The sequence below is a fragment of the Duganella sp. SG902 genome (assembly GCF_013376005.1).
Taxonomy (GTDB): domain Bacteria; phylum Pseudomonadota; class Gammaproteobacteria; order Burkholderiales; family Burkholderiaceae_D; genus Rugamonas.
In genome coordinates this window covers 1-57,671 of sequence record NZ_JABMJK010000015.1, presented here as the reverse complement: position 1 = coordinate 57,671, position 57,671 = coordinate 1, and the positions used below count along the sequence as shown (strand labels likewise).

Below are 57,671 nucleotides of genomic sequence, written 5' to 3'. Positions count from 1 at the left end.
TATTCAGCCTGATTACCTGTGACGTGGCGGCGCAGGCCGAGGCGGAACGCATCTGGGGCCAGATCAACCTGGTGGGCGGCGTTTGCATGGGCGGCTTGCTGTATGCCTTGTCGACGATGGCGCCGCAGGCCGGGCGCGGACCGATTTTCCTGTGGCTGGCGGCGTTCGGCGTGGCGCTCGCGCCGCTGATCCTGAGCATACGGCCACGCGTCGAAGCCACACCCGTGGCGCAAGTCTCTCCCAGCGCGCCGTTGGTGCGCCTGCCGCGCGCTCAACTCGCGCTGGTGCTGGTGGTGGTGCTGCTGGTGTACGGCGTGCAGGCCGGCCAGTGGGCGGTCAGCGGCTACGTGGGCGAGCGCGCCCACATGGCGGCGGAGACGGTGGGCCTGTTCCTGGCGCTGTCCTCGATTCTTGGCTTCGTCGGCGCCATCGTGCCTTCGCTGACGCGCAACCCGGCGCGCCGCGCGCCGCTGGTGGCGCTGGGCTTCGTCATCCTCGGCGCGGCGGTGTACGCCTTCTTCAATATCGCCGGCCAGTGGTCGTTCCTGCTGTCGCAAATCATGGTCAACGTCGGCTTTTACATGTTGACGCCATTCCTCACCGGCCTGCTGACCGAGAACGACCCGGATGGCGCGCTGGTGATGCGCACCTTGATTATCGCCATGCTGGGCGCGGGCATTGGCACCGCGCTGGCCGGCGAGCTTTTTGTCAGCGGTGGTCCGGGCATGTTCAGTTTGATTGCGGTGGGAGTCGTGGGCCTGGCATGGGGTGGCGCCATGGCCGTGTTTAATACAATAAAAAGGACGAAACATGAGCACGAAGAAGCACAAGTTGGCACTCGCCATATCGCAGGCGCTGATGGCCTTACCGGCCATGGCGGCGGATGAGGCGACGATCCCCAGCGTCATCGTCACGGCGCAAAGCCGGGCGCAATCACTGCGCGACGTGCCGATCTCGATGCAGGTGGTGAGCGCAAAAGACATCGCCGACCTGGGCGCGGTCAACCTGTCCGACATGAACGGCTATATTCCCGGCCTGTCGGTGGATGGCTCGCAGCCCACCCAGCCCAACTTCGCGCTGCGCGGCATCGGCACCGGCGACTTCGGCATCGCCACCGACGCGCCGGTCGGGGTGTATCTGGATGGCGTCTATCTCGGCAAGACCGGCGGCTCGCTGCTGGACTTTAATGACGTGCAGCGGGTGGAGGTGCTGAAAGGCCCGCAAGGCACGCTGTTCGGGCGTAACAGCGCCGCCGGGGCGATCGCCATCGTCGCCAATGAGCCGTCGTCGGAACGCGAAACCAGCGCCACGGTGCGCGTGGGCAGCCATCGCGCCGTGTACGGGGAGGGGGTGCTCAACCAGCCGTTATCGGACACCGTGGCTTTCCGCCTGTCGGCGGTGCGCAACCGCAGCGATGGCTGGGCCACCAACGCCTACAACGGCGAGAAAATGGGTGGCGAGAGTGCCTGGGGCACGCGCATGTCGCTCAAGTGGGCGCCATCCAGCCAGACCAAGGCTATCCTCAGCTGGGAGCACCAGGATATCGATCAGACCGCGCGGCCCGCGTTTGGCGTGTCGCCGCAAGTGGCTTCCGGCGAATTGCCGCCGTTCGATCCCGATCCGGCGGTGCTGGCGAAAACCTTCGTCAATCCGCTGCACAGCGGCTTGCGCAACGATGCGCCGGCGCGCGAAACCCTGTCGCTCAATGGCGTCACCCTGCGCTTCGAAACACCACTGGCCGGCGCCACGTTCGCCTCCACCACCTCATGGCGCAAATTCCGAAGCTATAATCGCCAGGATAACGACGGCACCGCCAACGTCGCCACCTATCTGGACACCGCCAACGCCGAACGCAATACCACCTGGCAGCAGGAGTTCAAGTTAAGCAGCAAGAACGAGCTGCTGGACTGGGTGGCCGGCGTGAGCCTGTTCCGCGCCAAGGTGACCCAGGTCTCCGACGTCAACACCACCACCGACACGCTGGACACCCTCAACTACAATACCGGCCCCTTCGCCGCCGGCGGCATCCCGGCCGGCGTGCCGCTGTTCCCGGTGCTGTATGGCCTGGCGCTGGGCGACGGCACGCCGTTCTCGGGCGGCGCGCCGGCTTCCGGCACGCAGTGGCACGAGCAGATGATCAATGGCCTGACCTCCAAATCCGCCTCGATCTACGGTGACGTGATCTGGCACGCCACGCCGTCGACCAACGTGACGCTGGGCGTGCGCTTCACACGCGACAGCAAGACCACCAGTTGGGACGTTCCGGCCGCCACCAGTTCCGATCCGACCGCCGCCATGGTCGCCAACGGCGTGCTGGGGCTCAATGCCATCGTGCTGGCCAACGCGTCCATGGTGGCGCCGTTGTTCCCTTCGGCCAGCAAGAGTTGGCGCGACACCAGCCCACGCCTCGTAATCGACCATAAGCTGGACGCCAGCACCATGCTGTTTGCCTCGCTGTCCAAAGGCTATCAGTCGGGAGGTTTCAACGTGTTCCAGCCGAGCGACGCGGGCGGCGCATTCGCTCCGGAGAAGATGACCAACTTCGAGGCCGGCTTCAAGACCTACCTGCCGGCGTTGCGGCTGTCGCTGAATGGATCCGTATTCTCGTACCGCTTCAAGAACCTGCAGGGCATCGAGCTGTTGTCGGTATCCGGCGGCGGGGTGCCGACTTATAACATCACCAGCTCCAACCAGCGCGGCAAGGGCGTTGATCTGGACGGCAGCATCAAGGTATCGCAGTCGGTGCGGTTCTTCGGCGCGCTGGAATATCTCGACCATACCTACGACCAGAAGCAGTTCACCGACTGGGCCGGCAACAGCGTCGATTTGTCGGGCCAGCCGGTTGGATCGCCCAAGCTGACCATGATGGCTGGCGTGAACGTGAACTGGCCGGCGTTCGGCGGCCATGCGGACCTTAGCCTGCAGGGCAACTACACCAGCAAGACGCGCTGCAACGCGCAGATCATCCAGCAGTGGGGCTGCCTGCGCGGCGGCGCCTTCGAGACCGGGGTGGCCACGCAGCGCGCCGATCTCAAACTGGGCTGGATGAACGCGGACCGCCGCTATGGCGTGGCGCTGCTGGTGAATAACCTGTTCAACAAACGCTACATCGGCACGCCGGGTGGGCAGACCTCCAGCATCCTTGGCACGCCGTACTCCAGCATCAGCGCGCCGCGCTATATCGGCCTTGCGCTCAGCGCCAATCTGTAAGCCATGAAAAAGCTGCTGTCGCGTGCGTGGAACTACGACTTTGCGCACAGCGAGGCGCATACCGTGGCGCGTCTCGCGGTGGTGATGGGCGTGCTGCTGGTGGCGTTCGGCGCGTTTGACATGCTGGCCGACACCGGCAGCGGGCTGTATCGCTTCCTCACCGGGCATATCGATGCGCGCACCAATCCGTTGGCGGGCATGCTGGATCAGGCGCAGTTCGAGCGCATGGCATGGCTGCTGATCGGCGGGTTGGGCGCCTACATCTCGCTGTTTGCGGTAGCCAGCTTCGTGCTGTCGCTGCGGCGCTATGGCCGGCATGCGTTCATCCCCATCTTCATGGCGCACTTCCTTTCCAACCTGGTGGCGATGGCGGTGGGGCTGCTGTTGTTTGCGTCGCTGGGCGCCGTCGCGTATGTGCTGGGCTTCCGCTACGAGGCCGGCGCCAACCTGCTCTCGGATGGCTACACGGCGGCGCTGGATCTGTTGAAGCACCATATTCCGACGCTGGTGACGTTGCCGTATCCGCTAGCGCTGGCGCTCGGCATCGTGTTCGGGTCATTACCGGGATATTTTTCGCACTGGCTGGCGCATCACTCGCGGCTGGTGTGGTACGGCGCGCACCGATGCCATCACTCGGCGGAGATCATGCATCCGGTGGGCGTGGGCCCGTTCATGTTCTTGCCGGGGGTATTTGGCAGCTTCCCATCCATCGTGTTCGCGGCCGTCAGCACCAAGCTGTTTTACTACGAGCCGCTGCTGGCCGAAACGCTGGTGCTGGGCAGCCTTGGCATCATGCTGGAGAAGTTCAATCACACCACGGTGTTCTATGATTTCGCCTACCGCAATCCGCTGGTGCGATGGACTTCCGCGTATTTCGGCAACGGCGTGTATCACTACATGCACCACACCTCGAAAGCGGGAGACGAGATTGTCAACATAGGCGGCAGTCCCTTCCTGTTCTGGGACCGTGTGTTTGGCACCTATCGTGCGCCAACCCCGGTCATGCCGCGCGTGGGCCTGACCAACAATCCTTACATACGCCTGAACCCTTTCGCCATCGTGCTGAGTGGCTGGCAGCAGATCGCCTATGAGCTGAAAATGAATAAATCGTGGTCCACGCGCTTCTGGATCGTGTTCGGCACCGTGTACTGGTCGCCGCCGATCAGCCGCGACTTCCTCATCCTTGGCTATCCGGAGCAGTGACATGCGCATCGTGAAAATAACCGTTGGCGGCTTGTTGGCGCTGGCCGTGCTGCTGCTTGGCTGCGTGTACCTGGCGCCCGGGCCGACCACGCGTTTCTTCATCAACGTCGAGCGCATGCGCTCGGGACTGGAGCGAAAAGAAGTCACGCTGGCCGATGGCGTACGTGTCGTCTATCTGGAAGGCGGGAAGGGGGAGCCGCTGATGCTGCTGCACGGCTTCAGTGACGACAAGGACAACTTCGTCTACGTGGCGCGTGAACTGGTGGGCAGCTATCGCGTCATCATCCCCGACATCAATGGCTTCGGCGAATCCTCGCGGCCGGAACGCGCCAACTACGGCGCCGAAGCGCAGGCGCAACGCATGCACATGTTCGCGGCGGCGCTGGGCTTGAAGCGTCTGCATCTGGGCGGCAGTTCGATGGGCGGACAGATATCGCTGCTGTACGCGGCCGACCATCCGGATGAAGTGCAAAGCCTGTGGTTGTTGGACGCCGGCGGCCTGCGCACCGCGCCGCCGAGCGAGATGGACAACATGAAGGCCAACCCTAAAAAGGACTTCGACGCCGAGGCCGACATGGCGATGAGCGATCCGCCCTTCATCCCCAAGCCGATGATGGACTACATCGGCCAGGAGCGCGCCAAGAACGAAGGCATGGAAAAAATCATCGGCCAGCACCTGAGCCACGAGCCGGGCGTGGAGGAACGCGTCAAAGGCCTCAGCACGCCATCGCTGATCGTCTGGGGCGCACAGGACCGCATACTGAACCCGGCCGGCGCCCAAATCCTGCACCGCCTGCTGCCACGCTCGCAAGTCATCATCATGCCCAACACAGGCCACCTGCCGATGTTGGAACAACCCGAAAAAAGCGCCGCCGATTACCTGAACTTCCGCGCCACGCTGTAATTTCCTTGACACCCCTCATAACCCCAACGCGCTCTTTGCGGGATGGTTGCCAGCTCATGCTTACATTGTTTTGATTTTATATCTGAACTGGTATAAGGTGGCGATATGACAGCGGGCGAGAAACCACTGATCTGGGTAGGACGAAGTAAGAAAGACCTGCTGGCGTTGCCACAGAATGTTAGGCGCTTCTTTGGCCACGCGCTAGACTTTGCCCAGCGCGGCGGCCAGCATGATGCTGTCAAGGCACTAAAAGGTTTCGGTGGCGCGGCAGTCCTTGAGATTATCGAAGACGACAGTGGCGGCACCTATCGCGCCATCTACACAGTCAGGTTTGAGGAAGCGATTTTTGTCTTGCATTGCTTCCAGAAAAAGAGCAAACACAGGGGCGAGGTTCCGAGGGAAGACATGGATCTCATTCGAGATCGTCTTAAGGCCGCCGAGATGCTGGCAAAGGAGCTACGACATGGTAAAGCGCAAGGCTAACGATACTGAGGTGGAAGTCAGCTCGGGGAACGTTTTTGCGGATTTGGGTTTACCCGATGCCAACAAGCTCAAGGTCAAATCAGGGCTGGTGGTAGAAATTACCAAGGCGCTCCGACGTCTTGAATTGACACAAGAAGAGGCGGGGCGGAGGATGGGAATTCCGCAATCGAAGGTCTCGGCAATGATGCGAGGTGATTTTGCCAATCTGTCCGAACGCAAGCTGATGGAGTGTCTCAACCGGCTTGGCTACGATATCGAAATCAAAGTGCGCCCAACAAGTGAGCCTGTTGGGCAGTTAAAGTTGTCGATAGCTTGACTCAGGCCCGCCGGGCCTGCGCCTGTGGTTCGGCGTAAGCGGTTCGCAGGCTGCGGGTTTTACCGGGGACCAGGCTGGCCGCTGGCTTGCCTTTGGCGCCGCCCTGGGCGGGCAGCTTGAACACTTCCAGCGCCTTGGCGACGGCCTGCGTCTGCACGTCCAGCACGCCGGTGGCGGCAGAGGCTTCCTCCACCATTTGGGCATTCTGGCGCGTGACTTCGTCCAGATGCATGATGGCGTCCTGCACCTGGTGCGCGCCGCTGCTTTGCTCGCGCGTCGAGCCGCTGATGTCACCCATGATGGCCGCCACGCGGCCGATCGCGGCGATCACCGCCTCCATATCCTGGCCGGCCGCGCTGGCCATGCCGGCGCCTATTTCGATCTTGTCGGTCGAGGTGTCGATCAGGGACTTGATTTCCTTGGCGGCAGCGGCGCTGCGTTGCGCCAGGCTGCGCACCTCGTTGGCCACCACGGCGAAGCCTCGTCCGCTTTCGCCGGCGCGCGCCGCTTCCACCGCCGCGTTCAGCGACAGGATGTTGGTCTGGAAGGCGATGCCGTCGATCAGGCCGATGATGTCCACAATCTTGCGCGACGAAGCGCTGATGTCGTTCATGGCCGACACCACCTGCGCCACGGCCACACCGGTCCGCTCGGCCAGCGCGGTCGCCTCGCTGGCGACGCCGCTGGCGGTGGTGACGTTGTCGGCGGTCTGGGTAACCATGCCGGCGATCTGGCCCATGTTGGCCGAGGTTTGTTCCAGGCTGGAGGCCTGCGCCTCGGTGCGTGCCGACAGGTCGCTGTTGGCCGCGCGGACCTGGGTGGTGGTGCTGCGGGTCAGGCTGAAGTTGCTGCGGATATCGACCAGGATCGAGGCCAGGTTGAGGTTCAGCTGGCGCACGAACGCCTGTAACTGGCCCAGTTCGTCGTGGCGGTCGACCGCCATGCGGGTGGTCAGGTCGCCGCCGGCCAGGATGCGCGTGGCCTTGATGCTGTCCTGGATCGGGCCGACGATGGCCACGTGCAGGTTGCGCCAGCAGTACAGGGCCAGCGCCACCATCAGCAGCGCCTGCGTGATCAGGGTGGCGTCGGAATAGTCGAGCAGGCCGTGGCATGCCATGGACAAGCCCAGCAGCGTGATGCTGCCGAAGCACAGGCCCATGCGTTGCGCCAGGGTGATGTCGCGCAGCGCATGGGCCAGCTTGCGCCAGCCGCGCGCGGCGGCCGCGCCGCGCACGATGCGGATGCTATCCGGATTGCCGCCCTTCAGTGCGCGGTAAAGCTGCTCGGCTTCGTCGATTTGCTGGGGCTTGGGCTTGGTGCAGACGGACATGAAGCCGGTGGTCTGGCTGCCTTCCATCACCGGCGTGACGTTGGCGATGCACCAGAAATAGCCGCCGTGCTTGCCCGCGTACTTGACCAGCCCGCGCCACGGCGCCCCCGACAGCACAGTGCGCCACATGTCGGCGTCCACTTCCTGCGGCATGTCGGGATGGTAGAGGGTGTTTTGCACGCGGCCGGCCAGTTCCTCGCCGGTATAGCCGCTGGCCTCGGTGAAGGTGGAGTTGACGTAGGTCAGGCGGCCCTTGAGGTCAGTGGTGGTGACGATGGGCTTGCCGTCTTCAAGAACGGTTTCGTGGCCGTGCATGGTTGTCCTGTGCAAAGTTGACAAATTGTGGTCTGCATCCTAACAGATTTAACTGTCAACTAATTCCACAAAGTATCATTTTTTGCACAAGAACAACAATTTGAGCTAATGATCGGTATGCAGATAGGACGGCGTCTTCGGCAGCCGCAGGCTGACCAGGAAGGCCAGCACCATCATGATGGTCACGTAGATGAAGAACCAGTTTTCGTGGCCAAGGTTCTTGAAGGTCAGTCCGACGAACTCCGCCGAGCCGCCAAAGATGGCGTTGGCGATCGCGTACGACAGCCCGACGCCCAGCGCACGCACCTCCGGCGGGAACATCTCGGCCTTCACCAGGCCACTGATCGAGGTGTACAGGCTGACGATGGCCAGCGCCACGGTGATCAGCGCGAACGCCACCACGCTGCTGGTGTTGCCGCGCAGGATGGCGAGGATGGGGTAGGTCGCCAACGCGCCGAGCGCGCCAAACGCCATCATCGAATGGCGGCGGCCGATGCGGTCGGCCAGCATGCCGAACAGCGGCTGCATGCACATATAGAGGAACAGCGCGCCGGTCATCACCACGCTGGCGGTCTTGGCCGGCATGCCTGCGGTGTTGACCAGGTACTTCTGCATGTAAGTGGTGAAGGTGTAGAAGATCAGCGAGCCGCCGGCGGTGTAGCCCAGCACGGTGAAGAAGGCGGCGCGGTGGTGCCTGAAGATGCCGGCCAGCGTGCCGGCCTCCTTGTTGTTCAAGTCCTCGGCCTTGCTGGTTTCATGCAGGGTACGGCGCAGCAGCAGCGACACCAGCGCGGCGATCGCGCCCACCACGAACGGCACCCGCCAGCCCCAGGCCTTGAGCTCGGCCTCGCTCAGGAATTGTTCAAGGATGACCACCGTCAGCACCGCCAGCAACTGGCCACCGATCAAGGTCACGTACTGGAAGGAGGAAAAGAAGCCGCGCTGGCCGCGCAGCGCCACTTCGCTCATGTAGGTGGCGGTGGTGCCGTACTCGCCGCCCACGGACAGGCCCTGGAACATGCGGATGACCAGCAGCAGCAACGGCGCGGCCACGCCGATGCTGGCGTAGGTGGGCAGCACGGCGATCGCCAGCGAGCCGCCGCACATCATCAGCACCGAAACCACCATCGATTTCTTGCGGCCGACACGGTCGGCGATGCGGCCGAACATCCAGCCGCCAATCGGGCGCATCAGGAAGCCCACGGCGAACACGGCGGCGGATTTCAGGAATTCAGCGGTGGCGTTCCCGCTGGGGAAGAACTGGCTGGCGAAGTAGATCGAGGCGAACGAGTAGACATAGAAGTCAAACCACTCCACCAGATTGCCGGAGGAGGCGCTGACGATGGCGAACACACGTTTGCGTTTTTCCTCAGCGGAATATTGCGGAGTTGCGATTGCGGTCATGCTGGTCTTTCACGGGATGCATTCGTTTCATTCTAAAGCATCACGGAAAAGGCCGATTCTCTCTTCGGGGCAGGGCGCGCTCTACCAGTCGCGGCGCAGGCGCAACATGGCGTAAGGCTGGGTGCGGGTGATATTGTGCTCGACGAAGTCCACATTGCTGGCGTAACGGTCGTTGCCGGCGTAGTGCAGGCGGTCATAGGTGACGGTGCGGCCGGCCAGGTTGTTGAGCTCCAGCGTCAGCATGGTGTTCGCGCTGGGACGGTAGTTGACGAAGGCGCGCGCCCAGCCGCTGCCGCTGCTGGTGTCGCGTTCGCCGACTTGCCAGCTGTCGTTGCTCCAGCCGTTATCGACCGAGAAGCCCCACGCCGTGCGCTGGGCCGGCAAATCCTGCGAGAACTCGACCCGCCACGCGACCGGCTGCTCGCCGGACAGGCGGCGCGCGGCCAGCGTGGTCGGATCGGTCACCGACGAGGAGCGCCAGGTGGTCGACAGCTTGAGCAGGCCCTGCGGCAGCGCCCAATTGTCGGTCGGCAGGTTGAGCATGCCGGTGACGCTGTCGGTGCTGGCATCGCCAATATTGCCGGCGGCGTCGACGGTGGTGGAGGCGGTGCGGATCGGCATGCGGTCGATCACGTCGCTGATGTGCGCCTGCGTGTAGCTGAGCACGGCGGCGCCGCGTTCCCAGAAGCGGTATTCCACCGCGCCCTCGCACAGCCAGGTCTTGGCCGGAACCAGATCGGGGTACTCGGCGCGCAGCGACTTGTCGGCCATGCCGAAATAGCCGGCGGCATCGTAGAAGTTGATCTGGCTGACCTCGCGTTCCATGCGCAGGCGCAATTGCAACGCCGGCGAGGGCGACAGCGACAGCCGCAGGCGCGGCTTGGGATAGACGTAGGACCTGCCTTCCTGCTGACTGGCGCTGGTGTTGAGGCTGGAATGTTCGATTTTCAGGCCGGCCTCGGCGCTGAGCGAGCTATCGACCTGCCAGGCGGAAGACAGCTGGCCCTCGACGCGCGATTCCTGCACCCATGCGCCGACGCCTGGCACGGCCGCGGCCTGGTCGCTGGACTGGTAGCTGTTGACATTGTCGTTGGTGTTGACCGCGCGCTCGATGCCGCCGCGTATCACCACGCCGTCCGACGCCGGCCAGGTCAGTTGTCCGGCGACGATTTGTTCGCTGGCGGTAGTGGTGGTCAGCGCGTGCGAGGTGCTGCCGCCCGACGTGTAGAGCGCGTTGGTGGTGACTTCCGCGCTGCGGTATTGCAGCTTGAGGTCCATGCTGGCGCCGTGCGGCAGGTCGCGCGTGTAGGCCAGGCCCTGTTCTCGCGTGCGGCCGGCATTGTCGTTGTTGGCTTGCGCGTAGCTGCCGCTATCGGTGTGGACCTGGGCCTGCTGCGACTGGTAGGTCCAGGGATTGTAGGCGCCGTTCCAGGTCAGCTGGCCGTCCAGCAGGTCCTGGCCGTAGTTGAGCTTGACCGCCTTGCTTTCATTGACGCCGGCGCCGTCCAGCGTCAACTCGGCATCGGGACCGCCGTCGGCATAGCTGGTGGTGCGGCTGCCGTGGCCCTGGCCGGTGTCGGGTGAACGGCGCCAGGCCAGCGACACGTTGATGCTCTTGTCGCCGCGCTTCAGGCTGTAATTGCCGTCGACCGAGGGTTCCAGACTGCCGTCCGGCATCACCGTGCTGGCGACGGTGGTGCTGGCGGACACCAGGTCCATCGGCTTGAGCAGGACATTGGCCACGGTGGCGTAACCCTGCATGTCGATGCCGCCGGCGCCGCCGCTGATCAACTCGATACGATCGACCGCCGCGTTGGGAATACGTCCGAGCACGTCGCTCATCGGATCGGTCTTGGCGGCGGGACGCTTGCCGTTGATCAATACGTTACCGCTGGCGAAGGTGAAGCCCGGCAGGCGGTTGACCATGTCCATGGCGCTGGTGGCCTGGAACTGGGCGAAGTAATCCGGCGCGAAGGACTGCGGCGCGGCGCCATCGGCCGCACCGGCGTGCCCTGCGGCAGCCAGCGTGCAGACGAAGACTGCGCGGCGGATGGGGTTGGTATGTCTCATGGCAATATTGTGCAATAGCCACTATGATAACCCGAAAATTGCTTAGTCGAGCTGAAGTGCCTTGGCGACGTCTTCCCAGGCCACGTATTTGAAGTTTTGCGGGCCGTCCGGCAGGCGCTTGTAGCCGTCCTGGATCACCAGCATGCCCTTGCCGTACGGGCCGCCGAAATTGGCCGAGCTGACCTCCAGGCCATCGGTCTCCGAGGTGCCGTCGATGCCGGCCTCGAGGTTGAATCCGACGCGGAAGCTGCCGCGCACCTTGTACGGGGCCTTGGCGTCCAGCACCAGGTAGCTGTTGTCGCCCTGGCTGGAGACGATCAGGTAGTCGCCCTTGTCGCCGTGGTAGAGGCCCATGCCTTCGACGTCCGCCACCAGACGCGGGCCGACCGAAATCACCATGCTGAGCTTGGCGGGAGCGTCGCCGCGCGCGGAAACGGTCCAGACGCCGCGTTTTTCCTCGCCCAGGAACAGGCGCTCGTTGCGGTCGTCCACCACGCAGCCTTCCGGTTGCGAGCCAACCTTGAAGCGGCGCAGCAGTTTGCCGGACATGGCGTTGCCGTCGGCCTCGATGCGGTAGTGCAGGAAGCTGCCGTCCTTGTCGTTGATGAAGGCTTCCAGGCCGCCATCTCGCGGGCGGTACAGGCACATGCCGTAGATATTGTCCAGACCTGTGGGGAAGGCGCCGGCCGGCGTCACCACGCCGTTGGCGGCGATGGTGAACAGCATGACGCTGTTGTCGTCGCGCTGGGTGGCCACGGCCAGGTCCAGCCTGCGGCCGCTGACGATGACGTCCTGCCGCACGTCGACGTTGTTGAGGCGGCCGACTTCCAGTAGTTGCAACTGCTTGCCCTGCAGGTCATAGACCAGCAGGCCTTGCTTTTTGTTGGTGCCAAGGATGCGTGCGCCCGCCGGATTGGCCGGATCGCGCCAGATGGCCGGGTCATCGGCCGCGTCGCCAGTGCGTGCCACCGGCTCGGTCTGGCCGCGCGGCATCACGATGGTTTTGGCGCCCGCTTCGCGCTTGCGCTCGCTCTCGGCGCCGCGCTTGAGCAGTTTGCGCCCCGGCACGCCCTCGGCCTCGGCGTTGTAGGCCCATAGACCGACTTTGCCCTCGTCGACCAGCAGTTGTTGGGCCGCATCGTCGGCGCGGCAGTGCTTGGTGTGCGGCGGCAGGGCCAGCTTGCGCACCAGCAGGCGCTGCTCGCCGTGCATCAGCCACTGCTCGGCCTGACCATCCTTGCCGACCACGAACAGGTGGTCGATCCGCTGCGCATCGCGGTACAAACACGCGGCCTCAATGCCGAAAGGCGGCGCCGGGAACGGTTTTTGCGCGGTCAGCGTTCCGCCCCGCAGGTCCACCAGCACCGGCACCACTTGCTCGGCATTGGCGTCCAGGACCACCGCCAGCGCGCCATCGCCTTGCGGACGCAGGTCCAGATGCTTGGCGCGTACCTTGAGCAGCGCGCGTTCCTTGCCGACCGCGTCCAGCAGATGCAAGCCTTGCTTGTCGATGCTGAGCCAGCCGCCATCGGGCAGCGCGGCCAGTTCGCTGGCCTTGGCCGCCAGGCCGGGCAGGGGGGCGGCCTGCGCCACCGCGCCGCCGGACAGCAGGGCTGCGCACAGCACGCGGTTGAGTATGCGATTAACTGAAGTCTTTTTCATCAGAACAGGCTTACTTTCAGGCTGAGTTTGTAGGTGCGGCCGTATTGCTCGTATTGCGCGTTATACGCCTTGCTGCCGAGGTAGACATAGTACTTCTCGTTGTTCAGATTGGCCGCCTCGAAGTTCAGCTGCACCTGCTTGCTCAACTGGTAAGAAGCCGAGAAGTCGACCTGTTTTTGCGCATCGACGATGCGGTCCTGTTTGGCATCGAGAATATCGTCGCCCAGCTCCAGCAGATAGTCCGATTTGTAGTTCACGGCCAGGCGCGCGCTCAGCGGTCCTTGCTCGTAGCCCAGCATCAGGTTCAACACGCGGTCCGACTGGCCCGGCAGGCTGATGCCGCGCGAACGCATGCGCCTGGCGCTGGTGTCGTAGCGGGCCACGTCGGCGTCCGAGCGCGTCAGGCTGCCGTTGGCGCCGATGATGAAGCGATTGAACGGCGGCGGCAGCATGCGCAACGGCTGGTTATAGGACAGCTCGATCCCTTTCACGCTGGCCTTGTCGCCATTGGCGTAGGTGATGGCCGAAGTGTAGCCGGCCCACTGGCCGCTGCCGGCCAGGTTGGTGGTGTAGGTGAAATTCTTGATGTCCTTGTGGAACACGTAGGCCGAGATCGCGCCGTCGTCGCCGAGGATGCGTTCGATGCCGAGGTCGAGGTTGGTCGACTTCAGCGGCGCCAGGTCCGGGTTGCCGATGGTGGCCTCGGTGTCGCTGGCCTGGCTGATGCCCGGCGCCAGCTGGTCGAAGTTGGCGCGCACCACCGAATGGGTCCAGGCCGCGCGCACGCTGGTCTTGGCGTCGACGTCGTAGCGGGTCTGCAGGGCCGGGAGCCAGTTGGTGTACGAACGGTCGCGGTGGACGGCACCGATGGTACCGGCTTCCTCGTCGACGCGCGCACCGGCGGCCTCGAAGCGGGTGCGTTCGGCGCGCACGCCGGCCAGCACGTGCCAGGTGTCGAGGTCGACGCTGTTTTGGAGATAGGCGGCGTCGATGTCTTCCTTCAGGCGGTAGTCGTCGATGGTGGAGTCGGCCAGCACGCGGGCCTTATCCCGGCTCAGACCGCCTACCAGCGCGCGGATCGCAGCCGGATTGATGGCGCTGCCGATGCGGCCCAGCTTGTAGTCCAGCTGATCGGTGGTGACGTAGTCGGCCATGGCGGTGCTGGCGCCGCCGATTTGCTTGCTGCTGTAGGACCAGGCTTCGGTGTCGTTGGTTTTTTCGCGGCGGCTGGTCTTGGCGCCGAATTTCAGCGTCGAGCTGCCCTCGCTCAGTTCAAACTTGCGCGCCAGATCGAACCGCAGGTGGTGTTCCTTGTCCTTGGCATAGCTTTGCTTGAGGGCGATCGAGTTGAGCTTGTAGTTGGCGGCGCTGTACAGGCTGTCCGGACCGGTCAGGTGCGGGATCTCGGTGCCGCTGTAGCCGACGCCGGCGAAGTCCTTGCCGCCGCGGAAACGCGCATCGTTGATCGATTCCGGCGCATCGTCGCTGGAGCGGCTTACGCCGCCGTTCAGGTCCAGTTTCCACTGGTTCCATTTCTGTTCCGTGCCCAGCACCACGGATTTGATGGTCTGGGTGTACTTGCGCTGGCGCAGGCGGCGCTCGCCGCGCGCGCTGGCGGTCTGGCCCTCGGCCAATGCGCCGCCGGTGATGTTGCTGATGGTCAGGCGGTCGCGCACCTCGTCATCGCTGAAATCGCTGATGAAACTGCGCAGGAAATATTTGCTGGCCTGGTCCGGGTGATAGTCGAGATTGAGCGCGGCGGCGCGGCGTTCGCGGGTGGGCAGGTAATCGCGGAATTCCACGCCGGCCAGCTTGCCGTCCGCCCAGGCGCCGCCGGTTTCCACGTTGTCCGAGCCGAATTCGCGTTTCTCGTAGCTGAGACCGCCGGCGACGCCGAGCGTGCCGTTCAGGAAGCGATCGGCGAACAGCGCGCTGGCGCTGGGGCTGGTCTTGCCGATGTTCTGGTCGCGGCTGGCGCCGACGGTGGCCGACAGCAGCTTGCCCGGCAGGTCGAAGCCGGTGAGGGTTTTCACTTCGACCGTGCCGCCCAGCGAGTTGGCGTCATGGTCGGGCGTGAGGGTCTTGCTGACCTCCAGCGAGCGGATCAGGCCGGCCGGCAGCACGTCCAGCGCCACGGCGCGGCGGCCCGATTCCGGCGACGGCACCAGCGCGCCGTTGATGGTGACCGCGTTCAGGTCCGGCCCGAGACCGCGCACGCTGACGTAGCGGCCTTCGCCCTGGTCGCGCTGCACGGCCACGCCCGGCAGGCGGGCCAGCGCCTCGGCCGCGTTCTTGTCGGGCAGGCCGCCGATATCGTCGCTGCTGATGACGCTGACGATATTGTCGGCCTTCTCCTGCGCGGCGATGGCGTTGCGCAGGCTGGCGCGTTGGCCGCTGACCACCACGCTGTTGGCGGTGGCGGCCAGGTCGGCGGTGTCGGCGGCTTGCGCGGAGGCGGCCAGCATGGCCAGCACGCCGACGGTCAGGGCCGACAGGCGCGGCGCGGTGTGTTTGTGTGTGGTTTTCATTGGTTACCGTCTGTGGATTAGAGAACGGGGCGGATGATAGGTAGCCAATATTTCAATTGCGTGACAGCGGATGGCGCGAGGGGCCGGCATAGGCCGCCGCCGAAGCGAAATGAGCTTGAATGACCCGCGGCCCCGCCACGTCATTCCAGCGAAAGCTGGAATCCATGGAACGCTTGCCTGCATGCTCGGTATGGATTCCAGCCTGCGCTGGAATGACGTCGGTGAGCTGATTTGACCTGTCGTGGTGGCGTTGTCACACATGCGTGAATCCGTCTCGCTGTCATACGCGCGTCACAAACCGCCGCTATGCTGCCGCTGCACACATCACGTCCATCATCATGCCCATGCTGCAACTACACCGCCTCACTCTGATCGTCTCCGGCCTCGCGCTGCTGGTCTGCGTCTTCCTGTATGCCACGCTCGGCCACGCCAAACCCATCACCATCTGGAAATGGACCGACATCATCAGCGAGGGCGGCACCGCCGTCATGGCTGGCATCTGGGTGCTGTTCACCCTGAGCAGCCGTCCCGGCGGACTGGTGACGCGCCTGCTGGCCGGCGGCCTGGCCATGATCATGATTGGCTCGTTTGCCGACTGCCTCGACGAGTTCTTCGCCATCAGCAAGAGCGCGCGTTGGGATCACTGGCTGGAGGCGCTGGTGCCGCTCGGCATGCTATGCGTCACCTGCGGCATGTACTACTGGCGCCACGAGCAATTTCGCCTCAACGAACACCTGCAAAAGCGCGAACGCCTGTTCCGCGAGCACCGCGCGTTTGACCGCATCACCCAGCTGGCCAACGCCGACTACCTGCGGCGTCAGATCCGCCACGAGCAAACGCACCGTCCCGGCCGGCCGTGCGCGCTGGTGCTGCTCGACATCGACGGCTTCCACCTGATCAACCGCGAATACGGCCAGCGCGAAGGCGACCGCGTATTGCAGGCGGTCGGCCACATGCTGCTGCTCAACCTGCGTAACGACGATCTGCTGTGCCGTTACGCCGGCGACCGCTTCGCCCTGCTGATGCCCGGCACCTCGGCCGCCCAGGCCGACGCCATGGCCTGGCATCTGGTGGCGATGGTGGGACAAATGCGTCACCACGCCAAGGACAGCCGGGTCCCTATCAGCCTGCGTCACGCCTGCGTCGCCGCCGACGCGCCGCCCGATGAATTGCTGGCGCGGCTAGGCCGTGACCTGGCGCTGCAAGCCGAAGGCAAGGCGAGCGGGGCGGCAGCGGCGTGATCGCCTATCGACAGAGTAGCGACCGCTACCTCCCGGCGCGGCACCAGCCAGCGCTGGTGCTGGACTACGCCTGTAGCCGCGAGCTTGACCGTGAAGGCACCCAGCCGCTGCGCGGCACCGGCCTGACGGGTTGGGACATGCCATCCGCCGACTGCATGCTGACGGCGGCCGAGTACCTGCAACTGCTGGCCAACGTCCTGCGCGCGCTCGACAGTCCCGACAGTAGTTTCATGCTGGGGCAGCAAATGCTGCCCGGCCACTACGGCGCCCTCAGCCACGCGCTGTTACAGGCGCAGAACCTGCGGCAGGCGCTGAGCATCCTGTGCGCCGGCCATGCGCGCCTGTGCCCCTTGCTGACGCCGCGCCTGATCGAAGAGGGCGGACTGGCCGTGCTCTACTGGACCGACAGCTTCGGCGCGCCAAGCCAACTGCCGGCGCTGGTGGAAATGCACATGACCGCGGTGACCGCCATGTGCCGCTGGCTCAGCGGCGAGCGTCTGCCGTGGCGCTATTGCCTCAACCGCAGCACGCCGGCGCACGTCGAGCAGCACGAAGTCCATCTCGGCAGCGAACTGCGCTTCCACTGCCATCTCGACGCGATGTTGATCGATCCTGCCTGGCTGGACCGGCCCTGGCCGCGTGGCAACGCCATGGCCGCCTCGGTGGCGCTGCAAGGCGTGGCGGCCGAGGCGGGCGACCAGGCGCTGACGCCGAGCCTGTTGACGGCGCTGTACGACCATCTGCTGGAAAACATCCGCCTGAGGCCGACGCTGGAAGGCAGCGCCGCCGCCTTCGGCGTCAGCCCGGCGACGCTGAAGCGCCACCTGGCGCGCCACGGCAGCCACTACCAGGCCGAGCTGGACCAGGTGCGCGCGCACGTAGCCATGCAGCTGTTCCAGATGCGCGGCTACGACAACGAAGCGGTGGCGCACTACCTCGGCTTCCACGACGCCGCCAACTTCCGCCGCTCCTTCAAGCGCTGGACCGGGCTGGTTCCGAGCTTGCTGCGCGCCGTCCCGCCGTAACTGAAATCCGGGGTCAGGTCCTCCATTTCTACACGGGCTCATGCTGAAATGGAGGACCTGACCCCGGATTTAGGAGCGGCGCCGGGGTATACTTCGGCTGAACGATGCGGTTTGCTTCCGCAATCAATGTCCGCTTGAGAGGAACTAATGGAACAACCTGGAATTTTCCCCGGCCGTATCCGGCTGGGCATGGTGGGTGGCGGCGAGGGCGCCTTTATCGGTGCCGTGCATCGCCACGCGGCGCGCTTCGACGACCGCTACGAGTTGCTGGCTGGCGCGCTGTCGTCCAGCCCAGAGGCGTCCCGGCGCTCAGGACGCGCGCTGGGTCTCGATCCCGAACGTGTCTATGACGATTATCGCCAAATGGCGCTGACGGAGGCCGCGCGCGCTGATGGCATCGAAGCGGTGGTCATCGTCACGCCGAACCACATGCACGCCCCCGTGGCGCGCGTCTTCCTCGAGGCGGGAATCCACGTCATCTGCGATAAGCCAGTAACCACCAATAGCGCCGATGCCCTCATGCTGCAGGCATTGGCGGAGGAGCGCGGACTGCTGTTCGCGGTCACGCACAACTACTCCGCTTATCCCATGGTGCGCCACGCGCAGCAGATGGTGCGCGAGGGGACGCTTGGCACGATCCGCGTGGTGCAGGTCGAATATGCGCAGGACTGGCTGGCCGCGCCGCTGGAGCAGGACGGCCACAAACAGGCTGCGTGGCGCACCGATCCCGCCAAGTCGGGCGGCGGCGCCATCGGAGACATCGGCTCGCACGCATGGCAACTGGCCGATACCATCGTCGGTCAGCCCTTGGAATCCGTGGCCGCGCAATTGAGCTCCTTCGTGCCTGGTCGCGCGATTGACGACGATGTGCAGGTGCTGCTGCGCTACGCCGGCGGTGCGCGCGGCATGCTGTGGGCTAGCCAGGTCGCGCCCGGCCATGAGAATCAGTTGCGCATCCGCGTCTTCGGCAGCGCGGGCGGCATCGAGTGGGAGCAGCAGCATCCGAACGAATTGCGCTGGACGCCGCTGGGTGAGCCGAGCCGCATCATCACGCGCGGCAGCACCTCGATGAACGCGGCCGGAGCACGCACCAGCCGTGTCCCGGCCGGCCATCCGGAAGGTTATATCGACGCGTTTGCCGGGTTGTACAGCGAAATCGCCTGCCACCTGTTGGCGCGGCGTGACGGCGGCGATCCCGGCCCGGCGCAGTTCCCCACTATTGCCGATGGCGTGCGCGGTGTGCAGTTCATCGAAACGGTGCAGGCTTCGTCCCGCTCCGGCGGTGTCTGGACAGCCGTGCCGCAAGGTTGATTCGCGCGCTATCGCCGGAACTCTTTCGGCGTCCTGCCCATTCGCTTCTTGAACAGGCGGCTGAAGTATGCCGGGTCCTGGAAGCCCAACTCATAGGCGATGCTCGCAATGCTGGCCGGTAGATAGGTCAGCTTGCGGCAGGCTTCCAGCATCAGCCGATCCTGTGTCAGGTCGAAGGCGGATTTGCCGGACAGCTTGAGGCACAGGCGGTTGAGCCGCGTCGGCGTTACGCGCAGCACTTCGGCGTACTGGCCGACCTGCCATTGCTCCTTGTAGTGCTGCTCGACTTCGGCGCGGAAGCGACTGAATAGTTCGAAGTCGCTGCGGCCGGACTGGTCGGCCAGCCTGGTCTCGGCCTGCGCGCGCACCAGCAGCAGGAGAGCGCTGCGCGCCAGCCATTCCAGCATCAGGGTGTGGCCGTACTCCGGCCACGCGGCTTCCATGCTCAGGTTCTCCAGCAAAGCCACCAACCGCTGGTGGATGCCGCTCAAGTCGATCGCCAGCGGTTGCACGAACAACGACGAATACAAATCCCCCTGGCCGTGTGCGGCCGAGAAGATCACGTTCTGGTCCACAGTCAGCACGTAGCCGTGCGCGCCGGGAGAAAAGTCGAAGCCGTGCACCACCGATGGGTGGATGGTGATGGCCACTGGGCCGCCGCACTGCCACACGGCATCCCCAATACTGGCGCGGACCTCGCCGCCAAGTAGAAAAAGTACCTGAAACAGCCCAGGGTGGGTGTGGCTGCCGATGTGCCAGTCGTACATCCGGCTGCGCGTTTCGATCAGCTCTATGTGCACGAACTCCGCGCTGGCATCGCGATTCTGCTCGCCGTATAGCGCGAATTGGGGGATTTCTTGGGTCGCCATTGCCGTCAACAGGAGTATAGTCTGTCAAAATAGTACAAGTTTTAGCGTTTTTCATCCATGTTTTTTGCGGCTCAGGGCCGCTACGATGACGTCATACCTAAACCACATCGGAGATAAAACATGCGTACCCAAGTCGCTATCATCGGCGCCGGCCCCGCCGGCCTTTTGCTGTCCCATTTGCTGCATTTGCAAGGGATTTCCTCCGTCGTCCTCGAAACCCGTTCGCGCGCCGATATCGAAGCCACCATCCGCGCTGGGGTGCTGGAACAGGGCACGATGGACGTGCTGACGGCCGCCGGCGTCGGTGAGCGTATGCGCAAGGAGGGGGCGCTGCACCACGGTTTTGAGCTGGCGTTCGGCGGCAAGCGTCATCGCATCGACCTGCATGGCTTGACCGGCAAGTCGATCACCGTCTATCCGCAGCACGAGGTGCTGAAAGACCTCGTCGCGGCGCGCCTGGCCGCGCAGGGCACCATCCTGTTTGAAGTCAGCGACGTGGCGCTGCACGATGTTTCCACCAACAAGTCGTTCGTCACCTTCCGCCATGCCGGCGAGGCGCAGCGCATCGATGCCGACTTTATCGCCGGCTGCGACGGCTACCACGGTGTCTCGCGTCCGGCGATGCCGGATCAGGCCACGCGCCAGGATTACCAGAAGATCTATCCATTCGGCTGGTTCGGCATTCTGGTGGAGTCCGCGCCGTCGTCGGAGGAATTGATCTACGCCCAGCACGAGCGCGGTTTCGCGCTGGTCAGCACCCGTTCGCCCACCGTGCAGCGCTTGTACTTCCAGTGCGACCCGGCCGACAAGGTCGATAACTGGTCGGACGATCGCATCTGGGCCGAGCTGCATGGACGCCTGGAGAATCACGATGGCTGGAAGCTCAAGGAGGGAAAGATCTTCCAGAAGGGGATCATTGGCATGCGCAGCTTTGTGTCGACGCCGATGCAGGCCGGGCGCCTGTTCCTGGCCGGCGACGCGGCGCACATCGTGCCGCCGACCGGCGCCAAGGGCCTGAATCTGGCGGTATCGGATGTTAAGGTGCTGACGGCCGGGCTGGTGGAGTTCTACCGCAACGGCGGTGAAGCGCTGCTGCAGACCTACAGCGAAACGGCGTTGAAGCGCATCTGGCGCGCGGAATGCTTCTCGTGGACCATGACGCGCCTGCTGCACACCTTTGCGGATGCTACGCCGTTCGAGCGCGAGATGCAGCGCGCGGAGCTGGAAAACATCGTCAGCTCGCCAGCGCTGGCGACAGCGCTGGCCGAGAATTACGTCGGCGCGTTTTAAACCGACGCCAGGAACTCCCGCACCAGTGCCGCGAACGCCGCCGGCTGTTCGATGGCACTGATGTGGGAGGCCTGAGGAATCACACGCAGTTCGGCGCGCGGCAGGTGCCGGGCCAGTTCCTCCGCCATGGCTGGCGGCGTGCCAGCATCCAGTTCACCGGCAATCACCAGCGCCGGAACATTGATCCCCGGCAGACGCGCAGTGGTATTGACGCCCGCAACCGCCGCGCAGCAGGCCACATAGCCTTCCGGCCCGGTGGTCAGCAGGCGGCGGCGGAAGCGCTCCACGGTCGCCACGCTCCCTGCGCGGAACCCATCATGGAAGTAGCGGCCCATGACGGCGTCCGCAATCGCGGCCAGCCCGCCTTCGCGCACCGTGGCGATTCGCTGCTCCCACATGGCCTGCGCAGCCGCTGGATACGACGACGTGGTATTCGCCAGCACCAGCGCGGCGACCAATGATGGGTGGCGCAGTGCCAATTCCTGGCCCACCATGCCGCCCATCGACAAACCGATCCAGGTTACCGGGCCGGTATCCAGTTCACGCAGCAGGCGCGCGGCGTCGTCGGCCAGGTCGGCCATGCTGTAAGGACCGGTTGGCGCATCCGAACCGCCATGGCCGCGATGGTCGTAGGCGATCACACGGCTGTCTTCAGACAGCAGGTTGGCCAGCTGGTCCCACATCGTCAGGTCGCAACCCAGCGCATGGCTCAGCACCACGGTGCGGCGCGGCGTTTTGCCGTTGCGCGGCTCGCGCACGCTGTAGTGCAAATAGGGCAGGCTGTTGGTGCGGCCTTCGCGGCCAATGCCGGAATGTGCGGTGGCCGCGGGCGCCAGCGGAGACAGTTCGTAGCCGATCTGCGGGCCGACTTCGCGCAGGATGGCCAGCGCGTGGGTGAAGGCGGTGTTCGCGGCCGGTACGCCCGCGTAGATGGCTGACTGGATCAGGACTTCTTTCAGTTCGTCTGGCGTCAGGCGGTTGCTATCCTCGCCCAGCAGCGCGGCGCGCACGTGCAGGTCGAACTCTTCCCAGCGGCCCAGCGCGATGGTGATGGAAAGGACGATGGCGCGGCGGGTTTTCTGCTCCAACCCCGGACGCCCCCAGATCTCATTCCATGCGAAGCGCGTGATCAGGTTCTGGAAATCGGCATTGAAGTTGTTGGCGTTGTTTAGCGAGCGTTCTACCCACGCGTCGCCAAGGATGGCGCGGCGGTTGTGCAGGCCGCGTTCGAAATCGTGGTCGATAGGATCGTAGCTCATGATGGTGTTGATAGTTTGGTGATTTCCGCGCGCAGTTGGCGCAGTTGTTGTTCGGCGAGGCGTTGTGCGGGGCGGGCGATCTCCGCCGCGTCCTTGGCGGAGCCGGGATACATCAGCTCCTTGAATTCGCCAATGTTGCGCAGCATGCGGTCGCTGTCGATTCGCAGGCCGGCGATGGCTTCGTTCAGCGCCTGCAACGCGCCATGGGCGCTCAGGAACAGCGACGGCCATTCGGCCAATTCCGCCTGCCAGTTGCCCAGGCCACGCTCGTGTTGCTGCCCCATGGCCGCCAGCAGCGCCGCGCCATGCTGCGGTGTGCGGGTGGCGGCGGCCAGCGCGATCATGGCCGATACCGGATTGCGCTTGTGCGCCATGGCGGAAGAACCGCCGCGGCCTTCGCCCGACGGTTCCGCCAGTTCCGCGATTTCGCCTTGCGCCATCAGGCTTAGATCGGTGGCGATCTTGCCAAGGCTGCCGCTTAACACGGCCACCTCGAGGCCCAGGCGCACCCACTCGTCGCGCTGCGTGTGCCACGCGGCGTCCGGCGCGCGCAAGCCGAGGATGGCGGCCATGCGCTCGGCCACGGCCGGGCCTTGTTCGCCCATCACCTCCAGCGTGCCGACTGCGCCGCCCAACTGCAGTTGCAGCGCGCGCGCGCCGGCTTCGCGCAGCCGTTGACGGGCGCGCACCAACGGCGCCAGCCAACCGGAAAACTTGAATCCCAGCGAGGTGATTTGCGCCGGCTGCATCAGGGTGCGCGCCAGCACCGGTGTGCCGGTATGCTGTTCCGCCAGTTGCAACAGGTGGCCGGTCAGGTCGTGCAGGCCGTCGTCCAGCAGCTGCAAGGCTTCACGCGTGGCCAGTACCATGGCGGTGTCGATCACGTCCTGGCTGGTTCCGCCAAAGTGCACTTTGCCGCCGGCTTGCGCATCGGCGGCGGTGACGGTTTTTTTCAGTTCCTTCACCAGCGGGATGGCCAGGCTGCCGGCGCGCCGGCTGGCGACGATCAGGGCCGGCACGTCATAGCGGTGCACGTCGCAGGCGCTGGCGATGGTTTGCGCCGTGGCTTGCGGCAGCAGGCCGACATCGGCCTGCGCCTGGGCCAGCGCCTGTTCGAAGCGGAGCATGGCCTGGACGATCGCGGCGTCGTCGAACACCGCGATCATGTCGCCGCTGGTGAGGAAGCTATCGAATATTGATACGCTCATGTTTACTCATAATCGAAGAACACGGTCTCGCGTTCGCCCTGCATGTGGATGTCCCAGCGGTAGCTGCCGTCGGCGTTGCGTTCGGCCAGCAGCGTGGCGCGGCGTGCCGACGGCACCTGGTCCAGTATAGCGGACTGCGACAGGCCCGGGTCGTCGGCCAGGAACACGGCGGTGAACTGGTGCTTCACCAGGCCGCGCGCGAACACGGTGATGTAAGCCACCGGCTCGCCCGGCGCCTGCTCTACCTTGGTCAGCTGGAAGCGGAAGCCGCCATCCTCGCCGCTCGGCACGCGGCGGAAGCCGGGGATCGCGGCCGCCGCTTCCGCTTCGGCGGCGGCCGGCTGCCACGATTCGATCTGCGCGTCGTTGATCGGCACCCCGGCGCCGTCGTAGATCGCGCCGCTGATGGTGATGGCGCCGGCGGCCGGCGTCAGTTCGGTCGCCCATTTCCACGCCTCGTGCGAGAACGGGCCGATGGTTTGCGAAGTGGTGATGTTGCTCATGGACTGTTCTCCTCAGATGCCGAATGGGGTGGCGTAGCGTCCGCGCAGGACGATGTCGAATTCATAGCCCAGCATCTGGTCGCTCACGGTTTCCTCGATGCTGAAGCGCGAGATCAGGCGCTGGCGCGCGGCTTCGTCCGGAATGCTCTGGAAGATCGGGTCGTAGGCGAACAGCGGGTCGCTGGGGAAGTACATCTGCGTCACCAGGCGCTGCGCGTAGACATTCCCAAACAACGAGAAGTGGATGTGCGCCGGGCGCCACGCCTTGTCGTGATTGCCCCATGGGTAGGGACCGGGTTTGATGGTGACGAGGCGATAACGGCCATCATCATCGGTCATCATCTTGCCCCAGCCATTGAAGTTCGGGTCGAGCGGGGCGTCATGCTGGTCCTTCTTGTGGCGATAGCGACCGGCGGCGTTGCACTGCCAGACTTCCAGCAGCGAGTTGCGCACCGGCTTGCCGTCCTCGTCGACGATGCGGCCGGTGACGACGATCTTCTCGCCCAGCGGCGCGGCTTCGCCATGCGCGGTCAGGTCGGCGTCGTGCGGCAGCAGGATGCGCGACTTCGGCGCGATGCTTTGCGAGACCGGCACCGGCGCGTCGAGGCGCAGCAGCGGTTGCGTCGGGCCGCGGTGGACGGTCGATTTGTAGGGCGGATAAACCAGTTCCGGATAAATGCCGGGGGCGATGGCGTCGAATTTCACAGCTAGTCTCCTCTAGTGAATGCTGTGATGATGGTACGAAGCAGGGCGGCGGCGGACAAGATGGCGGATGCGTGCTATATTCGCTATTCGCACAAAATGTGCGCATATCGCACAAATCGCCAATTATTTGCCTATGGACGCCGACGACAACATCACCCAGCCAGCGCAGCGCGATCTGGTGGCGGGGCTGGAAAAAGGCCTGCAAGTGATCGCCACCTTCGACCAGGAGCGCAGCCGCCTCAGCATCGCCGAGGTGGCCGAGCGCACCGGGCTGACGCGGGCGGCCGCGCGGCGCTATCTGATCACCTTAACCCACCTCGGGTACATGCGCCATGAAAACAAGCTGTTTTCGCTGACGCCGATGGTGCTGCGGCTGGGGCAGTCCTATCTGCACTCGGCGCGCCTGCCGCGTCTGGCGCAGCCGCTGCTGTACCGGCTGGCGTATGCGAACGGGGAGGCGGCCTCGGTCGGCGTGCTCGATCACGACCAGCTGGTTTGCGTGGCGGCGGTCAGCGCCGGGCAGCTGGTGTCGGTGACCTTGCAACCGGGCACGCGGGTGCCGGCATGGTGCACGGCCAACGGCCGCGTGCTGCTGGCCAGCCTGCCGCAGGCGCAGCTGGATGCGTATCTGGAGCGGGTGCAGCTGGAGCCGATCACCGAGCACAGCATCATCGACAAAAAGCGGCTGGGCGAGGCCATCGTGCGCGCGCGCAGCCAGGGCTACGCGCTGGTGGACCAGGAGCTGGAGCTGGGCCTGCGCACCATGGCCGTGCCATTGAGGAACTTCCGCGGCGAGGTGGTGGCGGCCATGAACATCAGCGTCCACGCCGCCCGCATGACACTGGAGCAGATGACCGAACGCTGCCTGCCGGCCTTGCTGAAGATACAAGTCGAGCTCAATGCGATGCTGTAAATATTGCAACTGCGTCAATGCGGATCGCGTCGTGCTCAACATCAGATTGGAGTTTTCCTGTAGGATACCGTCTTCCTCCGTTTGGAGGAGGTACGATTATTTCAGGGCAAGAGGATCACGGTGACGGCGTCCTTCAGTCCCTCTCTCTTGGAGACGGAATGGGAGTTTTACGCCCACCGACGCAGCGGCCAGGCAAGCTGGCCGTCGTAGTATGCATTTTGGCGGTTGCAACCGTGCTGGCCTCGGAAGGCTGGCGTTGGTCGCGCGCGCGTCAGCATCACGCCAAGCCGGCGACCGTCAGCACCGCCGCGCCATCGCCGGTCAGCCTGAGCGAGGTTTCCCGCACCATTATTCCGATGCCGAAAGGCGTGCCGTCGGCGCACGCCAGCGCGCTGGCGCAGCTGCCGCAGGGCGATTTGATCGCCTTCTGGTGGGCCGGCAGCCGCGAGAGCGGTCCGGACGTGCAGGTCTACGCCTCGCGCTGGTCCAACGGCAAATGGAGCGATAACTGGGTGGTGGCCAGTCGCGATTCGCTGGGCGAGGCGCTGGGCCACGGCGTGCGCCGCATCGGCAACCCGGTCGCCTGGACCGCCGCCGACGGCACGGTCCACCTGTATGTGGTGGCCACCGGGCTGGGTGGCTGGGCCGCCTCGCGCGTGGTGCAGCTGGAATCGCAGAACGAGGGCCACAGTTTCAAGGTGCGCCGCGTGCTGCCGATGTCACCCGTATTTAATACCAGCGTGCTGGTGCGCTCGACCCCTGTGGGCCTGGCCGATGGCGGCTGGTGGCTGCCGGTGTATTTCGAGATCGGCCACAAATATCCGATGCTGGTGTCCTTCGACGCCAACGGCGATCCGCAGCGCCTGACGCGCATCGGCGAGCGTACCCGCTCGCTGCAGCCGACGCTGGTGCCGGTGTCGCCGACCGAAATCCGCGCCTGGATGCGCGATGCGAACAAGGACCACTCCATGGTCCAGCAAGCGGTGAGCCACGACGGCGGCGCCAGCTGGGAAGACCTGGGGCCGACCTCGATCCGCAATCTCGGCACCTCGCTGGCGGTGCTGCGCCTGCACAGCGGCAGCCTGCTGATGCTGGCCAACCAGGGCACCAACCGCAAGACCGCGCGCAGCACGCTGTCGCTGTCGATATCGAACGATGGACAAACCTGGCAGCCGCTGACCGATATCGTCGCCGGCAATCCGGGCGACGAGTTCTCCTATCCGGCCATGTTCCAGGTTGGCGATGAACTGCACATCACCTACACCCACCAGCGCCGCGCGATCGCGCACCATCGCCTGAAAATCAACGACGGGAAGGACCTGTTATGAGCTTGCCCGATCTCGACCTGCAGATCATCTACGCGCGCATCGCGTGGGGGCTGATCGCCGCCTCGGTGCTTCTGTCGGTGCTGCCCACGCTGCTGCCGAAGATTTTTCCGCAACTGGCGCGCCGCTCCAAGGCGATCGTCATCGGCACCGTGGCGGTGGTGATGCTGCTGCCTGGCGCGGCGTCGCCGGCCTACTGGCTCACGCTGGTGTTCCAGTATCCGAGCGGGCTGCTGACCGGCTACAGCCTGGTGGCGCTGTTCGCGCGCTGGAACGAACGGCCGGTGGTCTTCCCGCTGAATCCAGTCTTTGCGCTGCTGCTTACGCTGGTCGGCGTGGTTCTCTATCTCGACGCGTTTGGCGTGCTGGCATTGGGGCTCTATTATCGCGGCTTCGATTCCGGCGCCGCCACGCTGCTGACGTGCGCCGCCGCGCTGGGCGGCGCCGCGGCTGTCTATTTCCGTTACGCCGGCACCGCCGGCGCGGCGCTGTTGACCAGCGTGTTGCTGTTTTCGCTGCTGCGTCTGCCGAGCGGCAACCTGTGGGATGCTTTGCTTGACCCGCTGCTGTGGGCATGGGCGCTGGGATCGGTGATCCTGGAAGGTATGCGCCGCCACGCCGCGCGCAAGGCGGCGCTGGAAGCGCAGCAAGCGCAGGACGCGATTGTCGCCGAGCCGGAACTGGTACAGGCGCACGCCGCCAGCATCGATCAAGTGCAGTATAAATAATACAAACAAGGGAGTTTTACATGGTATCGACGAAGTGGTACGTTCATCCGGTGATCGCCACCGGTGTTATCCTGAATGTCTTCATTCTCGGCCTGGCGATCGCTTGGTCGCACGACTCGGCGGCGCTGTGGCGGCTGCTGGTGGAAGACGGCATCGTCGAGTGGATGCAGTTCCTGTGCTTCTCGCTGCTGGCTGGTTTGCTGGGCTTTCTCACGGTGGAGCAGTGGCAGCGCGAGCCGAAAGTCAATCTGCAGTTGCTGGCCTTCGCCGGCCTGACCGCGCTGGTGGGCCTGGCCGCGCTGGAAGAAGTGAGCTGGTTCCAGCGCGTGCTGCACATCATTCCGCCGGAATTCTTCGCGCAGAATAACCGCCAGGGCGAGACCAACCTGCACAATCTGGCCATGGGCAAGAGCAGCCTGCACAAGGCGGTGCTGCTGAAGGTGATCGCGATTGTCGGCCTGACGCACAACATCATCCTGCCGCTGCTGGCGCGCAAGCGTCCCGCCGTGCGTGACTTCGTAGAGAAGTTTGGCCTGTACCTGCCGCCGCTGTCGGCATCGGTGATTTATATCGTGCTGGTGATCCTGTCGCACGTGCTGGTGGACCATCCACGCAAGGGCGAACTGGGTGAGCTGTTCGGCGCCATGCACTATCTGGTGACCACGGTGGCCGCTTACTTCTTCGGTGTGAACTACGGTAAGAAGCCGGTGTTCGGCGAATCGCGCGACAGCCGCAACATCGCCACCTTGTTCTGCATGATCCTGGTGTTCATCCTGCTGTGCGGCTGGATGCTGAGCGCCGGCGCGGGCGCCGGCGCATACATCGCCAGCCACCCTGGCTTTGGTGCTGAATGATGCTGCGGCGTTTCGCATCGCGGCTGGAAAAACTGACGCTGTGGGCCGGCCCCTTCGCGGGCTTGCTGCAATTGCTGCTGCTTGGGCTGATTATTTTCTCGCTGTCGCGCGCCGGCCTGGTGGCGTGGCAGTGGGAGCGCGTGTCCGCCACCGGCATCCTCGGGCAGATCATGGTGCAGGGCGCGCGAGCCGACTTGATCATGCTGGGCTACCTGATCGCCTTGCCGCTGGTGCTGTCGCCGCTGCTGGCGCATAAGAGGACGCTGGGGCTGTGGAAGAATTTCACGGTGGTGTGGGGGACGTTTGCGCTGATCTTCATCGTCTTCATGGAACTGTCCACGCCGCAGTTCGTGATGCAGTACGATGTGCGGCCGAACCGCCTGTTCGTCGAATACCTGTCTTATCCGGCCGAGGTGATGTCCACCCTGTGGCACGGCTTCCGCATCGCGCTCATCCTGGGTGTCGGCTTCACCATCCTGCTGGGCACCGCGATCTACAAGCTGTTGAAGGCGGCGTCGGCCAACATCACCGCATGGCGTCCGCTCAAGTTGCTGGCCCTGTGGCCGCTGCTGGTGCTGCTGGTGGTGTTCCAGATCCGTTCGACCACCGCGCACCGTCCGGCCAATCCGGCACTGTTCGCGCTGACCGGCGACGCCATGGTCAACTCCTTGATCATCAACTCCCCGTGGTCGGTGCTGGATGCGATCAACGCCATGGGTCACGAGGCCAATTCGTCCGAAATCTACGGAAAATACCCTCGTGAGAAGGTGTTCGAAGTGGTGAAGAGCGCGCCATGGCTGCGCGACCAGCAATTCACTTCCGCCGATCTGCCGACGCTGCACAAGCAGGTGGCGGTGGTGCAGCGCGAGCGCCCGCTGAATCTTGTGATCGTGCTGGAGGAAAGCCTGGGCGCGACCTTTGTCGAATCGCTGGGCGGCTTGCCCGTCACACCGGAACTGGAAAAGCTGAAGAAAGAGGGCTGGTGGTTCGAGCAGTTGTACGCCACCGGTACGCGCTCGGTGCGCGGCATCGAGGCGGTGGTGGCTGGCTATCCGCCGACCCCGGCGCGCAGCGTGGTCAAGCTGTCGCTGTCGCAGCAGAACTTCTATACGCTGGCGGCAGGCTTGGGCAAACATGGCTACCATACGGAATTCGTGTATGGCGGCGAGGCGCACTTCGACAACATGCGCAGCTTCTTTACCGGTAACGGCTTCCAGAAGGTGGTGGATCGGCGAGACATGAACCCGGTGTTCGAAGGCAGCTGGGGCGCGTCGGATGAGGACCTGTTCGACAAATCGCTGGAGCGTCTGAAAACCCTGCATGCCAGCGGCAAGCCGTTCTTCAGCCTGATCTTCTCGTCGTCCAACCACGAGCCGTTCCAGTTCCCGGATGGACGCATCAAGCTGCACGACGCGGAAAAACAGACCGTGAACAACGCCGTCAAGTACGCCGACTACGCGCTGGGCCGCTTCATCGTGGAGGCGAAGAAGCAGGACTACTGGAAGGACACCGTGTTCCTGATCGTGGCCGACCACGATAACCGCGTGTATGGCGACAGCCTGGTGCCGATCAAGAAGTTCCACATTCCGGGGCTGATCCTCGGCGCGGATGTGCAACCGAAGCGCATCACCACCATCGCCAGCCAGGTCGATCTCGGACCGACGCTGCTGTCGCTGATCGGTCTGTCGAGCGAGCACCCGATGATCGGCCGCGATCTGGCGCGCGACAGCGAAACGCCGGGCCGCGCGCTGATCCAGTTCGACAACTACTTCGCCTGGCTGGAAGGTTCGTCCGCCACCATCCTGCGTCCGGGCCAGTCGCCGCTGGCGGGCCAGTACGACGCCGCCACCGGCGTGCTGACCACCGGCGGCGTGCCGGAACCGCAGCTGGTAGACAAGGCCATGTCGCACGTGGTGCTGCCGTCCATTCTGTACCGCGAGCAGCGCTACAAGCTGCCGCCGGGCGGTAAATAATACGGAGGCCGGGGTGCGCCTGCTGCTGGTCGAAGACGATCCCATGATCGGCGAGAGCATCGAGGAAGGACTGCGCGGCGAGAGCTACGCGGTCGACTGGGTGCGCAACGGCCGTGAAGTGGAACTGGCCCTGGCCGGCGTCGCCTACGACCTGATGCTGCTGGACCTGGGCCTGCCGGGCAAGCAGGGCATGGAAGTGCTGCGCGCCACCCGCGCGCGCGGCGACGATTTGCCAGTGCTGATCATCACCGCGCGCGACGGCACGCCGGCGCGCGTGGAAGGCCTCGACGCGGGCGCCGACGACTACCTTGTCAAACCTTTCGACCTGGACGAGCTGCTGGCGCGTATCCGCGCGCTGCTGCGCCGCCGTGTCAGCCGCACCCGTTCCATCATCGAGCATGGCAGCCTGCGTTTGGACCTGGCCAGCCACGAAGCCACGCTGGCCGGACAGCCGGTCAAACTGTCGGCCCGGGAGTTTTCCGTGTTGCGCGCGCTGCTCGATAATCCAGGCAGCGTGGTGTCCAAGGCGCAGTTGGAGGAAAAGCTGTATGGCTGGAACGCCGAGGTCGAGAGCAACACCGTCGATGTCTATGTTCACCACCTGCGCAAGAAGTTCGGTTCGGACTTCATCAAGAACGTGCGCGGCGTCGGTTACAAGATCGCGGCGGCGCCGTGAAAACCATACGCCGCCAACTGCTGGTTGGCCTGCTCGGCGCCACGGTGGCGTGTGTGCTGGGCGCCGGCGCCTTGCTTTACCGTTCGCTGCGGATGGAAACCTATGAGCTGGCCGACCTGCAGTTGCGCCAACTGGCGGTAGCATTGCCCAACGAATTCGCGCCCGATACCGGTTTGCCGGCGGCGGAAGATCCCGAAGAGGAATTCGTCCTGCAGGCATGGGACGAGCAGGGCATGGAGGTGCATATCACCCACGGCCTGCCGGCGCTGCCGCGCTACGCGGTGAGCGGTTTCACGACGGTCAAGATTTATGGCCATCACTGGCGCGTGTACGGCGAACAGCGGCGCGGGCGCTATGTGCAGGTGGCGCAGCCGGTGGCGGTACGTAACAAGTTGGCGGCGGAAATGGCGTTGCGCTCCGGCGCGCCGTTGATCCTGTTCGCGCTGGTGCTTGGCCTGCTGGTGGTCGTGGTGGTGGGGCGCGCGTTACGCCCCCTGGACCGGATGGCGCAAGCGGTGCAGGGCCGCTCGCCATCGGCGCTGGAACCGCTACCCACCGATGATCTGTCGCCCGAGCTGAAGCCGGTGGCGCTGGCGCTCAACGCCCTGATGCAGCAATTCGAAGAAGCGCTGGCGGCGCAGCGCAGCTTTGTGGCAGACGCCGCGCACGAGCTGCGCTCGCCATTGACGGCGTTGAAGCTGCAGCTGCAACTGGTCGAGCGGGCGCCCAACGACGAGGCACGCGCACTGGCGCTGGCCAAGCTGGATGAGCGGCTGGACCGCGGCACCCATCTGGTGCGCCAGTTGCTCAGCCTTGCGCGCCACGAAACCGCGATGACGGCCGCGCAGCACAAGCCGGTCGACCTGGGACGGCTGCTGGCCGAGGCGGTGGCCGACCACTCCACGCTGGCGGAGAGCCGCGACATCGACCTGGGTATCGAGGCGCCGCGCGCGGTGGTGATCGACGGCGACGCCGATGGCTTGCGCGTGCTGTTGAATAACCTGGTCGACAATGCGCTGCGCTACACCCAGCGCGGCGGCCGGGTGGATCTGCAGGCCGATTACGACGGTGACCGCCCCATGCTGCGGGTGCGCGACAACGGTCCTGGCGTGCCGGCCGAGTATCGCGGCCGCCTGTTCGACCGTTTCTTCCGCCCGGATGGGCAGCAGGTTTGGGGCGCGGGGCTCGGGCTATCCATCGTGCGCAATATCGCCGACCATCATCATGCCGAAATTGCATTGTCCGAGGGCGACGCGGGGCGTGGATTGAGCGTGACGGTACTGTTTCCCGCTACCGCGAAGATTTAATGCTACGTTAATAGTTGGTCAGGCAAACTGCCGCTTCCTGAATTTTGAGCGGCAGTGTCAAATGAAAAAAGTTCTCATTCTCGGCGTGAACGGCTTTATCGGCCATCACCTGTCCAAGCGCATCCTCGAAACCACCGACTGGCATGTCTACGGCATGGACATGAACACCGACCGTATCAGCGATCTGTTGGCCCATCCGCGCATGCACTTCTTCGAGGGCGACATCACCATCAACAAGGAATGGGTGGAGTACCACATCAAGAAGTGCGACGTGATCCTGCCTCTGGTGGCGATCGCGACGCCGTCGACCTACGTGAAAGCCCCGCTGCGCGTGTTCGAGCTGGACTTCGAGGCCAACCTGCCGATCGTGCGTTCGGCCGCCAAGTACGGCAAGCACCTGGTGTTCCCGTCGACCTCGGAAGTGTACGGCATGTGTCACGACGAGGAATTCGATCCCGAGAACTCGGAACTGATCTGCGGCCCGATCAACAAGCCACGCTGGATCTACTCCAACGCCAAGCAGCTGATGGACCGCGTGATCTGGGGCTACGGCATGGAGGGCCTGAACTTCACGCTGTTCCGCCCATTCAACTGGATCGGCGCCGGCCTCGATTCCATCCACACGCCGAAGGAAGGCTCGTCGCGCGTGGTGACGCAGTTCTTCGGCCACATCGTGCGCGGCGAGAACATCTCGCTGGTGGACGGCGGCCACCAGAAGCGCGCCTTCACCGACATCGACGACGGCATCGACGCGCTGATGAAGATCATCGAGAACAAGAACGGCGCCGCCAGCGGCAAGATCTACAACATCGGCAACCCGGTCAACAACTACTCGATCCGCGAGCTGGCCAACATGATGCTGGCGCTCGCGCCGCAGTATCCCGAATACGCCGAAGGCGCGGCCAAGGTCAAGATCGTCGAGACCACCTCGGGCGCCTACTACGGCGCCGGCTACCAGGACGTCAAGAACCGCGTGCCGAAGATCACCAACACCTGCGAGGAGCTGGACTGGAAGCCGACCACCTCCATGGCCGACGCCCTGAAGAAAATCTTCGACGCCTACCGCGGCCAGGTGGCTGAGGCAAAAGCGCTGATGAACTAAGGCCGTGCGTACCCGTGCTCCATGGTGGCTGCTGACCGCCATCTTCATCGTGGCGTCATTGTTCGTGCTGAATCTGCGCACGCTGTTGCCGCCCGATGAGGGACGCTATGCCGAAATGGCGCGCGAGATGCTGCTCAGCGGCGACTGGGTCACCACGCGCCTGAACGGCATCAAATACTTTGAGAAGCCGCCGCTGCATGCGTGGATGAGCGCCTTGTCGTTCGCCGTGTTCGGGATTGGCGACTGGCAGGCGCGCTTGTGGAACGGCGTATGCGGCATCTTCGGCGTGCTGATGGTCGGCTACACCGGCGCCCGTGTGTTCGGCGGCCGGGCCGGCCTGTACGCCGCGATGGTGCTGGCTTCGATGGTGTTCTGGGCTGGCGCCTCGCAATTCAATTCGCTGGACCTCAGCGTGGCCGCCATCATGGGCGGCGCGCTATGCGCCATGCTGATCGCGCAGCAGGATACCGCCTCGGCCTCGCAGCGCCGCGATTGGATGCTCGCGTGCTGGGCCGGCATGGCCCTGTCGCTGCTGGCCAAGGGCCTGATCGGCATCGTGCTTCCCGGCGGCGTTCTGGTGCTGTACGCGCTGCTGAGTGGCGACCGCTCTATCTGGCGTCGGCTGCACCTTGGTCTGGGGTTGCCACTGTTCCTGCTGATTTCTTTGCCGTGGTTCCTGCTGGTCGCGGCACGCAATCCCGAGCAGCCGGCATTCTTCTTCATCCACGAACACTGGGACCGCTTCTTCCTGAAAGAGCATCACCGCGAAGGGCCGTGGTACTACTTCATCGTCCTGTTGCTGCCGGCCGCCATGCCCTGGATCGCCATGGCGCCTGCCGGCCTGGCCGCCGCGCGCCGCAAGGTGGCAGGCCGCTTCCAGCCGGCGATGCTGCTGGTGATCTGGATTCTCTTCATCCTCGCCTTCTTCAGCTATTCCAGTTCCAAGCTGCCGGGCTATATGCTGCCGGTGTTCCCCGCGTTGGCGCTGCTGATTGGCCGCCAATTGGGCTCCGTCTCGCGGGCCGCGGCGTTGGCGATGCCGGCGATACTTGCGGTTGTCGGTGTGGCGGTGGCCGTTGCGGCGTTGCAGGTGCCCGCGCTGGCTGCCGTGCGTCCTTTGGTGATAAGCGCAGGAGTAGGCGCGCTGCTTGGCGCGATTGCCGGATGTCTGCTGGAGTGGCGCGGCCATCGCACCGCCTCCATCGCAGTGCAGGCCTGCGCAGTTTGGGTCATGACACAGTTGGGCATGGCGGCGACTGAGCCATGGGGGCGCGAGCATGCTGGAAAAGCGATGGCCCTGCAGCTGCGCGCGGTACTGAAACCATCGACGCCGGTGTACGCGGTGGGCGACTATGAACAATCGATGACCTTTTACATGCGGCACACCGTGATCCCCGTCGCCTACACCGACGAGTTGGCGTTTGGGTTGCAACAAGAGCCGGAGCGTGGCATTGGATCGCTGGATGTATTCGCGGCCCGCTGGGGCGTGCGTGCGGCGCTAGGACAGCCGCAATATGCTATCGTGAAGCCATCGGTGTATCGGGAACTGCGGCAGCGCCAGTTGCCCATGACGCTGATTTCCGACGACGGCAGAAGGGTGTTGATCTCGTCGCCACCAGTTGCGCCCCCGGTTGTATCTGGCACACGGGCAGATTTCGTCATTCACTGAAAAACCTGCTCCAGCGATTCCGCCGTCACAAGCGCATCGCTCCAGGCTTCTATTTGCTTCATGCTGGCCTTGGCCAACTTCTTATGGGCAGCTTGCGGCAACGGGCCGAAACGCCGCTCGAGCTGCCGCTCCAGGATGGCTACCGCGCCTTTCTTGCGACCGAGTTCCTCACCTTCCTGCCTGCCTCTCGCCAAACCCTTTTCCAAACCTATCTTGATGCCGTCGTCGACGAACATTTGCCACAGCGGGCTGAGTAATGGTTTCATGTGAGGTTCCTTTCCCAATTGCAGGATGGCCTTCTGATAACGTCGTTGATACGGCGCAGGCAAAGTCATCATCCAGTCGACTACATTGAGTAGCACAATTATGCGCCTTTTGCTCCAGCCATGTCGGAACAATAAACCGGTCAAGTGCAGCTTTGCCGCGTAGCGTTTGCCAGCATCATGATGAGTCTGTAGCGAGCGCCAGTGCACCAACGTAACCCATGCAATCGGATTGCGGGAAGATTCCAGCGCCTCGATATCGGCGGCGTAATCGAGCAGCTTGGCGGTGCCGAAGGAGAACTCGATCATCGTGTGTGGGAGCTGCCGGCGAAAACAGCGTGGACGCCAATTTGGATGCTCGTCAGCCAGCAAAACCAAGCTTGCAACCGGCAAACCGTAGATCTCTGCAATTCGATAGTTGTAGTCGCGCATCCGCCGCGCCAGCGTGGCGTCACGCTGGGACTGAATCTCAACGTGAATGAGCAATGCTTGCCGGCTCCCGTCAAGCAGACGTACCTCTACAAGTTTATCGGCCACCATGATGTCGGGCGTCGCACCAAAACTCACCCTTGCCAGCTCTTTGTCCCGAAAGCGCGGCCGTTGCCGCCAATCGATGCGTGCGCTGAAGTCGCAAAAGTAAAAATCCATGAAGGAGCGGAAAGCATGTGTCAACACAACTTTCCACGGCAGATCGTAACGGGCAGGCGGAGCGGTAGGTGGCATCTGAACAGTTTGTTACCAGATCGCCTTTCGGGGTATGACAAAAGGCAAAGAACTTTTTCGCTTCTGAGAGTGCCTGCGCACAGAAGGCGTATGGCGCGGGACAGACACTTGGCCTTCACCATGAGGAGGACGCAATGACTATCCGTTTGAAGAAGCTCAGTTCACAAGTTGTTGTCATCACCGGTGCCACCAGCGGCATCGGCCTGACCACCGCGCGCATGGCGGCGGGCAAAGACGCCAAGCTGGTTCTGGCGGCGCGCGACAGCGACGCGCTCGACAAGCTGGCGGCCGAGCTGCGCGCCGGCGGCCGCGAGGCGCTGGCCGTGCCGACCGATGTCGGCTTGCAAGAGGAAGTCCAGGCGCTCGGCAGGGCCGCCATCAAGCGCTTTGGCCGTATCGACAGCTGGATCAACAACGCCGGCGTTTCCATCTTCGGCCGCTACCGCGATGTACCGCTGGAAGACCAGCACAAACTATTTCAGACCAATTTCTGGGGCGTGGTGCATGGCTCGCTGACGGCGATGGAGCTGATGGGGGAAAACGGCGGCGCCATCATCAATCTGGGCAGCGAGTTGTCGGAGCGCGCGGTGCCGCTGCAGGGCATGTACTCGGCGTCCAAGCACGCGGTCAAGGGTTTCACCGATTCGCTGCGCATGGAGGTGGAGAAGGATGGCTTGCCGATCTCGGTCACGCTGATCAAGCCGGCCGCCATCGATACCATGTTCGTGCCGCACGCGCGTAACTACATGAAGAACGAGCCGGAGCTGCCGGCGCCGCTGTACGCGCCGGAAGTGGTGGCGGAGGCCATTCTATACGCCGCCGAGCACCAGCAGCGCGACATCTTTGTCGGCGGCGCCGCCAAGATGGTGTCGATGGAAGGCCATGGCGTGCCGCGCGTACTCGACAAGGTCATGAACCTGATGATGTTCCGCCAGCAGCGGAAAGACCAGCCGTCGGCGCCGGACCGCAGCGACGCGCTATACCAGCCGAATGGACTGGAACTGCGGCAGCGCCAGGGCGGCCATGAGAATCCGGTGCTCGAACGCTCGGCCTACACCTACCTGACCACGCGCGGCAAGCCGCTGGCGTTATCGCTGCTGGTGGGCGGCGCGCTGCTGGCGGCCTGGAAGATGAGCGCACCGCAGGCCGCGCCTGCAACGCACGACGCCTAGAGCGCCTTGCTGCACAGCTGGAATTCCGGATCGTCCTCGTAGGGACGCATCTGGAATCCCAGGCTGGTCATCAGCTTGAGCATCGGCCGGTTCTTGCGCAGCACCAGACCGACGATTTCGGTCAGGCCGCGATCGCGCGCCACGTCCATAATTTCCAGCATCAGGCGCGTGCCGAGGCCCTGGCCGCTGAATTTGTCGTCCACCAGCAGCGAGAACTCGCAGCTGCTGCGGTCCGGATTGGCGATGTAGCGCGACACGCCGATGATGCTTTCGGTCTCGTGGAAACTGCCGTCGTCCTCCACGGTGCGGGTGGTCAGCACGGCCACCAGCGCCATTTCGCGGTCGTAGTCGATCAAGGTGTAGCGCGCCAGCATTTGCGCCGACAGTTCGCGCAGCGACGAGGCGAAGCGGTTGTAGCGCGACTGCTCGGACAGGCCGCGCACCAGCGCCTGCAGCATGTCCGCGTCGGTCGGCTGCACCGGGCGCAGGGCGTACTCGCCGCCGCCGCGCATCGGCCACTGACTGGTGTAATTGGACGGATACGGCATGATGGCCAACTGGTCGAAACGCTGCGCCGATGGCGGCGCCGCGCCCACCACCACCCGCGCGTCGACCGCCAGCACGCCGTTCTGGTCGACGATCACCGGATTGATGTCCAGCTCACGCAACTGCGGCAGTTCGCACACCATTTCCGATACCCGCAGCAGAATATGTTCGATCGACTGCAGGTCGGCCGCCGGCGCGCCGCGCCATTCGCCCAGCGTGCTGGCCACGCGGGCGCGCGCCACCAGGCGCTCGGCCAGGAAGGGATTCAGCGGCGGCAGTTCGACCGCGCGGTCGTTGAGCAGGTCGATCATGGTGCCGCCCGCGCCAAAGCCGATTATGGGGCCGAACAGCGGATCGCTGGCGACACCGATATACAGTTCGCGTCCATCGCGCTTGCCCGCCATGCGCTGCACCGTCACGCCGTTGATGCGCGCGCCCGGCTGCAGGCGCTGGACGTTGGCCAGCATGTCGCTGTAGGCGGCCGACAGCGCGGCGGCGTCGGCCAGGTTGAGCACCACCCCTTGCACCGCCGATTTGTGGCTGATGTCGGGCGAGTCGATTTTCAGCGCCACCGGGTAGCCCAGCTGCGCGGCGATCAGTTGCGCCTCGGCCGCGCTGCGGGCCGGCATGGTGGGCGTGATCGGGATGTGGAAGGCCGCCAGCAGCGCCTTCGATTCCATTTCGGTCAGCACGCTGCGCCGTTCGGCCAGCACGCTTTCCACCAGCCGGCGCGCGCCGTCCAGGTCGGGCTTGCCCAACTGCGACAGCGGCGGCGGGGTTTGCTGCAGCAACTGCTGGTTCTGATAGAACATGGCGATGCTGCTGAAGCCATCGACCGCCGCTTCCGGCGTGCGGAAGCTGGCCAGGCCCGATTGGGCGATCAGGTGGCGCGCCGGCGTCACGCGCTCGTCGCCCATCCAGCAGGTCAGCAGCGGCTTGCTCAGGCCACGGCCGGCTTCCGCCACGCCGCGCGCGACGGCCACCGGGTCGCCATCGAGCTTGGGCGAGTAGATCACCAGCAGGCCGTCGATGTTGGGATTCTGGGCGCAGGAGCGGATCGCGGCGGCGTAATGCTGTGGGCCGGCTTCCTCGGACAGGTCGAGCAGGTCGGTCAGGGTGGCGTGCGGCGGCAGTTCCGGCGCCAGCGCCTGCGCGGCCTCGGGGCCGGCCTGGCCCAGCTGCAGTCCGAGCTTGGCCAGCCAGTCGGCCGCCAGCACGCCGGGGCCGCCGCCGTTGCTGATCACGGCCAGGCGCGGGCCGACCGGACGATAGCGCGAAGCCAGGCACTTGGCGGCCGCGAACAACTGAACGAAGGTGGTCACGCGCACCGCGCCGGTGCGGCGCAGGGCGGCGTCGAACACCTCGTCGCTGCCGATCAGGGTGCCCGAGTGGGTGGCCGCCGCGCGCGAGGCCGCCGCGCCGTTGCCGGCCTTGATGATGACCACCGGCTTGGTGTTGGCCGTCCCGCGCAGCGCCGACAGGAAGCGGCGCGCGTCGGTAATGCCTTCCATGTAGATCACGATGCTTTCGGTGGCCGGATCGGTGGCGAGGAAATCCAGCGCCTGCGCCAGGTCCACCGAGGTGTTCGGCCCCAGCGAGATCACCGCCGACAGGCCGACCGCGTTGGTGCCGGCCCAGTCGAGGATGGCCGAGGTCAGGGCGCCGGATTGCGAGATCAGGGCCAGGCCGCCGGCTTGCGCCAGCTTGCCGGCCACGCCGGCGTTGAGACGCAGGCGCGGGCGCTGGAAACCCAGGCTGTTCGGACCAAGCAAATACATATCATGCTTGCGGGCGATGGCGTGCAGTTCGGCCGCCTGCGCCGGCGGCACGCCGGACGAGACGATCAACGCCGACTTGCACTGGATGCGGCCGGCCACCTCCAGCGCGAACGCCAGTTCATCGTTGGGCAGGGCGATCAGCGCCAGGTCGGCGCGCGATTGCACCAGGTCGGCCAGGGTGCCCGTCATGCTGACATCCAGGAAGGTCAGGCTGCCTTCGTAGCCGCCGTCGCGCAGTTGCGCGCAGATCGAACGCCCGTAGACGTTTTGCCGCTCCGCTTGATCCGGCGGGCCGGCGAAAACGACGATCGACTTGGGCGCGAACAGCGGGCTAAGGTAATGCAGGTCCATGACTTCCTTTTTTTGACAACAACTGGCAGGCCATACTATACGCCAAGCGCGGCGCCGGTGTATTGTCAAGCGGCGCGGTCCCGGCGGCGCAGCAGCACGGCCGCGATACCCAACAGTATAGCGATCCAAGGCAGCAGCGGAGCAAGCTGCATGCGCCACGGCGACGCCACCGCCAGACTGGCCGATGGGGCGAACGCCGGCACTTGCGCAAAGTCGCGGAATCCGTAGCCGCCCAGGCATGTCCGCGGGCACGCGGTGCGCTCGTCGCCCAGCGCGGATAGCTGGATCACGCGCTGGAAATAGTCGCGCAGGGTTTGCTGGTGGGCCTGCACCTCGGCCAGGAAGCGCTGGTGGCGCGCGCTGTCGTTGCCGGACAGCGCGGACAGCGACTGATACACCAGCGTGACCGGACTGGCCGCCTGCAGGCGTTCGAACAGGTGCTGGCGGCGTTCGGCGGCCAGCGCGAACTGGCGGTCGGTATCGGCCATGACCCGTTCCAGTTCCTGCGCGCGCTGAAGCCGCGAGACGCTGGACGATATCTTGTCCAGCGAAGCCGCCGGTTTCCAGTCCGGATGGCTGTCGTAGAAACGCGCGAGGCTGGCCAGCTTGTTGGCCGCGACGATGTCGCCGGCGTCGCGCATGGCTTGCACGTAGCGCTCGCGATGAGGCAGCGGAGCGCCAGCCTGTACGCCTGCGCTCAAGGCGCCGGGCAGCACGATGGCCAGCACCAGCCACGCGCCGAAACCCGCGAATGCCGCGGTCATGCGGTTGCCGCAAACGGCGCACACGGCGATCGCCACCGCCGACCAGAAAGCGCCATACAGCAGCGCCACGCCGCTCCATTGCGCCAAGGCCGACATGCCGGCGCCATTTGCCGGAACGGCGCCCATGGCCAGCGCCGCCGCGCAGCAGACCAGCGACAGCAGGCAGGTTGCGGCGAGGCTGCGCGCCGCAACCTGCGCCACCAGCATGCGTCCCGGTCGCACGCCTTGCAGTTGCAGCGCGCGCAGCCGCAGGCTTTCGCGGTCCTGCGTCAGCACCGAGGTGGTGAGGGCCAGCAGTATCAGCGGCCAAAGATAGACCACGAAAAATTGCAGGTCGAAGCGGCCCACCGCCAGCAGCGCCGGGTGTTCGATTTCCAGCGCGGTGCGTGCCGACTCCATCGACTCGGCGCGCACCCTCACGTAGGCCGGCAGCAGGTCGGACTGGCCCACCGCCAGCGCACCGGCGGGGATGTCCGGCTTGGCGGCAAAGCCGACGTGTTCGCGGAAGGCGTAGCCGCGTATATCGACCGGTGTGCGCCACCACTTCATGCCGGCGAATTCCGCGGCGTCCGGCTGGGCGAAGTAGCGCTTCGCCAGCGCCTCGGCGTCCGTCCGCGCCTGGCTTTGCTGGACCGCGGCCGCGTGCGCCGCGCGCTGGTTCCGCGTGGCGTAGCGTTGGCCTTCGTATAGGCCGGACAGCGCGAGCAGCAAGGCGGCCAGCATCAGCGCCAGCGTGCCGCGCTCGCGTAGCTGGCTGCGCAAGTCATAGACGATCAAGGTCAAAATGTGTGTCATCGAAGGTTTCCATTACGTAGTTGGCGCAGGCCGGCGCCGCACAGCAGCAGGCTGGCCGCAAACAGCGCGAGCAGGGGCAGGAGGTGGCGCAGCAGCACGCTGGCGTCCAGTGGCGGGTAGACCAGCCGGAACGGCGGCACCCGTTCCCACAGCGTGTGATCGCCCTCGTAACGCACGCCGTTGCGCTCGGGGTGTTCGGTGATGGCTTTGTTGAGCACCTGCTGAATCAAGCGGCGCTGCTGTTCCGCGCTGTTGATGAACTGGATGTGGTGGGCTGTGTCGCTGCCCGCCGCCGCGCTGGACAAGCCTGCCACCGCGACCGATGGCGACAGCCATCCGGCCAGCGCCGCCGTCTCGCTCTGGCGACGCATGGCGTCGAACACGCGGCCGTAGTGGGCGTCGAAAACGCGGTCGCCGTGTTCTTCGCCACGTTGCAGGCTGATGCCGGACCAGTTGATTGGCAGGTCCTTCTCGTCCTTTACGCCATACTGGCGTAGCAGCTCCTCTTTGTCGCGGCGCGCCTGATCGGGATCGTCCGGCATGCCCAGCTCCTGGTCCAGCGCCGCACGGAAGGCTTGCATGGACGGCAGCGGTGCGGCCAGCTGCGCCAGTTCGGCGGCGCTGCGCGGAGCCACCAGCCCGGTCATGGCCCACATGCCGATCAACAGCGCCAGGGCGCCGCGCAGGGTGCGCGACCAGGCCGAAACGGCGGCGATCAGCGCCGCCCAGGTGCACAGGTAGAGCAGGTATCCCAGTGCGAAGACGGCGGTGCGCGCGGCGGCGTCGCTGAAGGGGCTGCGGTTGTCCAGCGTCCATTCGACCATCCCGACGGCGGCGCAGGCCGGCGCCGCCAGCGCCAGCGCGAGGCAAAGCAGTACCGCGCCGCGCGCCGCCGCCAAGGCGCTGAGCGGGGCGGCGTTGATGCGCAGCGCGGCCAACGTGCCGCGCTCGCGTTCGCCGGAGAACATGCCGAAGCCGAGGAAGATCATGGCTACCGGCGCCAGCACCTGCATCACCAGCGCGGGCGAAAGCCGGAACTGGCGGCTGGCGCCCGGTTCGTCGTTGGCGGGGCGGTACACCAGATCGTTCTGCTTATGCGCCTCCAACCATACGCTGGCGCCGACATAATGCTCGATGCCGGGATCAAGCGCCGCCAGCGCCGACAAGGGCTTGAACACGTACACGCCATAATGGGCGGCGGAGTGCGGGTTCTTGCTGCCTTGCTGCGTCCAGCGCCGCTGCTCGGCTGCCTGCGCCTCGTCGCGCGCGGCCTGTGTCGCCTGCAGCTGCAGGGACGACAGCAGCGCGGCACACGCGGCCAGCAGCAACCCGGCGACGATCACCAGCCAAGTGCGCCAGTCGCGCCGGCGTTCGCGCCAGTCGGCCTGCCAGGCGCCGGCGAAAGCGCGCAGCCAACGGCGCGCGCCGCCGGCCGGCTCAGACGCGACGAGCGAGGATGTCAAGGTAGTTGCGTTCAAGTTCGCCTGCATTCAATTCTCCCAGTTTCCATTCGCCGGCCAGTTGGCCGCCCACCAGCATGCCGCAGCGATCGGCCAGCTCCTGCGCGCGGAACAGATCGTGCGTTGCCATCAATACCGCCGCGCCATCGTCGGCCAGCGTCCTGACCAAGCGGCCGAAGGCCACGCTGGCTTCCGGATCGAGACCGGAGGTTGGCTCGTCCAGCACCAGCACGCGCGCGCCCTTGGCCAGCGCCATGACGATGCCGACTTTCTGCCGCATGCCCTTGGAGTAGCCGTGTGCTTGCCTGTGCCACGCATGCCGGGGCAGGCCGGCGCGCTCCAGCAAGGCCTCGATATGGTCGCGGCTCGGGGCCTGGCCCAGCAAACGCATGAAGAATTCCACGTTCTCCACGCCGGTGAGGCGCTCATAGAGGGCGACGTTTTCAGCGATATAGGCGGCATGCCGCACCGCCGCCTGCGCCGGCGGAAGATCGGTGTGGGCGAGGCGGATGCTGCCTTGGTCGGCTTGCACAAAGCCCAGCAGGCAGCCGATGGTGGTGGATTTGCCGGCGCCGTTGGGGCCAAGCAGGGCGTAGACTTCGCCGCCGGCGACGTGCAGGTCCAGCCCATGCAGCACGGTGCGGCCATCGTAGCGCTTCACCAGTTTTTCGATGTGTATCATGCGGTTTCCTTAAAAGGCATAGCGTACTTCGGCAAACAGCGTGCGGCCCGGATAGGGGTGCATCTGGTAAGCCTTGTTGTTATTCAGGTTGTCGACACCGAGCGCGAACTCCATGCCTTTGGATGGTTTGAGCAGAAGGCGCGCATCCAGCTGGCGCACGCGCGAAATGGCGCCATAGACGTCGGTGTTGTAGTCGGCATTGTTGATTTCATTGAACTGCGGTCCGGAGTAGCGGTAAGTCGCCGCCAGGCTCCATAGTTCGCCCGGCGCGTAGACCAGCGTGGTGGCCGAGCGCACACGCGGCACGCGCGGCCAGTTTTTCCCCACCGAGGGCAGGTAGTTGTCGTTTTCAAGGATGGTGGCCTTGCCGTAGGCGATGTTGGCCTCCGCGCTCAGGCCTTGAACGCCAAGCCGGTCGATCTGGCCCGCCAGCTCCAGTCCGCGCGTGCGCACGCGGCCGACGTTTTGCACGTTGGTCACATTGGGGAACACGGCCAGGTTCAACTGGCTCCAGATGGTGTCGCGCACGTCGTCCTGGAACAGCGAGGCGCGCACGCTGCCCAGCGCGTAGCGCTGCTCCGCCGCCAGTTCCAGCGCGGTGGAGCGCTCCGGCTTCAGATTGGGATCGTTGACGATGATGCTGCTGCCCGCCGCCGTCCCCTGGAACAGTTCCGCCACGGTGCCGAAGCGTGTGCCGCGCGCGGCCGAAAGACGCAGCGTGGTGCTGTCGTCAGCATCCCATGCCAGCGACAGCTTGGGTGACCAGGCTTGCTCGCTGCGGCGGGCGTAGTTGACGTTGGCGCCGGGGGCGAGGCGTTGCACGCCATCGCTGGCCTCCCACGACTCCGCGCGCAGGCCCAGTACAGCGTGCCAGCCCGGCGCGAAGTGCCATGCATCCTGCCCATACAGTGCCAGGATGCGGGTTTCGCCGCCGACGAACTGCGTTTCCGCACCGCTGGCGTCGCGCCAGTCGGCGGTGGCGCGGGTCGATTGTTTCAGTTTGTAGGTGTCCGCATGCACGCCAAAGGTCAAGTGGTGGTTTGCGCCGGCGCGATTGATGCTGGCGTCCAGCGACTCGAAGCCGCTGCCGTCGCGCACCACGGCGGTGCCGGCGCCGCCGTTGGCCGCCAGAGGATCGGCCATGCCGGCGTTGCGTTGCCGGTCGTCCAGCACACGGTAGGCGCTGACGATGACATTGCCGTTCCAGCCGGATGGGTTGCGGGTGCGCGCGCTGAACCCGAGCATCGCGTGCCGCTCATCGCGGGTGTAGGGGATGAAGGCCGACGCGGGGATGGCGAAGGTATTCGCGCCGTCGCTGACCTTGCCGGACCAGACGGCGTTGCCGGCACTGTCGCGCAGGAAGGTCTGGTTGCGCGTGGTGCTGTCGTTGCCCCACCAGGCGAACATGGCCTCGGTGCTGACGGTGGAACCGATGTCGTAGCCCAGCGTGAGCTTGGCCGTGTTCTGTATCGTGTGATCGATGGCGCCGGCGTTGGCGCCAAATACCGCGCGGCGGGTGCCGAAGGCGCTGGTGTCGTAGACGATGCCGCTGACCGGTGTGACCGGGCCGCTGCCGCTTGCGGCCGGGAAGACGCCGTCGGCGTTGGCCGTGACGGTGTAATAGCCCATCGGCTGGCTGGTGGCGTCCTGGTGGTTGATCATCAGCTTGTACCACAGGCCCGATGCCAAGCGGTCGGCCAGCAGCGCGGAGGCCTGGTAGTTGCGGTAGTGGTCCTTGCCGCCGTATTGGTCGTAGGCCTGGTCTTGTCCGGCGATGCGCACTGCGCCGGAAAAAGTGCTCGGGCGGCTGGTGGTCATCGCAATGGTGGTGCCGATCGAGTTGCCGGGGTAGAGCGCGGAGAAGGGGCCGTACAGCACTTCGGCACGCGCCATTTCCTCCGGTGCGATCATGTTCCAGCGCGGCGCGTCAAAGCGGCCCAGGAAGTTGGACAACAGGTAGCCATCCATGTAAACCAGCGCGCGCGGGGCCTGGGTGGTGGAGAAGCTTCGCCCGCCAACCAGGGCATTGCGGTCGCCGCTATAACGTTTGCGGATCGTCATGCTGGGCAGGTTGCGCAGCGCGTCCTCGGGATTGAAGACGTTCTGCTGCTGGCGCAGTTCTTCCTGCGACCTGCCGGCCACGGTGTTGGGCAGGTCGCGGTCCAGCGTGCTGCGCGCGCTGTTGACGGTGACGGTGTGGAGTGCGCTGTCGTCGTCCTCGGCGCAGGCGTAGTGGGTGAACAGGGCGAGCGAGATCGCCATGGTCAGGGGCCGTAGTGTATTGAGCATGTTCTGAAGTGGTTATGGTTGACGTTGCTAATGCAACTGGATTGCATAATAGTCGGGCTTTTTAGTTAACGCAACAGAATTGCATTTGTGTATAATGCAGCCGACTTGCATTAATTAAGGATTGTCCATGTACCGTTTGCGCCTGGCCGCCTGCGTCGCGGCTGCCTGTCCCTTGCTTGCCGTTGCCGATGATGTGGTGGAGATCGTGGCCCAGCGGCAGCCTTACCGCGGCTTGTCCGCCACCGGCGCCACCAAGACCGAGACTGACCTGAGGGATTTGCCGCAAAGCGCGCGCGTGCTGACCTCGGAGATGCTGAGCGATGCGGGCGTGAGCCGCTTTGCCGATGCGCTGGACATGGGCAGCGGCATTTCGCGCCAGAGTAATTTCGGCGGCGTGTGGGACAGCTATGCGGTGCGCGGTTTTACTGGCGATCCGAATTATGGTTCGGACTTCCTGGTGAACGGCTTCAGCTCGAGCCGCGGCTACAACGGCCTGCGCGACAGCGCGAATATCGCCAGCATCGAGATCCTGAAAGGCCCGGCCGCCGCACTGTATGGGCGCGGAGAACCGGGCGGCATCATCAACATCACGACGCGCAAGCCGCTGTTTCAGCCTTCCTATTCGCTTGAGCAGTCACTGGCTTCGCACCAGACTTGGCGCACAGCGGTGGACCTGACCGGGCCTTTGAGCGAGACGGTGGCTTACCGTCTGAACGCGGCGTATGAAAAGGGCGATAGTTTCCGCGATACGCTGTCGTCCAAACGGCACATGGTGTCGCCATCGCTGATCTGGCGCTTGTCAGACCAGACCACGCTGTCGTACGAGCTGGAAGCTTTCGAGCAGCAAGCTTACTTCGACCGTGGCGTGGTCGCCGTAAAGGGCGTGCTGGGTCTGATTCCGAATTCGCGCTTTCTCGGCGAGCGCGCCGATGGCCCGATGACGGTCAAGTCGACAGGGCATCAGCTGTTTGTGCAGCATGACTTTAACGAGCAATGGTCGCTGCAGGGCGGGCTTTCGTATCGCGATAGTTCGATGATGGGCTTTTCGACCGAGGCATCGGCGTTGCAGGCCGATGGCCGGACTTTGTGGCGTCAGCGCCGCTATCGGGACTTCTCGGCGCAGGACTGGTCCGGACGTGTCGAGTTGCTAGGCAAGGTCGGCGCCCACCATGTGCTGGCGGGAGTGGACGGTTATCGCTTCGTCGACGACCGCCTGCAACTGCGCAAGAGCCCCAATGCGGGCGCGCCTTACGCCATCGATATTTACGCACCGGTGTACGGCGGTCCGCAGCCCACCGCGCTTGCGCCGTCGCTCAACACCCGCGAACAGCAGTGGCAGACGGCGGTCTATGTGCAGGACCAGATCGACCTGAGAGCGCAGTGGAAAGCGCTGGTCGGCGTGCGGCGCGACGCTTATCGTCAGACCATCAGCAACTACAATCGCGGCGGCTTGCGGAATCATCAAACGCTGGAGGCGACCAGTCCACGCATCGGCATTGTGTACCAGCCCGACCGGCAGGTTTCTCTCTACGCGTCGGCCGGCAAGTCGTTCCGGCCGAACAGCGGCATCGGCATCAACAACGAGTCCTTTCCGGCCGAAAGCAGCCGCGCTTACGAAACCGGCGTGAAATACGATAGCGCCGATGGCAAGGTAAGCGGCACGTTGGCGCTGTACTCGATCCGCAAGAAGAACGTGCTGACGTTGAATCCTCTCGACACCAATTTCTCGCTGGCCGCCGGGGAAGTCGGCAGCAAGGGTGTGGAGCTGGATGTGGCGGGCGAGATCGCGCGCAAGCTGCAGCTGTCGTTCTCGTACGCATACACCGACGCCAAGGTCCTGCGCGATAATGTGCTGGCCGTGGGCGGCGCGTTGGCCAACGTGCCGAAGCAGAGCGCCAATCTGATGCTGGTGCGGACTTTCGGCCAGGCGTCGCTGGGCGGCGGCTTGAACCACGTCGGCGAACGCAATGGCGACGTGGCGATCAGCAGCACTTTCAAGCTGCCTGCCTACACCACGGCCAAGCTGGTGTCGTCCTGGTCGCCGACGAAGAAGCTGCGGCTGTCGCTCGATATCGATAATCTGTTCGACAAAGTGTACTATCCGAGCTCCTATCAACAAACGTGGGTGGCGCCGGGCGAGGACCGTCGCGTCACCTTGAAAGTGCAGTACAAGCTATGAAACGTGTCGCCTCGATTGACGTGATGCGTGGCCTGGTCATGATGATCATGATGCTGGACCACGTACGCGAGACCTTCTTCCTGCGCTGGCAAGTCAGCGATCCGATGAATGTGGCGGATACCGATCCAGGCCTTTTCTTCAGCCGCTTTGCCGCGCACTTTTGTGCGCCGATGTTCGTGTTCCTGGCCGGCTTGTCGGCATGGCTGTACGCGCATCCGGCCAGCGGACCGCGTTCACCGGCCGGCTTTCTGTTCAAGCGCGGCTTGTTCCTGATTGTGCTGGAGATCTGCGTGGTCAGCGTGGCGTGGAGCGGACGCATACCGCCCGCCACCATTTATCTGCAAGTGATCTGGGTGATCGGCCTGGCGATGATTGCGCTGGCGCTGCTGCACCGCCTGCCGCGCGGCGCGTTGATTGCACTGGGATTGCTTATCGTGTTCGGCCACAACGCGCTGACGCCGGTCACTTTCCAGCCCGGCGACGCCGGCTATATTCCCTGGACCATCCTGCATGATCGCGGCTTCCTGGTGGCGGAAGGCGCGTTAAAGATCAAGGTCAGCTATCCGCTGTTGCCGTGGATCGGTGTGATTGTACTGGGTTATGCGGCGGGACCCTGGTACGCATCGGCCACTGTACCGGCACAGCGCCGCAAACTGTTATTGTCCGCCGGCACGGCCGCACTGGCACTGTTGGCGGTACTGCGCGGCTTGAATATCTACGGCGAGACCTTGCCGTGGCGGCAGGGACCCGACGCGCTGCATACCGTAATGTCGTTCCTGAACGTGACCAAGTACCCGCCGTCGCTGGCCTTTCTGCTGATGACGCTGGGAACCGGCTTGCTGGTGCTGGCATGGCTTGAGCGGCGGGACAACGCCTTCCTGCGCATCTGCGCCACCTTCGGCGGCGCGCCGATGTTCTACTACCTGCTGCATTTGTTCTTGCTGCTTGGCCTGCAAACGCTGGCGGTCGCGTGGCTGGGCCCCAATCACGGCCAGCGTTTCGAGTTCAGCAGCCTGGGGCAGGTGTGGGCACTCAGCGCGATGCTGATCCCGCTGTTGTATTGGCCATGCCGGGCGTTCGGCACATTCAAGCGCACCAGCGGCGCGGCCTGGGTGCGCTACCTCTGAGTATCGGTGAGCTGCCGCACATACAAGCGGCAGCGGCGCGGCGATGCTGTTCCATGTCGCACTGAACATGGAATGCTGCTCATGGATGATTGGCTCGATATGCTGCAATGGCCGGCGATGGTCGTCACGGTCGTCGCCGGCATGCTGGTTGGCTCCAAATCGCCGGCGCGCCGCATAACGGGATTTGTCGCTTTTTTAGTCAGTAACGCACTGTGGATCGCGTGGGGCTGGCATGACGACGCCTGGGCCCTGATCGGATTGCAGCTTTGTCTGGTGGTGACCAATCTACGTGGCATCCTTAAGAACGAGGATGCTGGTTGATCTCCCTCACGAAAGCGCGTTATGGACGAGACTTACCCAGTGCGGCTGAACATCAATGGCGTTGCGCACCAGTTCGAGGTGCCCGCGTGGGTCACCTTGCTTGATTTGCTGCGCGAGCGCGCCGGCCTGACCGGCACCAAGAAGGGCTGCGATCACGGCCAGTGTGGCGCGTGCACGGTGCTGGCCGGCGACACCCGCATCAATTCCTGCCTGACGCTGGCGGTGATGCAAAACGGCCGCGATATCACGACGGTGGAAGGGCTGGCCGAGGGCGATGTACTGCATCCGCTGCAGCAGGCCTTCATCGAGCATGACGCTTTCCAGTGCGGTTACTGCACGCCCGGCCAGCTTTGCTCGGCGGTGGGCCTGATGAACGAGGGACAGGCGAGCACCGCCGCCGAGGTGCGGGAACTCATGAGCGGCAACATCTGCCGCTGCGGGGCCTATCCGGGCATCGTCGCCGCGGTGACCGGGGTGATGGGCCTGGCGCAGAGACGCGACGATATCGAGCGGCCTTACACGCCCGGCACGGTGCCGGCATGAACCCATTCTCCTACTTCAGCGCCGTCGATCCAGCCGAGGCGCTGGCGCACGCCGACCAGGGCGCGCGTTTCATCGCAGGCGGCACCAATCTGCTGGATCTGATGAAGGAAGGCGTGATGCGGCCGAAGGCACTGGCCGACGTCAACGGCTTGCCATTCTCGGAAATCGCCCCAGTCGCCAGCGGCGGCCTGCTGCTTGGCGCCATGGCGCGCAACGCGGCCACGGCCTACCATCCGCTGGTGCGCAGGGACTATCCGCTGCTGACCGCCGCCATACTGGCCGGCGCCTCACCGCAGATACGCAATATGGCCAGCAACGGCGGCAACCTGCTGCAAAGGACCCGCTGCTACTACTTCTACGATCTGGGGACGCCTTGCAACAAGCGTGAGCCGGGCAGCGGCTGTTCGGCTATCGGCGGCTTGACACGCCAGCAGGCGATACTGGGCGCCAGCCAGCACTGCATCGCCGTACATCCATCCGACATGTGTGTGGCATTGGCGGCGCTGGGGGCGGTCGTTCATCTGCGTTCCGCGAACGGCGAAAGGCAGGTTGCCTTCACCGACTTCCACCGCCTGCCCGACGACCGGCCCGAGCTCGACACGATCATGCAGCCGGGCGAACTGATTACGCATATTGAGCTGCCGCCGGCCGCGCAATTCGCCGAGCATTCATGCTACCTGAAACTGCGCGACCGCGCCTCGTACGCATTCGCGCTGGTGTCGGTGGCGACGATGCTGGATCTGGGCGCCGATGGTGTGGTGCGCGAGGCGCGGCTGGCCTTGGGTGGCGTGGCGCACAAGCCGTGGCGCGTGCCGGAGGCCGAGGCGCTGCTGGCGGGGCATGCGGCTGATGCGGAGCGCTTCGCGCTGGCGGCCGATGCCTTGCTGGAGGGCGCGCGAGGCCAGGGACATAACGATTTCAAGATTCCGCTGGCGCGCCGCGCCATTGTGCGCGCCCTGGAGCGCGCCGTGGAGGGCACCCATGACAACAGCAGGAGCGAAGAACGTGACCGATCTGATTGAAGCACTCCGCACACCGGTTGCGGAACCGGGCGCAGGCGCGGCCAGCATCGGCATGGAGGCGGCGCGCGTGGACGGCCGCGCCAAGGTCACCGGCCAGGCGCGCTACGCCGCCGAGGAGCCGGCGCAGGACCTGCTGTACGGGGTGGTGGTCAGCGGCGCCATTCCGCGCGGGCGCATTGCCGCCATCCGTACCGAGGCCGCGCTGGCGGTCGGCGGCGTGGTGGATGTCATCACCCATCTGAATCGTCCGCGCATCCGTTCCTTCGATATCTTTTACAAGGATATGACGGCGCCCGGTGGCTCGCCTTTCCGGCCGCTGTACGACGACAAAATTCATTACAGCGGCCAGCCGGTAGCGCTGGTGGTGGCGGAATCATTTGAAGCCGCGCGCTACGCGGCGCAGCTGGTCAAGGTGGAGTATGAGGCTGAGCCGCATGCCACGTCGCTGCTGGAGAACCGTGGGCGCTCGTATAAACCGAGCCGCCTGAAGGCCGGCTACACGCCGCCGCCGGAACCCAAGGGACATCCCGATGAGATCTGGGAAAAGGCCGCGATCAGGATAGAGGGCGAGTACTACAGCGGCGTCGAACACCACAACCCATTGGAGATGTTTGCCAGCACCGTGATCCGCGACACCGATGGCCATCTGACCATCTACGACAAGACGCAAAGCTCGCAGAACAGCCGCTGGTATGTGTCGCATGTTTTCGGGCTGCCCAAGCACAAGGTCACGGTGCGCAATCCCTACGTTGGCGGTGCGTTCGGTTCCGGTCTGCGGCCGCAGTATCAGCTGCCGCTGGCGGTGATGGCGGCGCTCGCGCTGAACCGTTCGGTGCGCGTGGTGTTGACGCGCCAGCAGATGTTCAGCTTCGGCCACCGGCCCGAAACGCTGCAGCGCGTGCGGCTCGCCGCCGAGCCGGATGGCCGGCTGACCGCCATCATCCATGAAGCGGTGGCTGAAACCTCGCGCATGGAGGATTACGTGGAGGTGGTGGTCAACTGGTCGGGCGAACTGTATCAATGCGACCATGTGCGGCTGGGATACCATCTGGTCGATCTCGACCTGGCCAGTCCCATCGACATGCGCGCCCCCGGTGCGGCGCACGGCGTGCATGCGCTGGAGGTCGCGATGGACGAGTTGTCGTATGCGCTGAACATGGACCCGCTGGCGCTGCGGCTGAAGAACTACGCCGAGATCGACCCGGCGCGCGGTCTGCCTTACTCGACCAAGGAGCTGCGCGCCTGCTATCTGCAAGGCGCCGAGCGCTTTGGCTGGGACAAGCGGCCGTTGCAGCCGCGCTCCATGCGCGCCGGGCGCGAACTGGTTGGCTGGGGCATGGCCACCGGGGTATGGGACGCCATGCAAATGTTCGCGCGTGCCAGCGCCGTGCTGCATGCCGATGGCACGCTGGTGGTCAGCAGCGCCGCCAGTGATATCGGCACCGGCACCTATACGGCGATGAGCATCATCGCCGCCGAGTCGCTTGGCCTGCCGCTCGAGAAGGTGCGCTTCCAGTTGGGGGATTCGACGCTGCCGGCGGCGCCCATCGAAGGCGGTTCGTCGCACGTCGCCACCGTGGGGTCGGCGGTGAGCGGCGCCTGCGAGAAGCTGCGAAAAACCTTGTTCAAACTGGCGAAAAAGATGCATGGGTCGCCATTGGCCAAGGCGCGCTTCGCGGACGTGGTGTTTGCCGGCGGCCGCATTCAACTGGCGAAGCGGCCGGAGATGTCGGTCGCGCTCACGGATATCCTGGCGGCGGGAGGCAGCCTGAGGCTGGAAGAAAAATTTCTGCTGCTGCCGAATATGCTCAAGCAGATGAAGTACCAGCGCTCCACGCACTCCGCGGTGTTTTGCGAGGTGCGCGTTGATCCCGAACTGGGCACCGTGCGCGTGACGCGGGTGGTGAGCGCCATCGCGGCGGGGCGCATCATCAGCGCCAGGACCGCGCGTAGCCAGATCATCGGCGGCGTGGTGTGGGGCATAGGGCAGGCGCTGCACGAGGAAACCTATTGCGACCACCGGCTGGGCCGCCTGATGAATCACAACCTGGCCGAGTACCACGTTTCGGCCAACGCGGATATACACGATATCGAGGTGATCTTCGTGGAAGAGGATGACCGGATCGTCAGCCGCATCGGCGCCAAGGGCGTGGGCGAGATCGGACTGGTCGGCGTGTCGGCGGCGATCAGCAACGCCATCTATCACGCGACCGGACGCCGGCTGCGCAGTACCCCGATGACGCCGGACAAGGTGGCCTCACCGGGACTGTAACTGCTGCTCCAGAAACTCCACGCAAACGCGCACCTTGGCCGAACCGGCAAGCCGCTGTGGGTACACCGCCCAGACATTGGCGCTTTGACTGTACTGGGGCAGTACCTGTACAAGTTCGCCACTGTGCAGGTACGGTTGCGCGTCCCAGTGCGAACGCAGCACGATGCCGGCGCCGGCTACCGCCCATTGCAACGCGATTTCGCCATGATTGGAGGAGAGCGAGCCGGTCACCTTCACCGTTTCCTCGTTCGCACCGCTGCGCAGCGACCAAACGCCGAACGGCAGGTCGCGCTCCTTGATGGCCAGGCAGTTGTGGGCCGCCAGCTCCTGCAGCCCGCGGGGCGTGCCATGTGTTTTCAGATACGCCGGCGAGGCGCACAGGATGCGATGGTTCGCCATCAATTTGCGGGCGATCAGATGCGGCGGGATCTCATCGCCGACGCGGATGTCGAGGTCAAAGCCCTCCGCCACGATGTCGACCAGGCGGTCGAACACTTCAAACCGCACCTGTAGCGACGGGTGGGCAGCCACCAGCCTCGCTACCACCGGCGCCACCACGTTGCGGCCGAAACCGAAGCTGCTGCTGATGCGCAGCAGCCCGCGCGGCACCTCGCGCCGCTCCGCCACCTCGTGCAGCAGGCTGTCGAGATTTTCCAGTATCGTCATGGCGTGGGCGTAAACCCGTTCGCCGTCCTCGCTGACGATGACGCGGCGCGTGGTGCGGTGGAACAGCCGCACGCCTAGCGCTTGTTCCAGCACGCCGATACGCTTGCTGACGTAGGCCGGCGACATGCCCAGTTCCTCGGCCGCCGCCGCGAAACTGGCCTTGCGCGCCGCGATGGCGAACACGCGAAGGTCTTCATTATCGATTTGATTGTGCACGGTATGTGGCTTATGGATTCACATTTCGTATGATTATAAACGCCGGTGGCGGGTTTATGCTGTGGCTTTGCAAACGGAGGGGCAGTCATGAAAGTACATAAAATCGCCGTGCTGGCAGGGGATGGCATCGGCAAGGAGGTGATGCCGGAGGGCGTGCGCGCTGTGGAAGCCGCCGCGCGCCGCTTTCAATTTGGTGTTGAGTGGACCACGTTTGAATGGCCCAGCTGCGAGTACTACCTCAAGCACGGCAAGATGATGCCGGACGACTGGATGGCGCAGTTGCAGGAGTTTGACGCGCTGTTCTTTGGCGCAGTCGGTTGGCCCGAGACGGTGCCGGACCACATATCGCTGTGGGGATCGCTGCTGAAATTCCGACGCCAGTTCGACCAGTATGTGAATCTGCGCCCGGTGCGGCTGCTGCCCGGCGTGCCATGCCCGCTGGCCAACAAGCGGCCCGGCGACATCGACATGGTGATCGTGCGCGAAAACACGGAGGGAGAATACTCCAGCGTCGGCGGCCGCATGTTCGAGGGCACGGAGCGCGAGTTCGTGCTCCAGGAAGCCATCTTCACCCGCACCGGCGTGGACCGCGTGCTGAAGTTCGCTTTCGATCTGGCGCGCAAGCGGCCGAAGAAGCACCTGACCTCCGCCACCAAATCGAACGGCATCTCGATCAGCATGCCGTACTGGGACGAGCGCGCGGACGCGATGGGCGAGGGCTACCCAGACGTCCGTCATGACAAGTACCACATCGACATCCTGGCCGCTCGCTTCGTGCTCTCACCGGAGCGTTTCGACGTGGTGGTGGCGTCCAATCTGTTTGGCGATATCCTGTCCGACCTGGGGCCGGCATGCGCCGGCACGATCGGCATCGCGCCGTCGGCCAATCTGAACCCGGAGCGGAATTTCCCTTCGCTGTTTGAGCCGGTACATGGTTCTGCGCCGGACATCTACGGCCGGAATATCGCCAATCCCATCGCCATGATCTGGTGCGGCGCCATGATGCTGGATTTCCTCGGCCACACCGACGCGCACGATGCGATGGTGTCGGCGATCGAGCGCTGTCTGGTGGATGGCCCGCGCACGCCGGACATGGGCGGCGCGGCCAACACCACGGAAGTGGGCAGCGCCATAGCCGCGCTTATTTAGTGTCGATCAGCGGCTTGACGCTGAAGCCATGCACCAGTATCGACAGGACGATGACGCCCAGCGCGATGCCGGTCAGTTCGCGCGCCAGGTTAGGCGGCAGTCCGGCCTCGATGGCGAATACGATGTAGAAGAGGGAGCCGATGCCGCGCACGCCGAACCAGCCGGTCATGGCGCGCATGCGCTTGCTCACGCCGCTGCCGATGAGGCCAATGTAGACAGCCAGCGGCCGCGCGATCAAAAACAGGAATGCGGCCACGCCGATGGTCTCGTAGGGCAGGTCGCGCAGCGAGATCATGCCGCCCAACAGCAGCACCAGCGTCAGCTCCGACAGTCGTTCAAGGTGTTCCTTGAACACCAGCGCCTCGGCGCTGACCACCAGGGGCACCTCGCTCGTCTGCGCGACTTCGGATTTGGCGACGTCCGGCTCCCGCAGGCCGTGCCGGTCCTTGGGCGCGCCAGCCAGCTTTAATTCGGTCTGGCGCAACGCCACCGCCGCGAAGAACACCGCAAGGTAACCGGACGCCTTGATCATGCTGGCGATGCCATACACGACGGCGATCAGGCCGAGCGCCACCAGGTCATCCATGATCTCGTGGCGCGGTTTGATTACGCGCAGCCGCCAGCCGGTGCGCGCCAGTCCGGCGCCGGCCATCACGCCGACCGCCACCGCGGCCGCCGTTGACCAGATCACGTCCACCAGTAGCCAGCGCAGGTGATGTTCGCCGGTGTGTCCGATGCCCAGCATGCCGAGACCCAGCAGCACGAAGGGGAACGCGCTGCCGTCGTTCATGCCAGCCTCGCAGGTGAGGGTGAAGCGCAACTGGTCCTTGTCGCCGGGATGGCGCACCTGCACGTCGGTGGCCAGCACCGGATCGGTGGGCGCGAGTATGCCGCCCAGCAGGACGGCGGCGCCCGCCGGCATGTGCAGCACGTAGTAGGCGAACAGCGCGACCAGGCCCACTGTCAGCGTCATCGAGATCCATGCCAGCCGCAGCGGCGCGTCCCAGCGCGCCAGCTTGAACGGCACCGGCATCTTGATCCCGGCCGAGAACAGGGAGATCAGCAGCGCGATCTGGGTCATCATCTCCAGCAGGCCGGATTGCGCCGAGGGGTCGAAGCGGAACAGGTCGAAGAAACTGGGGCCCAGCAGGATGCCCACGCACAGGTAGACGATGGCCGAGGTGAACGGCGACCGCGAGATCGTCGTCGCCGCCAGGCCACGCGCCAGCATCAGCAGGCCGACCAGCAGGAACCATTGATTTGTGCTCATGCCGTCAGGCTAAGAGTATTTCTTCAACTTGTATGTGGGGTAGGGCACGGAGGAGCGGTTATACTCGGCCTACCATGAAAAAAATTCTGTTTGCTCTTATTGGTGCGCTGCCGTTGATCGCCCTGGCCGCGCCGTGCCTGCCCGCGCCCGCCCTGATCGAGCGCGACACGCAGTACGAGGAAGCGCTGCGCGTCGGGAATGTGCAGTTTTTACAATCGCTGCTGGCGGATGAATATGTGTGGGTGCACTCGCTCGGCTCGCAGATCGAGTCGCGCGGCAGCTTGCTGGCGCGGATGGCCAAGCCGGTGGTCTTCAAGGCGCGCGGCACCAGCGACGTCCATGTGCACGTGCAGGGAGACACCGCGGTGGTGCGCGGCGTCAGCACCACAGAGCAGTGGAACGCGGATGGCACGACCTGGCGCACCAATCGCTACCAGTTCATGCGCACCTACGTGAACGTTGGCGGCGAATGCAAGTTGTTGTCGGTGCAAACGATGAACCTCAAACAATAGTGTCATGCCGCCAGGTTAATTTTGACCGCGAACCGATGAGCCGTCATTCCCGCATAGGCGGGAATCCATAGGGCGCGTGGTCATCAGCTCAGCATGGATTCCCGCCTGCGCGCACTGCTGTCCGGAATAAATTTGCTTGAATAAGCCTGAAGGTGTTGCAGGTATTGGTTAACGGGCGTATACCCGTA

The 57,671-nt window shown here is 64.7% G+C and carries 46 protein-coding genes (1 of these 46 running past the window's edge); 28 read left to right on the top strand and 18 right to left on the bottom strand.

Features of this window, described 5'->3' with window-relative positions:
* The 6 genes from FHW83_RS24770 to FHW83_RS24745 form a co-directional block, all read left to right on the top strand.
* Positions 1-887: the 3' portion of an MFS transporter gene (locus tag FHW83_RS24770; RefSeq protein ID WP_176649037.1), read on the top strand. It extends 340 nt beyond the left edge of the window; 887 of the gene's 1,227 nt are visible here — the last part of the coding sequence; its start codon lies beyond the left edge, outside the window; the stop codon is at positions 885-887.
* Positions 811-3,210: a TonB-dependent receptor gene (locus tag FHW83_RS24765; protein ID WP_176649036.1), complete on the top strand. Its 2,400-nt coding sequence runs from the start codon at positions 811-813 to the stop codon at positions 3,208-3,210. Before FHW83_RS24770 ends, FHW83_RS24765 begins: the two co-directional genes overlap by 77 nt.
* 3 nt (positions 3,211-3,213) lie before the next feature.
* Positions 3,214-4,413 (top strand): sterol desaturase family protein, encoded by a 1,200-nt coding sequence (locus FHW83_RS24760; RefSeq protein WP_176649035.1) that lies wholly within the window; start codon positions 3,214-3,216, stop codon positions 4,411-4,413.
* Position 4,414: 1 nt separating this feature from the next.
* Positions 4,415-5,317 carry an alpha/beta fold hydrolase gene (locus FHW83_RS24755; RefSeq protein ID WP_176649034.1) on the top strand — a complete coding sequence of 301 codons (903 nt, stop codon included), beginning with the start codon at positions 4,415-4,417 and terminating at the stop codon, positions 5,315-5,317.
* 105 nt (positions 5,318-5,422) lie between these two features.
* Entirely contained in the window at positions 5,423-5,800 is a 378-nt protein-coding gene (locus tag FHW83_RS24750; RefSeq protein WP_176649033.1) for a type II toxin-antitoxin system RelE/ParE family toxin, read from the top strand.
* Entirely contained in the window at positions 5,781-6,116 is a 336-nt protein-coding gene (locus FHW83_RS24745; RefSeq protein WP_176649032.1) for a helix-turn-helix domain-containing protein, read from the top strand. The genes FHW83_RS24750 and FHW83_RS24745 overlap by 20 nt, the downstream gene beginning before the upstream one ends.
* A gap of 1 nt (position 6,117) precedes the next feature.
* Here the strand turns inward: FHW83_RS24745 and FHW83_RS24740 are convergent, their stop codons facing one another.
* The 5 genes from FHW83_RS24740 to FHW83_RS24720 form a co-directional block, all read right to left on the bottom strand.
* On the bottom strand, positions 6,118-7,761 hold the full coding sequence (locus FHW83_RS24740; protein ID WP_176649031.1) for a methyl-accepting chemotaxis protein: 1,644 nt from the start codon (positions 7,759-7,761) through the stop codon (positions 6,118-6,120).
* Positions 7,762-7,866: 105 nt separating this feature from the next.
* Positions 7,867-9,165, bottom strand: coding sequence for an MFS family transporter (locus tag FHW83_RS24735; RefSeq protein ID WP_176649030.1), 1,299 nt, complete (start codon positions 9,163-9,165; stop codon positions 7,867-7,869).
* An 81-nt stretch (positions 9,166-9,246) separates the two neighbouring features.
* Positions 9,247-11,235 carry a TonB-dependent siderophore receptor gene (locus tag FHW83_RS24730; RefSeq protein WP_176649029.1) on the bottom strand — a complete coding sequence of 663 codons (1,989 nt, stop codon included), beginning with the start codon at positions 11,233-11,235 and terminating at the stop codon, positions 9,247-9,249.
* Between the two features lie 42 nt (positions 11,236-11,277).
* Complete coding sequence (locus FHW83_RS24725) at positions 11,278-12,897, bottom strand: phytase (protein ID WP_176649028.1); 1,620 nt, start codon at positions 12,895-12,897, stop codon at positions 11,278-11,280.
* Positions 12,897-15,425 (bottom strand): TonB-dependent receptor, encoded by a 2,529-nt coding sequence (locus FHW83_RS24720; RefSeq protein ID WP_176649027.1) that lies wholly within the window; start codon positions 15,423-15,425, stop codon positions 12,897-12,899. The genes FHW83_RS24725 and FHW83_RS24720 overlap by 1 nt, the downstream gene beginning before the upstream one ends.
* A 344-nt stretch (positions 15,426-15,769) precedes the next feature.
* On the opposite strand from FHW83_RS24720, the gene FHW83_RS24715 reads away from it, so the two are divergent.
* The 3 genes from FHW83_RS24715 to FHW83_RS24705 all read left to right on the top strand — a co-directional run bounded on the left by FHW83_RS24715 (position 15,770) and on the right by FHW83_RS24705 (position 19,002).
* Entirely contained in the window at positions 15,770-16,666 is an 897-nt protein-coding gene (locus tag FHW83_RS24715; protein WP_176649026.1) for a GGDEF domain-containing protein, read from the top strand.
* A complete protein-coding gene (locus tag FHW83_RS24710) occupies positions 16,663-17,691 on the top strand; it encodes an AraC family transcriptional regulator (protein WP_176649025.1) in 1,029 nt (342 codons plus the stop codon). The genes FHW83_RS24715 and FHW83_RS24710 overlap by 4 nt, the downstream gene beginning before the upstream one ends.
* A gap of 147 nt (positions 17,692-17,838) precedes the next feature.
* The gene (locus tag FHW83_RS24705) at positions 17,839-19,002 is read left to right on the top strand and encodes a Gfo/Idh/MocA family protein (protein WP_176649024.1); all 1,164 of its coding nucleotides are present in this window, start codon (positions 17,839-17,841) and stop codon (positions 19,000-19,002) included.
* An 8-nt stretch (positions 19,003-19,010) separates the two neighbouring features.
* On the opposite strand, the gene FHW83_RS24700 is transcribed toward FHW83_RS24705, so the two are convergent.
* Entirely contained in the window at positions 19,011-19,871 is an 861-nt protein-coding gene (locus FHW83_RS24700; RefSeq protein ID WP_176649023.1) for a helix-turn-helix domain-containing protein, read from the bottom strand.
* Positions 19,872-19,991: 120 nt separating this feature from the next.
* On the opposite strand from FHW83_RS24700, the gene FHW83_RS24695 reads away from it, so the two are divergent.
* Entirely contained in the window at positions 19,992-21,161 is a 1,170-nt protein-coding gene (locus FHW83_RS24695) for a 4-hydroxybenzoate 3-monooxygenase (RefSeq protein ID WP_176649022.1), read from the top strand.
* On the opposite strand, the gene pcaD is transcribed toward FHW83_RS24695, so the two are convergent.
* The 4 genes from pcaD to pcaH are packed head-to-tail and all read right to left on the bottom strand — an operon-like array spanning position 21,158 to position 24,836.
* The gene (pcaD, locus tag FHW83_RS24690; RefSeq protein WP_176649021.1) at positions 21,158-22,420 is read right to left on the bottom strand and encodes a 3-oxoadipate enol-lactonase; all 1,263 of its coding nucleotides are present in this window, start codon (positions 22,418-22,420) and stop codon (positions 21,158-21,160) included. The genes FHW83_RS24695 and pcaD overlap by 4 nt on opposite strands.
* Positions 22,417-23,628: a 3-carboxy-cis,cis-muconate cycloisomerase gene (gene pcaB, locus FHW83_RS24685; RefSeq protein WP_176649020.1), complete on the bottom strand. Its 1,212-nt coding sequence runs from the start codon at positions 23,626-23,628 to the stop codon at positions 22,417-22,419. Before pcaB ends, pcaD begins: the two co-directional genes overlap by 4 nt.
* Positions 23,629-23,630: 2 nt before the next feature.
* A complete protein-coding gene (locus FHW83_RS24680; protein ID WP_176649019.1) occupies positions 23,631-24,131 on the bottom strand; it encodes a protocatechuate 3,4-dioxygenase in 501 nt (166 codons plus the stop codon).
* Positions 24,132-24,143: 12 nt separating this feature from the next.
* A complete protein-coding gene (gene pcaH, locus FHW83_RS24675; RefSeq protein WP_176649018.1) occupies positions 24,144-24,836 on the bottom strand; it encodes a protocatechuate 3,4-dioxygenase subunit beta in 693 nt (230 codons plus the stop codon).
* Positions 24,837-24,969: 133 nt separating this feature from the next.
* Here pcaH and FHW83_RS24670 point away from each other — a divergent pair, with 133 nt between their 5' ends.
* The 9 genes from FHW83_RS24670 (at position 24,970) to FHW83_RS24630 (ending at position 35,383) form a co-directional block, all read left to right on the top strand.
* Positions 24,970-25,749 carry an IclR family transcriptional regulator C-terminal domain-containing protein gene (locus FHW83_RS24670; RefSeq protein ID WP_176649017.1) on the top strand — a complete coding sequence of 260 codons (780 nt, stop codon included), beginning with the start codon at positions 24,970-24,972 and terminating at the stop codon, positions 25,747-25,749.
* 218 nt (positions 25,750-25,967) lie between these two features.
* A complete protein-coding gene (locus tag FHW83_RS24665; RefSeq protein WP_229224347.1) occupies positions 25,968-27,077 on the top strand; it encodes an exo-alpha-sialidase in 1,110 nt (369 codons plus the stop codon).
* Positions 27,074-27,802 (top strand): hypothetical protein, encoded by a 729-nt coding sequence (locus FHW83_RS24660; RefSeq protein ID WP_176649015.1) that lies wholly within the window; start codon positions 27,074-27,076, stop codon positions 27,800-27,802. Before FHW83_RS24665 ends, FHW83_RS24660 begins: the two co-directional genes overlap by 4 nt.
* Positions 27,803-27,822: 20 nt before the next feature.
* Positions 27,823-28,656: a hypothetical protein gene (locus FHW83_RS24655; RefSeq protein ID WP_176649014.1), complete on the top strand. Its 834-nt coding sequence runs from the start codon at positions 27,823-27,825 to the stop codon at positions 28,654-28,656.
* Positions 28,653-30,629 carry an LTA synthase family protein gene (locus tag FHW83_RS24650; protein WP_176649013.1) on the top strand — a complete coding sequence of 659 codons (1,977 nt, stop codon included), beginning with the start codon at positions 28,653-28,655 and terminating at the stop codon, positions 30,627-30,629. Before FHW83_RS24655 ends, FHW83_RS24650 begins: the two co-directional genes overlap by 4 nt.
* 13 nt (positions 30,630-30,642) lie before the next feature.
* Positions 30,643-31,305: a response regulator transcription factor gene (locus FHW83_RS24645; RefSeq protein ID WP_176649012.1), complete on the top strand. Its 663-nt coding sequence runs from the start codon at positions 30,643-30,645 to the stop codon at positions 31,303-31,305.
* Positions 31,302-32,612, top strand: coding sequence for an ATP-binding protein (locus FHW83_RS31235; protein WP_176649011.1), 1,311 nt, complete (start codon positions 31,302-31,304; stop codon positions 32,610-32,612). Before FHW83_RS24645 ends, FHW83_RS31235 begins: the two co-directional genes overlap by 4 nt.
* A gap of 61 nt (positions 32,613-32,673) precedes the next feature.
* Complete coding sequence (locus FHW83_RS24635; protein WP_176649010.1) at positions 32,674-33,714, top strand: bifunctional UDP-4-keto-pentose/UDP-xylose synthase; 1,041 nt, start codon at positions 32,674-32,676, stop codon at positions 33,712-33,714.
* Between the two features lie 4 nt (positions 33,715-33,718).
* Positions 33,719-35,383: a glycosyltransferase family 39 protein gene (locus tag FHW83_RS24630; protein ID WP_373997266.1), complete on the top strand. Its 1,665-nt coding sequence runs from the start codon at positions 33,719-33,721 to the stop codon at positions 35,381-35,383.
* On the opposite strand, the gene FHW83_RS24625 is transcribed toward FHW83_RS24630, so the two are convergent.
* Positions 35,377-36,318, bottom strand: a complete 942-nt coding sequence (locus tag FHW83_RS24625; RefSeq protein ID WP_176649009.1) for a DUF4351 domain-containing protein — start codon at positions 36,316-36,318, stop codon at positions 35,377-35,379. The genes FHW83_RS24630 and FHW83_RS24625 overlap by 7 nt on opposite strands.
* A 185-nt stretch (positions 36,319-36,503) precedes the next feature.
* Here FHW83_RS24625 and FHW83_RS24620 point away from each other — a divergent pair, with 185 nt between their 5' ends.
* Entirely contained in the window at positions 36,504-37,541 is a 1,038-nt protein-coding gene (locus FHW83_RS24620; protein ID WP_176649008.1) for an SDR family oxidoreductase, read from the top strand.
* On the opposite strand, the gene FHW83_RS24615 is transcribed toward FHW83_RS24620, so the two are convergent.
* The 5 genes from FHW83_RS24615 to FHW83_RS24595 form a co-directional block, all read right to left on the bottom strand.
* Positions 37,538-40,216, bottom strand: coding sequence for a bifunctional acetate--CoA ligase family protein/GNAT family N-acetyltransferase (locus FHW83_RS24615; RefSeq protein ID WP_176649007.1), 2,679 nt, complete (start codon positions 40,214-40,216; stop codon positions 37,538-37,540). The genes FHW83_RS24620 and FHW83_RS24615 overlap by 4 nt on opposite strands.
* A 65-nt stretch (positions 40,217-40,281) precedes the next feature.
* A complete protein-coding gene (locus tag FHW83_RS24610; RefSeq protein WP_176649006.1) occupies positions 40,282-41,775 on the bottom strand; it encodes a DUF3526 domain-containing protein in 1,494 nt (497 codons plus the stop codon).
* Positions 41,772-43,253: a DUF3526 domain-containing protein gene (locus FHW83_RS24605; protein WP_176649005.1), complete on the bottom strand. Its 1,482-nt coding sequence runs from the start codon at positions 43,251-43,253 to the stop codon at positions 41,772-41,774. The genes FHW83_RS24610 and FHW83_RS24605 overlap by 4 nt, the downstream gene beginning before the upstream one ends.
* Positions 43,213-43,917 (bottom strand): ABC transporter ATP-binding protein, encoded by a 705-nt coding sequence (locus FHW83_RS24600; RefSeq protein WP_176649004.1) that lies wholly within the window; start codon positions 43,915-43,917, stop codon positions 43,213-43,215. The genes FHW83_RS24605 and FHW83_RS24600 overlap by 41 nt, the downstream gene beginning before the upstream one ends.
* 9 nt (positions 43,918-43,926) lie before the next feature.
* On the bottom strand, positions 43,927-46,206 hold the full coding sequence (locus tag FHW83_RS24595; RefSeq protein WP_176649003.1) for a TonB-dependent receptor: 2,280 nt from the start codon (positions 46,204-46,206) through the stop codon (positions 43,927-43,929).
* A 127-nt stretch (positions 46,207-46,333) separates the two neighbouring features.
* Between FHW83_RS24595 and FHW83_RS24590 the strand changes: the two genes are divergently transcribed.
* The 6 genes from FHW83_RS24590 (at position 46,334) to FHW83_RS24565 (ending at position 53,670) form a co-directional block, all read left to right on the top strand.
* Positions 46,334-48,385: a TonB-dependent siderophore receptor gene (locus tag FHW83_RS24590; protein WP_176649002.1), complete on the top strand. Its 2,052-nt coding sequence runs from the start codon at positions 46,334-46,336 to the stop codon at positions 48,383-48,385.
* A complete protein-coding gene (locus FHW83_RS24585) occupies positions 48,382-49,512 on the top strand; it encodes a DUF1624 domain-containing protein (protein ID WP_176649001.1) in 1,131 nt (376 codons plus the stop codon). The genes FHW83_RS24590 and FHW83_RS24585 overlap by 4 nt, the downstream gene beginning before the upstream one ends.
* Positions 49,513-49,593: 81 nt before the next feature.
* Positions 49,594-49,833 (top strand): hypothetical protein, encoded by a 240-nt coding sequence (locus FHW83_RS24580; protein ID WP_176649000.1) that lies wholly within the window; start codon positions 49,594-49,596, stop codon positions 49,831-49,833.
* Positions 49,834-49,854: 21 nt separating this feature from the next.
* Positions 49,855-50,376, top strand: a complete 522-nt coding sequence (locus FHW83_RS24575; protein ID WP_176648999.1) for a (2Fe-2S)-binding protein — start codon at positions 49,855-49,857, stop codon at positions 50,374-50,376.
* Positions 50,373-51,398, top strand: a complete 1,026-nt coding sequence (locus FHW83_RS24570; RefSeq protein WP_176648998.1) for a xanthine dehydrogenase family protein subunit M — start codon at positions 50,373-50,375, stop codon at positions 51,396-51,398. Before FHW83_RS24575 ends, FHW83_RS24570 begins: the two co-directional genes overlap by 4 nt.
* The gene (locus FHW83_RS24565; RefSeq protein WP_176648997.1) at positions 51,358-53,670 is read left to right on the top strand and encodes a xanthine dehydrogenase family protein molybdopterin-binding subunit; all 2,313 of its coding nucleotides are present in this window, start codon (positions 51,358-51,360) and stop codon (positions 53,668-53,670) included. The genes FHW83_RS24570 and FHW83_RS24565 overlap by 41 nt, the downstream gene beginning before the upstream one ends.
* Here FHW83_RS24565 and FHW83_RS24560 read toward each other — a convergent pair.
* Positions 53,656-54,552, bottom strand: coding sequence for a LysR substrate-binding domain-containing protein (locus FHW83_RS24560; RefSeq protein ID WP_176648996.1), 897 nt, complete (start codon positions 54,550-54,552; stop codon positions 53,656-53,658). The genes FHW83_RS24565 and FHW83_RS24560 overlap by 15 nt on opposite strands.
* An 87-nt stretch (positions 54,553-54,639) precedes the next feature.
* On the opposite strand from FHW83_RS24560, the gene FHW83_RS24555 reads away from it, so the two are divergent.
* Positions 54,640-55,701, top strand: a complete 1,062-nt coding sequence (locus FHW83_RS24555) for a tartrate dehydrogenase (protein ID WP_176648995.1) — start codon at positions 54,640-54,642, stop codon at positions 55,699-55,701.
* On the opposite strand, the gene FHW83_RS24550 is transcribed toward FHW83_RS24555, so the two are convergent.
* Complete coding sequence (locus FHW83_RS24550) at positions 55,694-56,971, bottom strand: sodium:proton antiporter (protein WP_176648994.1); 1,278 nt, start codon at positions 56,969-56,971, stop codon at positions 55,694-55,696. The two genes, FHW83_RS24555 and FHW83_RS24550, sit on opposite strands and share 8 nt — an antisense overlap.
* 74 nt (positions 56,972-57,045) lie before the next feature.
* Between FHW83_RS24550 and FHW83_RS24545 the strand changes: the two genes are divergently transcribed.
* Positions 57,046-57,483 (top strand): nuclear transport factor 2 family protein, encoded by a 438-nt coding sequence (locus tag FHW83_RS24545; RefSeq protein ID WP_176648993.1) that lies wholly within the window; start codon positions 57,046-57,048, stop codon positions 57,481-57,483.
* The last annotated feature ends 188 nt before the right edge of the window (positions 57,484-57,671 follow it).

What these genes read in the sequence shown, in the direction of transcription:
- FHW83_RS24730 (WP_176649029.1), bottom strand. Translation starts at nt 11,235, where the DNA reads ATGAGACATACCAACCCCATCCGCCGCGCAGTCTTCGTCTGCACGCTG.
- FHW83_RS24555 (WP_176648995.1), top strand. Translation starts at nt 54,640, where the DNA reads ATGAAAGTACATAAAATCGCCGTGCTGGCAGGGGATGGCATCGGCAAG.
- pcaD (WP_176649021.1), bottom strand. Translation starts at nt 22,420, where the DNA reads ATGAGCTACGATCCTATCGACCACGATTTCGAACGCGGCCTGCACAAC.
- FHW83_RS24550 (WP_176648994.1), bottom strand. Translation starts at nt 56,971, where the DNA reads ATGAGCACAAATCAATGGTTCCTGCTGGTCGGCCTGCTGATGCTGGCG.
- FHW83_RS24600 (WP_176649004.1), bottom strand. Translation starts at nt 43,917, where the DNA reads ATGATACACATCGAAAAACTGGTGAAGCGCTACGATGGCCGCACCGTG.
- FHW83_RS24705 (WP_176649024.1), top strand. Translation starts at nt 17,839, where the DNA reads ATGGAACAACCTGGAATTTTCCCCGGCCGTATCCGGCTGGGCATGGTG.
- FHW83_RS24745 (WP_176649032.1), top strand. Translation starts at nt 5,781, where the DNA reads ATGGTAAAGCGCAAGGCTAACGATACTGAGGTGGAAGTCAGCTCGGGG.
- FHW83_RS24575 (WP_176648999.1), top strand. Translation starts at nt 49,855, where the DNA reads ATGGACGAGACTTACCCAGTGCGGCTGAACATCAATGGCGTTGCGCAC.
- FHW83_RS24680 (WP_176649019.1), bottom strand. Translation starts at nt 24,131, where the DNA reads ATGAGCAACATCACCACTTCGCAAACCATCGGCCCGTTCTCGCACGAG.
- FHW83_RS24580 (WP_176649000.1), top strand. Translation starts at nt 49,594, where the DNA reads ATGGATGATTGGCTCGATATGCTGCAATGGCCGGCGATGGTCGTCACG.
- FHW83_RS24765 (WP_176649036.1), top strand. Translation starts at nt 811, where the DNA reads ATGAGCACGAAGAAGCACAAGTTGGCACTCGCCATATCGCAGGCGCTG.
- FHW83_RS24695 (WP_176649022.1), top strand. Translation starts at nt 19,992, where the DNA reads ATGCGTACCCAAGTCGCTATCATCGGCGCCGGCCCCGCCGGCCTTTTG.
- FHW83_RS24670 (WP_176649017.1), top strand. Translation starts at nt 24,970, where the DNA reads ATGGACGCCGACGACAACATCACCCAGCCAGCGCAGCGCGATCTGGTG.
- FHW83_RS24545 (WP_176648993.1), top strand. Translation starts at nt 57,046, where the DNA reads ATGAAAAAAATTCTGTTTGCTCTTATTGGTGCGCTGCCGTTGATCGCC.
- FHW83_RS24750 (WP_176649033.1), top strand. Translation starts at nt 5,423, where the DNA reads ATGACAGCGGGCGAGAAACCACTGATCTGGGTAGGACGAAGTAAGAAA.
- FHW83_RS24565 (WP_176648997.1), top strand. Translation starts at nt 51,358, where the DNA reads ATGACAACAGCAGGAGCGAAGAACGTGACCGATCTGATTGAAGCACTC.
- FHW83_RS24595 (WP_176649003.1), bottom strand. Translation starts at nt 46,206, where the DNA reads ATGCTCAATACACTACGGCCCCTGACCATGGCGATCTCGCTCGCCCTG.
- FHW83_RS24570 (WP_176648998.1), top strand. Translation starts at nt 50,373, where the DNA reads ATGAACCCATTCTCCTACTTCAGCGCCGTCGATCCAGCCGAGGCGCTG.
- FHW83_RS24735 (WP_176649030.1), bottom strand. Translation starts at nt 9,165, where the DNA reads ATGACCGCAATCGCAACTCCGCAATATTCCGCTGAGGAAAAACGCAAA.
- FHW83_RS24760 (WP_176649035.1), top strand. Translation starts at nt 3,214, where the DNA reads ATGAAAAAGCTGCTGTCGCGTGCGTGGAACTACGACTTTGCGCACAGC.
- FHW83_RS24755 (WP_176649034.1), top strand. Translation starts at nt 4,415, where the DNA reads ATGCGCATCGTGAAAATAACCGTTGGCGGCTTGTTGGCGCTGGCCGTG.
- FHW83_RS24635 (WP_176649010.1), top strand. Translation starts at nt 32,674, where the DNA reads ATGAAAAAAGTTCTCATTCTCGGCGTGAACGGCTTTATCGGCCATCAC.
- FHW83_RS24740 (WP_176649031.1), bottom strand. Translation starts at nt 7,761, where the DNA reads ATGCACGGCCACGAAACCGTTCTTGAAGACGGCAAGCCCATCGTCACC.
- FHW83_RS24725 (WP_176649028.1), bottom strand. Translation starts at nt 12,897, where the DNA reads ATGAAAAAGACTTCAGTTAATCGCATACTCAACCGCGTGCTGTGCGCA.
- FHW83_RS24650 (WP_176649013.1), top strand. Translation starts at nt 28,653, where the DNA reads ATGATGCTGCGGCGTTTCGCATCGCGGCTGGAAAAACTGACGCTGTGG.
- FHW83_RS24615 (WP_176649007.1), bottom strand. Translation starts at nt 40,216, where the DNA reads ATGGACCTGCATTACCTTAGCCCGCTGTTCGCGCCCAAGTCGATCGTC.
- FHW83_RS24700 (WP_176649023.1), bottom strand. Translation starts at nt 19,871, where the DNA reads ATGGCGACCCAAGAAATCCCCCAATTCGCGCTATACGGCGAGCAGAAT.
- FHW83_RS24590 (WP_176649002.1), top strand. Translation starts at nt 46,334, where the DNA reads ATGTACCGTTTGCGCCTGGCCGCCTGCGTCGCGGCTGCCTGTCCCTTG.
- FHW83_RS24585 (WP_176649001.1), top strand. Translation starts at nt 48,382, where the DNA reads ATGAAACGTGTCGCCTCGATTGACGTGATGCGTGGCCTGGTCATGATG.
- FHW83_RS24610 (WP_176649006.1), bottom strand. Translation starts at nt 41,775, where the DNA reads ATGACACACATTTTGACCTTGATCGTCTATGACTTGCGCAGCCAGCTA.
- FHW83_RS24655 (WP_176649014.1), top strand. Translation starts at nt 27,823, where the DNA reads ATGGTATCGACGAAGTGGTACGTTCATCCGGTGATCGCCACCGGTGTT.
- FHW83_RS24715 (WP_176649026.1), top strand. Translation starts at nt 15,770, where the DNA reads ATGCTGCAACTACACCGCCTCACTCTGATCGTCTCCGGCCTCGCGCTG.
- FHW83_RS24660 (WP_176649015.1), top strand. Translation starts at nt 27,074, where the DNA reads ATGAGCTTGCCCGATCTCGACCTGCAGATCATCTACGCGCGCATCGCG.
- FHW83_RS24720 (WP_176649027.1), bottom strand. Translation starts at nt 15,425, where the DNA reads ATGAAAACCACACACAAACACACCGCGCCGCGCCTGTCGGCCCTGACC.
- pcaB (WP_176649020.1), bottom strand. Translation starts at nt 23,628, where the DNA reads ATGAGCGTATCAATATTCGATAGCTTCCTCACCAGCGGCGACATGATC.
- FHW83_RS24620 (WP_176649008.1), top strand. Translation starts at nt 36,504, where the DNA reads ATGACTATCCGTTTGAAGAAGCTCAGTTCACAAGTTGTTGTCATCACC.